The 57004-nt window shown below is 66.5% G+C and carries 51 protein-coding genes and 2 pseudogenes (2 of these 53 cut by a window edge); 34 read left to right on the top strand and 19 right to left on the bottom strand.

Features of this window, described 5'->3' with window-relative positions; translation table 11 throughout:
• From IB232_RS14025 to IB232_RS14015, 3 genes are all read left to right on the top strand, one after another.
• Positions 1–320 carry the 3' end of an MFS transporter gene (locus IB232_RS14025; RefSeq protein ID WP_192399235.1) on the top strand. The gene continues 979 nt to the left of window position 1, outside the view, so the window shows 320 of its 1299 coding nt (coding positions 980–1299); the start codon falls outside the window, past its left edge; the stop codon is at positions 318–320.
• Between the two features lie 17 nt (positions 321–337).
• On the top strand, positions 338–1807 hold the full coding sequence (locus IB232_RS14020; RefSeq protein ID WP_192399234.1) for a CapA family protein: 1470 nt from the start codon (positions 338–340) through the stop codon (positions 1805–1807).
• Between the two features lie 160 nt (positions 1808–1967).
• Entirely contained in the window at positions 1968–3065 is a 1098-nt protein-coding gene (locus tag IB232_RS14015) for a M14 family metallopeptidase (protein WP_192399233.1), read from the top strand.
• Positions 3066–3221: 156 nt separating this feature from the next.
• Here IB232_RS14015 and IB232_RS14010 read toward each other — a convergent pair whose 3' ends face one another.
• Both IB232_RS14010 and IB232_RS14005 read right to left on the bottom strand, forming a co-directional pair.
• Complete coding sequence (locus IB232_RS14010; protein ID WP_192399232.1) at positions 3222–3932, bottom strand: substrate-binding periplasmic protein; 711 nt, start codon at positions 3930–3932, stop codon at positions 3222–3224.
• Positions 3919–5598 (bottom strand): ABC transporter substrate-binding protein, encoded by a 1680-nt coding sequence (locus tag IB232_RS14005; protein ID WP_192399231.1) that lies wholly within the window; start codon positions 5596–5598, stop codon positions 3919–3921. The genes IB232_RS14010 and IB232_RS14005 overlap by 14 nt, the downstream gene beginning before the upstream one ends.
• A 244-nt stretch (positions 5599–5842) precedes the next feature.
• Between IB232_RS14005 and IB232_RS14000 the strand changes: the two genes are divergently transcribed.
• The 3 genes from IB232_RS14000 to IB232_RS13990 are packed head-to-tail and all read left to right on the top strand — an operon-like array spanning position 5843 to position 9077.
• Positions 5843–7465: a methyl-accepting chemotaxis protein gene (locus IB232_RS14000; protein WP_192399230.1), complete on the top strand. Its 1623-nt coding sequence runs from the start codon at positions 5843–5845 to the stop codon at positions 7463–7465.
• 23 nt (positions 7466–7488) lie between these two features.
• Positions 7489–8646: a hypothetical protein gene (locus IB232_RS13995; protein WP_192399229.1), complete on the top strand. Its 1158-nt coding sequence runs from the start codon at positions 7489–7491 to the stop codon at positions 8644–8646.
• A gap of 11 nt (positions 8647–8657) precedes the next feature.
• Positions 8658–9077, top strand: a complete 420-nt coding sequence (locus IB232_RS13990; RefSeq protein ID WP_192399228.1) for a phosphate ABC transporter substrate-binding protein — start codon at positions 8658–8660, stop codon at positions 9075–9077.
• A gap of 52 nt (positions 9078–9129) precedes the next feature.
• Here the strand turns inward: IB232_RS13990 and IB232_RS13985 are convergent, their stop codons facing one another.
• The gene (locus IB232_RS13985; protein ID WP_192399227.1) at positions 9130–10191 is read right to left on the bottom strand and encodes an NAD(P)H-dependent flavin oxidoreductase; all 1062 of its coding nucleotides are present in this window, start codon (positions 10189–10191) and stop codon (positions 9130–9132) included.
• 94 nt (positions 10192–10285) lie between these two features.
• On the opposite strand from IB232_RS13985, the gene IB232_RS13980 reads away from it, so the two are divergent.
• The 7 genes from IB232_RS13980 to IB232_RS13950 all read left to right on the top strand — a co-directional run bounded on the left by IB232_RS13980 (position 10286) and on the right by IB232_RS13950 (position 17523).
• The gene (locus IB232_RS13980) at positions 10286–11161 is read left to right on the top strand and encodes a LysR substrate-binding domain-containing protein (protein WP_192399226.1); all 876 of its coding nucleotides are present in this window, start codon (positions 10286–10288) and stop codon (positions 11159–11161) included.
• Positions 11161–12306, top strand: a complete 1146-nt coding sequence (locus tag IB232_RS13975; protein WP_192399225.1) for a YbfB/YjiJ family MFS transporter — start codon at positions 11161–11163, stop codon at positions 12304–12306. The genes IB232_RS13980 and IB232_RS13975 overlap by 1 nt, the downstream gene beginning before the upstream one ends.
• A 67-nt stretch (positions 12307–12373) precedes the next feature.
• Complete coding sequence (locus tag IB232_RS13970) at positions 12374–14302, top strand: putative nucleotidyltransferase substrate binding domain-containing protein (protein ID WP_192399224.1); 1929 nt, start codon at positions 12374–12376, stop codon at positions 14300–14302.
• Between the two features lie 5 nt (positions 14303–14307).
• A complete protein-coding gene (locus IB232_RS13965; protein WP_225592320.1) occupies positions 14308–14997 on the top strand; it encodes a PolC-type DNA polymerase III in 690 nt (229 codons plus the stop codon).
• A gap of 101 nt (positions 14998–15098) precedes the next feature.
• The gene (locus IB232_RS13960) at positions 15099–16226 is read left to right on the top strand and encodes a PepSY-associated TM helix domain-containing protein (RefSeq protein ID WP_192399222.1); all 1128 of its coding nucleotides are present in this window, start codon (positions 15099–15101) and stop codon (positions 16224–16226) included.
• Positions 16223–16390: a hypothetical protein gene (locus IB232_RS13955; protein ID WP_192399221.1), complete on the top strand. Its 168-nt coding sequence runs from the start codon at positions 16223–16225 to the stop codon at positions 16388–16390. Before IB232_RS13960 ends, IB232_RS13955 begins: the two co-directional genes overlap by 4 nt.
• Positions 16391–16542: 152 nt before the next feature.
• The gene (locus IB232_RS13950; protein WP_192399220.1) at positions 16543–17523 is read left to right on the top strand and encodes an alpha/beta hydrolase; all 981 of its coding nucleotides are present in this window, start codon (positions 16543–16545) and stop codon (positions 17521–17523) included.
• Positions 17524–17581: 58 nt separating this feature from the next.
• On the opposite strand, the gene IB232_RS13945 is transcribed toward IB232_RS13950, so the two are convergent.
• Genes IB232_RS13945 through IB232_RS13935 form a run of 3 tightly spaced genes read right to left on the bottom strand, consistent with a single transcriptional unit; the run spans position 17582 to position 19262 of the window.
• Positions 17582–18289, bottom strand: a complete 708-nt coding sequence (locus IB232_RS13945) for a type 1 glutamine amidotransferase (protein WP_192399219.1) — start codon at positions 18287–18289, stop codon at positions 17582–17584.
• 41 nt (positions 18290–18330) lie between these two features.
• Entirely contained in the window at positions 18331–18567 is a 237-nt protein-coding gene (locus tag IB232_RS13940) for a hypothetical protein (RefSeq protein WP_192399218.1), read from the bottom strand.
• The gene (locus IB232_RS13935; protein WP_192399217.1) at positions 18564–19262 is read right to left on the bottom strand and encodes an MOSC domain-containing protein; all 699 of its coding nucleotides are present in this window, start codon (positions 19260–19262) and stop codon (positions 18564–18566) included. Before IB232_RS13935 ends, IB232_RS13940 begins: the two co-directional genes overlap by 4 nt.
• A gap of 123 nt (positions 19263–19385) precedes the next feature.
• On the opposite strand from IB232_RS13935, the gene IB232_RS13930 reads away from it, so the two are divergent.
• The gene (locus tag IB232_RS13930; protein WP_137973566.1) at positions 19386–20279 is read left to right on the top strand and encodes a LysR family transcriptional regulator; all 894 of its coding nucleotides are present in this window, start codon (positions 19386–19388) and stop codon (positions 20277–20279) included.
• Between the two features lie 298 nt (positions 20280–20577).
• Positions 20578–20973, top strand: a complete 396-nt coding sequence (locus IB232_RS13925; RefSeq protein ID WP_192399216.1) for a YkgJ family cysteine cluster protein — start codon at positions 20578–20580, stop codon at positions 20971–20973.
• Positions 20974–20995: 22 nt separating this feature from the next.
• Here IB232_RS13925 and IB232_RS13920 read toward each other — a convergent pair whose 3' ends face one another.
• From IB232_RS13920 to IB232_RS13895, 7 genes and pseudogenes are all read right to left on the bottom strand, one after another.
• Entirely contained in the window at positions 20996–21184 is a 189-nt protein-coding gene (locus tag IB232_RS13920) for a hypothetical protein (protein ID WP_192399215.1), read from the bottom strand.
• The gene (locus tag IB232_RS13915; RefSeq protein ID WP_192399214.1) at positions 21181–22332 is read right to left on the bottom strand and encodes a PepSY-associated TM helix domain-containing protein; all 1152 of its coding nucleotides are present in this window, start codon (positions 22330–22332) and stop codon (positions 21181–21183) included. The genes IB232_RS13920 and IB232_RS13915 overlap by 4 nt, the downstream gene beginning before the upstream one ends.
• A gap of 202 nt (positions 22333–22534) precedes the next feature.
• Positions 22535–24469, bottom strand: a complete 1935-nt coding sequence (locus IB232_RS13910; RefSeq protein ID WP_192399213.1) for an autotransporter domain-containing SGNH/GDSL hydrolase family protein — start codon at positions 24467–24469, stop codon at positions 22535–22537.
• 169 nt (positions 24470–24638) lie between these two features.
• Entirely contained in the window at positions 24639–26402 is a 1764-nt protein-coding gene (gene cptA, locus IB232_RS13905; protein WP_192399212.1) for a phosphoethanolamine transferase CptA, read from the bottom strand.
• 123 nt (positions 26403–26525) lie between these two features.
• Positions 26526–27233, bottom strand: a complete 708-nt coding sequence (locus IB232_RS23975; RefSeq protein WP_412547737.1) for a methyl-accepting chemotaxis protein — start codon at positions 27231–27233, stop codon at positions 26526–26528.
• Between the two features lie 153 nt (positions 27234–27386).
• Positions 27387–27689: pseudogene (locus IB232_RS23970) on the bottom strand (HAMP domain-containing protein); the annotation flags it as partial.
• A gap of 1118 nt (positions 27690–28807) precedes the next feature.
• Positions 28808–30232, bottom strand: a complete 1425-nt coding sequence (locus IB232_RS13895) for a PLP-dependent aminotransferase family protein (RefSeq protein WP_192399210.1) — start codon at positions 30230–30232, stop codon at positions 28808–28810.
• 97 nt (positions 30233–30329) lie between these two features.
• Here IB232_RS13895 and IB232_RS13890 point away from each other — a divergent pair, with 97 nt between their 5' ends.
• From IB232_RS13890 to IB232_RS13860, 6 genes and pseudogenes are all read left to right on the top strand, one after another.
• Positions 30330–31268, top strand: coding sequence for a DMT family transporter (locus IB232_RS13890; RefSeq protein ID WP_192399358.1), 939 nt, complete (start codon positions 30330–30332; stop codon positions 31266–31268).
• A gap of 3 nt (positions 31269–31271) precedes the next feature.
• Positions 31272–33163, top strand: a pseudogene (gene moeB, locus IB232_RS13880) (molybdopterin-synthase adenylyltransferase MoeB).
• Between the two features lie 10 nt (positions 33164–33173).
• Positions 33174–34091 carry a PLP-dependent cysteine synthase family protein gene (locus IB232_RS13875; protein ID WP_192399207.1) on the top strand — a complete coding sequence of 306 codons (918 nt, stop codon included), beginning with the start codon at positions 33174–33176 and terminating at the stop codon, positions 34089–34091.
• A gap of 17 nt (positions 34092–34108) precedes the next feature.
• Entirely contained in the window at positions 34109–35092 is a 984-nt protein-coding gene (locus IB232_RS13870; protein ID WP_192399206.1) for a serine O-acetyltransferase, read from the top strand.
• A 3-nt stretch (positions 35093–35095) separates the two neighbouring features.
• Positions 35096–35821, top strand: coding sequence for an alanyl-tRNA editing protein (locus tag IB232_RS13865; RefSeq protein WP_192399205.1), 726 nt, complete (start codon positions 35096–35098; stop codon positions 35819–35821).
• Positions 35822–35996: 175 nt separating this feature from the next.
• The gene (locus IB232_RS13860; protein WP_192399204.1) at positions 35997–37478 is read left to right on the top strand and encodes a M4 family metallopeptidase; all 1482 of its coding nucleotides are present in this window, start codon (positions 35997–35999) and stop codon (positions 37476–37478) included.
• 39 nt (positions 37479–37517) lie between these two features.
• Here IB232_RS13860 and IB232_RS13855 read toward each other — a convergent pair whose 3' ends face one another.
• Together IB232_RS13855 and IB232_RS13850 are read right to left on the bottom strand one after the other, a co-directional pair.
• A complete protein-coding gene (locus tag IB232_RS13855) occupies positions 37518–38294 on the bottom strand; it encodes a LytR/AlgR family response regulator transcription factor (RefSeq protein ID WP_192399203.1) in 777 nt (258 codons plus the stop codon).
• On the bottom strand, positions 38291–39355 hold the full coding sequence (locus IB232_RS13850; protein WP_192399202.1) for a sensor histidine kinase: 1065 nt from the start codon (positions 39353–39355) through the stop codon (positions 38291–38293). The genes IB232_RS13855 and IB232_RS13850 overlap by 4 nt, the downstream gene beginning before the upstream one ends.
• A gap of 218 nt (positions 39356–39573) precedes the next feature.
• Between IB232_RS13850 and IB232_RS13845 the strand changes: the two genes are divergently transcribed.
• The gene (locus IB232_RS13845; RefSeq protein WP_192399201.1) at positions 39574–39906 is read left to right on the top strand and encodes a hypothetical protein; all 333 of its coding nucleotides are present in this window, start codon (positions 39574–39576) and stop codon (positions 39904–39906) included.
• A gap of 118 nt (positions 39907–40024) precedes the next feature.
• The gene (locus IB232_RS23680) at positions 40025–40840 is read left to right on the top strand and encodes a hypothetical protein (RefSeq protein WP_263863939.1); all 816 of its coding nucleotides are present in this window, start codon (positions 40025–40027) and stop codon (positions 40838–40840) included.
• A gap of 89 nt (positions 40841–40929) precedes the next feature.
• Here the strand turns inward: IB232_RS23680 and typA are convergent, their stop codons facing one another.
• Entirely contained in the window at positions 40930–42747 is a 1818-nt protein-coding gene (typA, locus tag IB232_RS13835; RefSeq protein ID WP_192399200.1) for a translational GTPase TypA, read from the bottom strand.
• A gap of 130 nt (positions 42748–42877) precedes the next feature.
• A complete protein-coding gene (thiI, locus tag IB232_RS13830; RefSeq protein ID WP_192399199.1) occupies positions 42878–44335 on the bottom strand; it encodes a tRNA uracil 4-sulfurtransferase ThiI in 1458 nt (485 codons plus the stop codon).
• Here thiI and IB232_RS13825 point away from each other — a divergent pair.
• From IB232_RS13825 to IB232_RS13785, 9 genes are all read left to right on the top strand, one after another.
• Positions 44325–44576, top strand: a complete 252-nt coding sequence (locus IB232_RS13825) for a hypothetical protein (protein ID WP_192399198.1) — start codon at positions 44325–44327, stop codon at positions 44574–44576. The two genes, thiI and IB232_RS13825, sit on opposite strands and share 11 nt — an antisense overlap.
• A gap of 88 nt (positions 44577–44664) precedes the next feature.
• A complete protein-coding gene (glnA, locus tag IB232_RS13820; protein ID WP_192399197.1) occupies positions 44665–46071 on the top strand; it encodes a glutamate--ammonia ligase in 1407 nt (468 codons plus the stop codon).
• 224 nt (positions 46072–46295) lie between these two features.
• Entirely contained in the window at positions 46296–46856 is a 561-nt protein-coding gene (locus IB232_RS13815; protein WP_192399196.1) for a DUF4124 domain-containing protein, read from the top strand.
• A gap of 12 nt (positions 46857–46868) precedes the next feature.
• On the top strand, positions 46869–47498 hold the full coding sequence (locus IB232_RS13810) for a DUF4124 domain-containing protein (RefSeq protein WP_192399195.1): 630 nt from the start codon (positions 46869–46871) through the stop codon (positions 47496–47498).
• 190 nt (positions 47499–47688) lie between these two features.
• Positions 47689–48771: a nitrogen regulation protein NR(II) gene (gene glnL, locus IB232_RS13805; protein WP_192399194.1), complete on the top strand. Its 1083-nt coding sequence runs from the start codon at positions 47689–47691 to the stop codon at positions 48769–48771.
• Positions 48768–50201 carry a nitrogen regulation protein NR(I) gene (gene ntrC / locus IB232_RS13800; protein WP_192399193.1) on the top strand — a complete coding sequence of 478 codons (1434 nt, stop codon included), beginning with the start codon at positions 48768–48770 and terminating at the stop codon, positions 50199–50201. The genes glnL and ntrC overlap by 4 nt, the downstream gene beginning before the upstream one ends.
• Before the next feature lie 162 nt (positions 50202–50363).
• On the top strand, positions 50364–52556 hold the full coding sequence (gene yccS, locus IB232_RS13795; protein ID WP_192399192.1) for a YccS family putative transporter: 2193 nt from the start codon (positions 50364–50366) through the stop codon (positions 52554–52556).
• 91 nt (positions 52557–52647) lie between these two features.
• Positions 52648–52839 carry a hypothetical protein gene (locus IB232_RS13790; protein ID WP_192399191.1) on the top strand — a complete coding sequence of 64 codons (192 nt, stop codon included), beginning with the start codon at positions 52648–52650 and terminating at the stop codon, positions 52837–52839.
• Positions 52840–52912: 73 nt separating this feature from the next.
• Positions 52913–54130 (top strand): NAD(P)/FAD-dependent oxidoreductase, encoded by a 1218-nt coding sequence (locus IB232_RS13785; protein ID WP_412547732.1) that lies wholly within the window; start codon positions 52913–52915, stop codon positions 54128–54130.
• Positions 54131–54441: 311 nt separating this feature from the next.
• Here the strand turns inward: IB232_RS13785 and IB232_RS13780 are convergent, their stop codons facing one another.
• Together IB232_RS13780 and IB232_RS13775 are read right to left on the bottom strand one after the other, a co-directional pair.
• Entirely contained in the window at positions 54442–55311 is an 870-nt protein-coding gene (locus IB232_RS13780; protein ID WP_192399189.1) for a type 1 glutamine amidotransferase domain-containing protein, read from the bottom strand.
• A gap of 108 nt (positions 55312–55419) precedes the next feature.
• Positions 55420–56277 carry an HDOD domain-containing protein gene (locus IB232_RS13775; protein ID WP_225592292.1) on the bottom strand — a complete coding sequence of 286 codons (858 nt, stop codon included), beginning with the start codon at positions 56275–56277 and terminating at the stop codon, positions 55420–55422.
• Between the two features lie 144 nt (positions 56278–56421).
• Between IB232_RS13775 and IB232_RS13770 the strand changes: the two genes are divergently transcribed.
• Both IB232_RS13770 and IB232_RS13765 read left to right on the top strand, forming a co-directional pair.
• On the top strand, positions 56422–56916 hold the full coding sequence (locus tag IB232_RS13770) for a DinB family protein (protein WP_225592291.1): 495 nt from the start codon (positions 56422–56424) through the stop codon (positions 56914–56916).
• A 36-nt stretch (positions 56917–56952) separates the two neighbouring features.
• On the top strand, positions 56953–57004 hold the beginning of the coding sequence (locus IB232_RS13765) for a GNAT family N-acetyltransferase (RefSeq protein WP_192399355.1). 407 nt of this gene lie beyond the right edge of the window; 52 of the gene's 459 nt are visible here — the first part of the coding sequence; it begins with the start codon at positions 56953–56955; the stop codon falls past the right edge of the window.

The raw sequence follows: 57004 nt of genomic DNA, 5'->3' as shown, positions 1-57004 counted from the left end.
TGACTACCTTCTCCAACACCACTGTCGCCTACATCGCCCCGGCCAGACAGCGCGGCAGCATGCTGGCCCTGCACATCGGCCTGATGACCAGCGCCGGCATGCTCGCCCCGCACGTGGTCGGCCAGTCCATCGGCTGGGAAGGCGGCGACCTGGTCAAGGGCTTCGAGCTGGCCGTCGGCCTGTTCGGCATCGCCCTGATGGTCGGCGGCGCGCTGGCCCTGCGCCTGGTCGACCCCGAGCACGACCTGCGCGCCATCGGCAACCTCACTCGCCAACCCACTTCCGCATCCAACAACGAGCCGGCCGCGAGCCAGGCCTGAGTCAGGAAATCTGCACCATGCACAAACGAGTCCCCTCGCCCCAGCAACGTCCCGAACGCATCACCCTGCCGGACAGCTGGCGCAACGCCGACGTGGAAGACGGTTTCTGCGTGGTCGCCGTCGGCGACATCATCATCACCCATGCCATTGCCGACAAACTGGCGCGCAAGTCGCCGGAGCTGCTCGACATCCTCAAGCGTGGCGACGTGGTTGTGGGCAACTACGAGTGCACCGCGATCGACTTCAACCGCTACGACGGCTACCCCGAGGCGCTGTCCGGTTTCTCCTGGCTGCTCAGCGACGCCGACGCCCCGGCGGACCTGGCCAGCATCGGCTTCAACATGATGTCGCGCGCCAACAACCATGCGCTGGACTGGGGTGCGGCCGGCCTGAAGATGACCGACGAACTGCTGGACGATGCCGGCATCGCCCACGCCGGCACCGGTTCCAGCCTGGCCGCGGCGCGCGCGCCGGCCTTCGTCAACACCGCCAACGCGCGCGTCTCACTGATCTCCTACGCCACCACCTTCGAGGCCAACGCCCCGGCCGCCGACGGCCTCGGCATGGTGCCGCCGCGCCCGGGCCTGAGCCCGCTGCGCACCACCCCGCACCGCCTGGTGTCGCCGCAGGACTTCGCCGTGCTCAAGCGCCTCAACGAGCAGGAAGCCTTCCAGGATCACTACCTGCTGCGCACCCTGCACGGCGAGCACAGCGTGCACCTGGGCATGGCCCTGCACTACCGGGTCGACCCCAACGCCGCGCCGGGCACCGTGCGCATCCATTACGAGTGCGACAAGCTCGACCAGGCCGACATCCTGCGCAACCTGCGCCAGGCCAAGCAGAGCAGCGACTTCACCATCGTCGCCCAGCACACCCATGAGCCGGACAACCAGTGCGTCGAGGTGCCCAACTACCTGCCGACCCTGGCGCGCAGCCTGGTCGACAGCGGCGCCGACATGCTCTGCGGCCACGGCCCGCACCAGATCCGCGGCATCGAGGTCTACCAGGGCAAGCCGCTGCTCTATTCGCTGGGCAACTTCTGCTTTATGGACAACAGCATGAAGCTGATGCCCGCAGACAAGTGGGAGAGCCGCGAGTGGCTGGCCGCTGAGGCCTTCGTCGGGCCCAAGGGCATCACCAACCCGCGCCTGACCACCGCGGCCGAGTTTCTCGAATGGAAGCGCGTGGTCGGCATCTTCAGCGAGCCGGTGTGGTTCGAAAGCGTGATCGCCGAGTGCCACTTCAAGGCCGACGGCACCCTGCGTGAACTGCTCCTGTACCCGATCGAACTGGGCTTCAACGGCCGCGACGCCGAGCGCGGCATCCCGCGCCTGGCCTTCGACACCGCCGAGAACCACGCCCAGGCCCAGAGCATTCTCGAACGCCTGCGCGACCTGTCCGCCGAGTTCGGCACCGTCATCGAGATCGAGACCGTGCAGGTCGGCGAGCGCCAGAGCAGCCTCGGCCGCGTGGTGATCGCCTCATGATCACCCACCAGGGCTAGCGCCCCACAAGGTCGCCAGCCCGGGGCACGCCCCACCCATAACGACCGATCCGTCGCCCGGCACAGGCCACAAGCCTGCACCGCAGGCCCGGCCATGCCCGCGAAACCACGCGGGCCGCTTTCACCACTAGGAATTTGCCCTCATGGACCTCTCCAGCTTCTCGCAGAACTACGCCGAAGCCCGGCAGAAATTTCTCGCCGCCAGTGCCGCCGCCGGCTTCGCCGTCGAATCCCATGCCCACCCACTGCGCGGCCGCGACGGCGAGGAGCTGGCGATGGACGTCGCCCGCCTCGGCGCCCCGGACGCCGCCAACCTGCTGATCCTCAGCAGCGCCTGCCATGGCGCCGAGGGCTTCTGCGGCTCCGGCATCCAGATCGCGCATCTGCGCGACAAGGCCTGGATCGAGCGCTGCAAGCGCGACGACCTGGCCGTACTGTTCATCCATGCGCTCAACCCGCACGGATTCTCCTGGCTACGCCGGGTGACCGAGGACAACGTCGACCTCAACCGCAACTTCGTCGACTTCAGCCAGCCGCTGCCGGACAACCCCGACTACCGCGCCATCGCCCACCTGCTGCTGCCCAAGCGCCAGCCACCGACCCTGCTCAGCACCCTGGGCCTGATCGGTTACGCCCTGCGCCACGGGCGCATGGCCCTGCAGGGCGCCATCTCACGCGGCCAGCATAACGACCCCGCAGGCATGTTCTTCGCCGGCACCGAAGCCACCTGGAGCAACCGCACGCTGAAACAGGTGCTACGCCAGCACGGCCAGCAATGCCGCCGCCTGGGCTGGATCGACATCCACACCGGCCTTGGCCCCCGCGGCATCGGCGAGCGCATCTACAAGGGCCGGCAGACGCCGGAAGACATCGCCCGCTGCCGCCGCTGGTGGGGCGAGCAGGTCACCAACAGCGCCGAGGGCAACTCGGTGTCGGCCAAGCTCAACGGCACCATCGACAACGTGGTCCCGGAGATCTGCCCGCAGGCCGAGTACAACGGCCTGACCCTGGAGTACGGCACCCTGCCGGGCCTGCAGGTACTCAACGGCATGCGCGGCGATCACTGGCTGTACCGCAACCCGCAGACACCTGCCGCCCAACAGGAGCGGATCAAGAGCAAGTTGCGCGATGCCTTCTATGTCGATGCCGATGACTGGAAACAGCAGATCCTCGATCAGGCCCGTGAGGTGCTCGATCAGACGCTGAACGGGCTCGCCACGCCGCTGCAGTCCCGCTCCTGAGGCAGCGCGGGCCTCAGAACCTGTTTACGATCTTCTGAATTAGAGCCAGACAAGGCAAAAGTGGCCGAAAAAGCGCAGTTTACGAAGTGTAAATGAGCATTTTGAGACCACTTTTAACGCGGTATGGCCGCGAGTCAGGAGATCGTAAACAGGTTCTCAGCGCAGCTCGAGGCCGTGCTTGCGGTACAGCGCCTGCACCCAACCTTCGCGGTACATCCGCCGCAGATGGTCCTGCAGGCGCTGCAACTCGCCGGGGTCCATACGCGGATGGCAGGCGATGTCTTCCATCAGGGTCAGGAACGGCAGCACCTCGCGCGGGCGCGGGGTGGCCGGGAGCGAGTCCACCACCGCTGAGCTGGTCGCCCATAGCCGCGCGCGGCTGCGCTGCAGCATGCTCAGGTTGAGCGACTCCTTGTTCGAATAGATCACTTCCACGCCGATGCTCTGCAGGTACTCGCCGGCGCCGGAGCCCTGGTGGCTGAGCACGCGCAGGCCGCGCACCTGCTCCAGGCTGCTCAGCTGCAGGTTGTCGTCGGCCTTGGCGTACAGCCCCAGGCGCGACACCAGCAGCGGGCCGACCCAGGCGAAGTGCGGCTCGCGCTCCTGCTGGCGTTCCACCAGCAGCACGCAGCTGCGCTCCTGCTGCTGCACCTGGTGCAGGGCGCGCTGCAGCGGCATGAAGCTCAGTCGATAGGCGATGTCGGCACGGCGGAACAGCTCGGCGGTCAGCTCCGGCACCAGGCCGCTGGCGCTGCCATCGGGGCGCTGCTGCACCAGCGGCGCGCGCTCCCAGGCGAACAGCTGCAGCTCGGCCGCCGCCAGCGGCAGGCTGAGCAGGCTCAGCAACAGCAGGCTAATCCCACGCACGCAGGGCCTCCTCGTACGGCAGGGTGCGCCCGGGCGGGCGCTCGTTGTCCAGGCGTGGCCAGGGTGCGCCGGGCTGGCCCAGCCACTCGCCGGGCGGGCGCGGCGGATTCAGCGCCGGCGCGCAAGCATGTTGCTGACGCTGGCCGACCACCTGCAGGTGGCGGTCGAAGGCCAGGGCCAGATTGCCCAGGGCCTGGCTCGCGCTGAGCTTGCCCGACACCGCCGGGTGCAGCTGGCGCCACCACAGGCTGGCCATGCCGCTGTAGTCCGGCACGTTGGCGCCGGTCGGGGTCCAGCGCCGGGCGGCACGGCTGCGGTAGAACTCGACCAGGCCACCCAGGCGCGGCGCCTCGGCCAGCAGGGCCGGCGAGTCGAGATCGGAGCGGCGGATCGGGGTCAGGCCGACCAGGGTCTTGCGCAGCGACACGCTCTTGGCGGTGACGAACTGGGCGTACAGCCAGGCCGCCTGGCGCTGGCGCAGCGGCGTGGCCTTGAGCAGGGTCCAGGCGCCGACATCCTGGTAGCCGGACTTCATGCCGTCGCGCCAATAGGCGCCGCGCGGCGACGGCGCCACCCGCCACTTGGGCCTGCCCTCGACGTCCACCACCGGGCTGCCCAGCTTGGTGTAGTCGGCGGTGAAGGCGGTGTACCAGAATATCTGCTGGGCCACGTGGCCACGGGCGGCGACATTGCCGGCCTGGTTGAAGCTCATCTGCTGCGCCTCGGGCGGCGCGTAGCGCTGCAGCCAGTCGACGTACTGCTGGATGGCGTAGACCGCCGCCGGACTGTCCAGCGCACCACCACGGGCGACACTGGCGCCTGCCGGGCGGCAGCCCTCGACGCGGATACCCCAGTCGTCCACCGGCAAGCCGTTGGGCAGGCCCAGGTCGGCCACCCCGGCCATGCCCAGCCAGGCGTCGGACAGGCGCCAGCCGATGGAGGGGTCGAAGCCACCGTAGTCCATGTGGCCGTAGACGCGCTGGCCGTCGAGTTCGCCGACCTGCTCGGTGAAGAAGGCGGCGATGTCCTCGTAGGCCGACCAGTTCTGCGGCACGTCCAGCTCGTAGCCGTAGCGCTGGCGGAAGGCCTTGCGCAGCTCCGGGCGCTCGAACCAGTCGCGGCGGTACCAGTAGAGGTTGGCGAACTGCTGGTCGGGCAGCTGGTACAGCTTGCCGTCGGGGGCGGTGACGAAGGGCAGGCCGATGAAGTCGTTCAGATCGAGGGTCGGCAGGGTCACGCTGGCGCCCTCGCCAGCCATGAAGTCGGACAGCACCAACACCTGGCCGTCGCGGAAGTGCTGGCCGAGCAGGTCGCTGTCGCTGACATAGGCGTCGTACAGCGGCAGGCCGGTCTCCTGCTGGGTGCGCAGCTTGTTGACCACGTCGTCTTCGCCGCTGATCTCATGGATCACGCGGATGCCGGTCAGCCGAGTGAACAACGGAGCCAGAACATTGGTCTCGTACCAGTGAGTGTCGATGCGCTCGGCGATCACCCGCACCTGCATGCCGGCGAACGGCTTGCCGGCCTCGGCGAACCAGGCCAGCTCGGCGCGCTGCTCGGCGGCACCCAGGGAGCTGGGCTGCAGCTCGGCCACGGCCTCCTGCAGGGGATCGGCCGCATGCGTGGCCGCGCTCAGCACCAGGCCGAGCAATATCGCAGCGCGCATCGGAGGCTCCTTTTCTAGTTATGCGCTGAGTCTAGGCGACTGCCCAGCGGCGCCGCCAGAGCCGCCTGCGACCGACGGACTCAGGCAAGACCGGCATTTTGCAGCTATAGAAAGAAGAGGGACGGCCGACATAGCAATAACACCCTACAACCATAGTAATGGTCACAGGATGACCGATAAGTGGCCTTTAGCCACTAAACGGCTTCCTGTACACTTCGCGCCCCCCGACTTTGGGTACCTGCTCATGCTGAAGAATCTATCGCTGACCCTGAAGTTGTCGCTGCTGCCTGCCGTTGCGCTGCTCGGCCTGCTGCTCTTCGTGGGCTACAACTCGGTGCAGCTGTCGGCCAACGATGCCCGCCTGGATACCCTGGAAACCCATAGCTTCCCCACCCTGGAAAAAGCCGATGCGGTGAATTTCCAGTTCTCCCGCCTGCCCGGCCTGCTCAATAGCGCCGTCGCCGCCGGCGAGCTGTCGACCCTGGACGAAGCGCGCCAGGTGCTGGCCGAGATCGCCAACCTGCAGCAGGCCCTGCAGCCGCTGACCCGCGCCAACAGCGAGCGCGCCGGTGAGCTGGATGCCTGGCGGCAGGCCATCGGCCGCTACGCCGACAATGCCCTGTCCTCCTCCGAGCAGCTGATCAAGGGCAGCGCCGGCTTCGAAGACCTGCGCCCCAACCTGGACCGCATGGCCAGCGACCTGGCCGCCGCGCAGAAGCTCGGCGAGACCTTCCGCGCCCATGCCTATGAAGACTTCCAGAGCACCCTCGGCCAGGCCCGCACCGACAACGCCGAGACCACTCGCGTCGGCTTCATCCTCACTGCCCTGCTGGTCGGCCTGGTCGGCCTCGGCGCCTGGGTGATCATCCGCGGCATCATGGGCAACGTGCACGGCGTGATCGATTCGCTGAAAGCCATCGCCCGTGGCGACGGCGACCTGACCCGCCGGGTCAATGTCGACTCGCGCGACGAGATCGGCGAGATGATCCAGCTGTTCAACGGCTTCCTCGACAAGCTGCAGGGCACCATCCGCCAGACCATCGATGCCGCCAGCCCGCTGGGCGACATGTCCAAGGAGCTTTATCGGCTGACCCAGGACTCCATCCAGAACGCCCGCTCGCAGCAAGGCCATACCGATTCGATCGGCCGCGACATCCAGACCATGACCAGCAGCATCCTGGAAGTGGCCCAGCGTTCGCAGCAGGCCTCCGAAGGCGCCGGCGCCGCCTCGCGCCAGGCCGGCACCGCCCGCGAGAGCATCGGCAGTCTGTCCAGCAGCATCAGCGACTTGGGCAGCAGCGTGATGGGCGCGGTACAGGCCATGGAACAGCTGGAGGAAGAGACCCAGCAGGTGGGCTCGGTGCTCACCGTGATCCGCAGCATCGCCGAACAGACCAACCTGCTGGCGCTCAACGCCGCCATCGAGGCCGCCCGTGCCGGCGAGCAGGGCCGCGGCTTCGCTGTGGTCGCCGACGAGGTGCGCAACCTTGCGCAGAAGACCGCCGCCTCCACCGCGGAGATCCAGCAGATCATCCAGCGCCTGCAGAACAGCGCCAACGGCGTGCTCAACGTCATGACCGCCAACGGCGACAAGGCGCAGCACAGCATCGAGCGCTCGGTGGAAGCCACCCGCATGCTCGAATCCATCGCCGTGGCGGTGGGTCAGATCGACCAGTTGAACGCCGGCATCGCCCAGCTCACCCAGGAGCAGATCGGCCTGTCCAGTTCCATCCAACAAGAGACCCAAGTGTTGCAGCAGGATGCCCAAGCAACCGCCAACGGGGCCGACGCCACCGCACGCCTAGGCGAGCAGCTGGTCAGCACAGGAGACCACCTGCGCGCGGCAACGGCCCAATTCCGCGTTTAACCCATTCAATGGAGCATCACCGCATGACTACTGCCCGCGTCCTCGGCCTGGCCATCTGCCTGGCCAGCACCTCGGCATTCGCGCTGGAACAAGGCGAAGCCCTCATCAACGGTTTCGGCACCGTCGGCGTCACCTACCTGGGTGGTGAAGACGACGGCCGTGGCTACGGTCTCTCCGGCCAGACCAACGATTCCTGGCGCGGCGACCAGCTGAGCAAGTTCGGCGCCCAGCTGACCTACGGCGTCACCGACACCGTCGGCCTGACCCTGCAGACCACCGCCAAGGCGTACTCCGACGAGTGGAAAGCCAACCTGGAATGGGCCTACCTGTCCTGGCAGAGCACCGACAATCTGATGATGCGCTTCGGCCGCCTGCGCACCCCGGTGTACATGTATTCCGAGAGCATCGACGTGGGCTTCGCCTACCCCTGGCTGCGCCTGCCGGACGAGGTCTACAGCCAGGTCCAGCTGTCCAACTACGAAGGCGCGGACCTGGTCTACAACCTGCCGCTGTCCTTCGCCACCGTCTCCTTCCAGGTAGCCGGCGGTGTTGCCAAGAACCGTGACTACTACCTGTACGACGAAGAATTCGACATCGACTACGACAACGTCTTCGGCGCCAGCGTGAGCCTGGCCACCAACGACTACGGCACCTTCCGCGTCGGTTATGTGGAGTCCGATATCGAGACCGAGATCGCCGGCAGCTTCACCGACATCTTCGGCAACCCGAGCTCCGCCACCCTGCTGGCGCTGGACAAGGACAAGGGCAAGTTCACCTCGATCGGCTACCAGTACGACAACGGCACCTGGCTGACCGCCAACGAGTGGACCAGCCGCGTGATCGAGAATGACAACACCCACAGCACCGACTCGTTCTACCTGATGGGCGGCCGCCGCTTCGGCGACTTCCTGGCTCACGTCACCTATGCCCAGCTGGACGAGGACGAAGGCCGCCAGAACTCCTGGACCCTCGGCCTGAACTACAACATCCTGCCGACCGTGGTGCTGAAGGGCGAGTACAAGCGCGTGGACACCAACGGTGGCTACGACGGCGTATTCGTGCGCAACTCCCAGGAGCTGTACGACAACACTGTCAACGACCGCACCAACGGCCTGCTCGGCGTACCGGCGCGCAACTACGACGGCGACATCATCAGCGCCGGCGTCGACTTCGTCTTCTGAGGAGCATGCACATGAAGCAGTCCATTCGCATCCTCATCGCCGCCGCCAGCCTGGGCGTTGCCGCCCTGGCCCAGACCGGAATGGCCCAGGCCGAAGTCGCCGTGATCGTCAACGCCGGTGCGTCCGCCGCGCCGTCGCAGTCTGACGTGGCCAACATCTTCCTGGGCAAGAACAAGTCGCTGAAAGGCGTCGACCAGAAAGACTGGAACCCGACCAAGGAGAAGTTCTACACCGCGGTCACCAACAAGAACGAAGCCCAGCTGAAGTCCTACTGGTCCGGCCTGGTGTTCACCGGCAAGGGCCAGCCGCTGCCGAGCGTGGCCGGCGACGCCGACGTGGTCGCCAAGGTGGCCGCCGAAGCCGATGCCATCGGCTACGTGGACAAGGCCGCGGTGACCGACAAGGTCAAGGTGCTGTTCACCCTGCCCTGATTTCGGGGTAGCGCGATGAAAGAGGCCGGTGGGGCGACCCACCGGCCTTTTTTCATGCCTGGCGCATCTCCGCCACCAGGATCGCCAGCAGCTCTCCGGCCGGCAACTCGCGCGCCAGCGGTGCGCCCTGGCCGGCCCATTGGGCGGCGAAGTCGTGGTTGCCTCGGGCCACGGCTGCCGCCTGCAGGGCCTTGGTGGCGTCATAGGTGTAGGAGTAACCGGGCAGCACCGGCGCACCGATGCGCCCCAGCTCGCTGAACACCCGATTGGGCAACCCGCGTGCGGGGCGCCCGGACATCGCCGCAGTGATCTGCGTGCAATGGGCCTTCTCGCTCTTGAGCGCTGCGCGGTAGGCAGCATTGGCCAGCGATTCCGGGCACAGCACGAACGCGGTGCCCATCTGCACGCCGGCGGCGCCGAGGGCCAGTGCGGCGTTGATGCCGGCGCCATCCATGATCCCGCCTGCCGCAATCACTGGCAGCCGGCTGCGAGACGCCAGCACCCGCACCAGAGCCAGGGTGCCGATGCCGGGGTCGCCCTGCTCCGGCTCGAACAGGCCGCGATGGCCGCCCGCCTCGATGCCTTGCGCCACCAGTGCATCGACCCCGGCGGCCGCGGCCAGCTCGGCCTCGGCCAAGCTGGTGACGCAGGCCAGCAGGCGGATGCCGGCTGCCTTGAGGGCGTCGATGCTGGCCTGCGGCGGCAGGCCGAAGTGGAAGCTGACCACTGCCGGCCGCTCTTCCAGCAACATCGCCAGCATGTCCGCATCGGCGACGAAGCTGCGGTAGATGTCGCGCAGCTCACCCGGTGGCGTGGCGCCGAACTCGGCGAAGAACGGCCGCAAATGCTCCAGCCAGGCGGCCTGGGCCGCAGTATCCACAGAGCTCGGACGGTGGCAGAACAGGTTGATGTTGAACGGCTTGCTGGTCAGCCCGCGCAGCTCGACGATCAGCGCGCGGCCCTGCTCCGCCGTACTCGCCGCCAGACTGATCGAGCCCAGGCCTCCGGCATTGGAGACCGCCGCCGCCAGCTGCGGGGTGGAGACGCCGAGCATCGGCGCCTGGATGATCGGCTGCTCGATGGCGAGCAATTCGATGATGCACGGCGTTGTCATGTTCTCGACTCCGGGGCGGCTGGACTTGACCAAGCGTTCTCAAAAAGAGATTCTTCTAAAAATATTATTCTCTTTAAGAGATTATTGGAAGCCCATGGATCTCTCGACGCTGACCATCTTTCGCACCGTTGCCCTGGAGCAGAGCATCACGCGCGCGGCCCAACGCCTGGAGCGCGTGCAGTCCACCGTGACCACGCGCATCCGCCAGCTGGAGGACGACCTCGGCGTACAGCTGTTCCTGCGCGAGGGCAAGCGCATGAGCCTGACCGAGCAGGGCCGCGAGTTCCTCGCCTATGCCGAGCGCCTGCTGGCCCTGGCCGACGAGGCGCGCCAGGCCATGCACCCCCAGCAACCGGGCGGCACCCTGCGCCTGGGCAGCATGGAAAGCACCGCGGCCAGCCGCCTGCCCGGACAGCTAGCGCGTTTTCACCGCGCTTTCCCGCAGGTCAGCCTGGAGGTCAGTACCGGCCCCAGCCAACCGCTGCTCGACGCCGTGCTAGCGCGGCGCCTGGACTGCGCGCTGATCGCCGCGCCGACCAGCCGGGTCGGCACGCGCTGGGCCGTCGAGGCGCTGGACCCCAGCCTGCTCAGCCAGGCGGTGTTCCGCGAGGAACTGCTGCTGGTGCTGCCGAGCGACCACCCACCGGTCCGCGGCCCACAAGATGTGCAGCTGCGTACCCTGGCCGGCTTCGTCCAGGGCTGCACCTACCGGCAGATCGCCCAGAGCTGGTTGAACGGCGCCGGCAGCCCGGTGCGCGTGCAGGAGGTCGGCTCCTACCACGCGATTCTCGCCTGCGTGGCCGCCGGCTCCTGCGTTGGCATCCTGCCGCGCTCGTTGCTCGAACTGCTGCGCGAACCGCCGGCGGTGCAGTGCGTGCCGCTGCTCGAAGTCGACACCCTGCTGGTGTGGCGTGGCGACTACCGCAGCGCGGCCTTCGAGCAATGGCGCGAGACGCTGCAGGCAGCCTGATGCCAGGACGCTTTACCGCCCCCATCGCCGCCGCCCTGCTGCTGGCCATCGGTATGGGCTTCGGCCGCTTCGCCTTTACCGGCCTCTATCCACTGATGCTCGATGACGGCCTGCTCAGTCTGCACGCCGGCTCGCTGGCGGCCTCGGCCAACTACGCGGGCTACCTGCTCGGCGCACTGCTGCTGGCCCGCAGCAACGCCAACCGAGCCGAGCACCTGTGTCAGTGGGCCCTGGGCGGCACCCTGCTGACGCTGGCCGCGCTGGCCTGGATCAGCCAGCCCTGGCTGATCGTGCTGACCCGCTTGGCTGCCGGGCTGTTCAGCGCCATGGCCCTGGTCGGCGCCTCGCTCTGGCTGCTCTCTGCCGGCGGCCAGGCGCGCAGCGCGCCACTGCTGTTCGCCGGCGTCGGCCTGGGTATTGCGCTGTCGGCGCAACTGATCGCCCTTGGCCACGCGGGCGGCCTGCATAGCCAGGCACTGTGGCTGAGCCTGGCCCTTGGCGGCCTGCTGCTGGCGCTGCCGGCCTGGCTGCAGCTGCGCCGGCCGCCTCGGTGCGACGGCGCCGCGCCGGGGGCATCTACCGTCGCCACGGGGAATCTGGGCGCGTGGCGCCTTATCCTGATCTACGGCCTGGCCGGCCTCGGTTACATCGTGACTGCCACCTACCTGCCGCTGCTATTGCAAGGCCATCTCGGCGACCTCGACCCACTGCAGATCTGGACCGCCTTCGGTCTCGCCGCCATGCCCTCATGCTTTGCCTGGCATGCCGTGCATCGGCGCCTGGGCACGGCGCGCGGCCTGACACTCAACCTGCTGTTGCAGGCGGTCGGGGTGATCTTGCCGGTGTTCAGCCAGGCCACCTGGGGCTGCCTGGGCAGCGCAGTGCTGGTCGGCGCCACCTTCATGGGCACGGTGACCATCGCCATGCCGGCGGCTCAGGCCCTGGCCGGCCGCGTGCGCTTCAACATGCCGGCGACCATCACCGCCGCCTATGGCCTGGGCCAGATTCTCGGGCCGCTGCTGGCCTCGGCGCTGTTCGCCCGCAGCCACAGCTTCAACCCGGCCCTGCTGGTCGCGGCGGGCGCCCTGGCGCTGGGTGCGGCCCTGTGTCGGCCCTATGCCCGTTCGGCCCGGCCTGCGACCTAGGTCCAATTGGCGACATGCTGCGAAAGCGCCAGCATGCGGCAAACCTCCCCGCGCAGGGATCACTCCCATGCAATCCAAGCAAGGCCTGGCCGCCAGCAAGGCCGCGGTGCTGCAGAACGTCCATGGCACCATGGAGTTCCTGCGCAAGTACCCGCCGTTCAACCAGATGGACAGCGCCCAGCTGGCCTACCTGGTGGAGCACTGCCAGCTGCGCTTCTATGCCGCCGGCGAGAGCATCATCAAGCCCGGCGATGGCCCGGTGCAGCACTTCTACATCGTCAAGCAGGGCCAGGTGGTCGGCGAACGCCCACACTCGGCCAAGCGCGGCAGCGAGACCACCTTCGAGATCGCCAGTGGCGAGTGCTTTCCCCTGGCCGCCCTGCTCGGCGAGCGCGCCACCCGCACCGAACACCTGGCCGGCGAGGATACCTTCTGCCTGCTGCTGGCCAAGGACGCCTTCGTGCGCCTGTTCGCCCAGTCCGCGCCGTTCCGCGACTTCGCCCTGCGCGGCGTCTCCAGCCTGCTCGATCAGGTCAACCAGCAGGTGCAGTTGCGCGCCGCCGAGAACCTCGCCGCGCAGTACTCGCTGGATACTCCGCTGCGCGAGCTGGCGCCGCAGCAGCCGGTGGCCTGCAGCGCCGGCACGCCGTTGCGCGAGGCGGTGCGGCGCATGCACGAGCAGCATGTCGGCAGCATGGTGGTGATCGACGCAGAACATCGGCCGCAGGGCATCTTCACCCTGCGCGACCTGCGCCGGGTGGTGGCCGACGGTGAATCGCTGGAGCAGCCGATCAGCGCGCTGATGACCCAGCGCCCGTTCCATCTGTCGCCCGACGCCAGCGCCTTCGACGCCGCCCTGGCGATGACCGAACGGCACATCGCCCACGTCTGCCTGGTGGAAGACGGCCGCCTGGTCGGCGTGGTGTCCGAGCGCGACCTGTTTTCCCTGCAGCGCGTCGACCTGGTCCATCTCGCCCGCACCATCCGCCACGCCGGGCGCATCGAGACCCTGGTGGCACTGCGCGGCGACATCCGCCTGCTGGTCGAGCGCATGCTCGCCCACGGCGCCAGCTCCACCCAGATCACCCAGCTGGTGACCCTGCTCAACGACCACACCGTGTGCCGGGTGATCGAGCTGGTGCTGGAGGAAATGGGCGACCCCGGCGTGCCGTTCAGCTGGCTGTGCTTCGGCAGCGAGGGCCGCCGCGAGCAGACCCTGCACACCGACCAGGACAACGGCATCCTCTTCGAGGCCCGGGACGCCGCCGAGGCCGAGCGCATTCGCCAACTCCTGCTGCCGCGCGCCCGGCGCATCAACCAGTTGCTCGCCGAGTGCGGCTTCAGCCTGTGCCGCGGCAACATCATGGCCGGCAACCCGCAGCTGTGCCTGTCGCGCCAGGAATGGACACGGCGCTTCTCCACCTTCATCCGCGAGGCCACGCCGGAGAGCCTGCTGGGCTCGAGCATCTACTTCGACCTGCGGGTGGTCTGGGGCTCCGAACAGGGCTGCCGACAGCTCAGCCAGCACCTGCTCGCCGAGATCGCCGACAACAGCCTGTTCCAGCGCCAGCTGGCGGCCAACGCCCTGCGCCATCGCCCGCCGCTGGGACGCTTCCGCGACTTCGTGGTGGCCCGCAAGGGCGCCGAGAAGGACACCCTCGACCTCAAGGAAGAAGGCCTGACACCCTTCGTCGATGGCGCCCGCCTGCTGGCCCTGGCCCATGGCATCGGCGAGAGCAGCACCCTGCGCCGCTTCGCCGAGCTGGTACGGCAGCGGGTGATCGATGCCCAGGACGGCGCGGCCTATGAGGAGGCCTACCACCTGATCCAGCAGATGCGCCTGCAACTGCACCAGCAGCAGGCGGCCCAGGGCCTGGGCTTTTCCAACCGCCTCGACCCGGACAGCCTCAACCACCTGGATCGGCGCATCCTGCGCGAGTCCTTCCGCCAGGCCCAACGCCTGCAGGCCAGCCTCGCGCTGCGTTACCAGCTATGAAGAAGATGCTCGAATGGCTGCGTCAGAGCAGCAGCCCCGTCGTCGACCCACGCAGCCTGCGCCTGCCCGCACCGGCGGCGCTGGACGAGCGCCCGCTGGCCAGACAGCGCCTGGTGGTGGTGGACCTGGAGACCAGCGGCCTCAACCTGCAGCGCGATCACCTGCTGGCGATCGGCGCGGTGGTGATCGAAGACGGCGCCATCGACCTGTCCCAGCAGTTCGAGTGCACCCTGCGCCAGGCCGATCACCGCGCCGGGCCCAGCACCCTGATCCACGGTATCGCGCCCAGTGCGGTCGCCGCCGGTCGCGAGCCGGACGAGGCGCTGCTGGAGTTCATGCACTTCGTCGACGACAGCCCGCTGCTGGCCTTCCACGCCCCCTTCGACCAGCACATGCTCGAACGCGCCCTGCGCGAACAGCTCGGCTATCGCCTGCACCATCCCTTCCTCGACGCCGCCGTACTGGCTCCGCTGCTCTGCCCGGAGGCACCGCCCTACCGCGGCCTGGACGAGTGGCTGGAGCACTTCCAGCTGCAGGCCAGCGAGCGCCACCACGCCAGCGCCGACGCCCTGGCCACTGCCGAACTGGCGCTGATCCTGTTCAGCAAGGCCCGCCGCCAGGGCCTGGACAGCCTGGCCGAACTGCAGCGCAAGGCCCAGGCCTGGCGCCGCCGACAGCTGGCACCCTCGCTGTGAGTCGATAGAGCAAGGCAATATCAGTTGTAAAACATTCTCGATTCAAAGCCGCCGCGGCCTCCACTAGAATGCGAGCCCGTTCCCCGCTTCGAACCACCACCATGCGCTCCACCACCATCCGCCGCTGGTCCGTCATCCACACCTGGACCAGCCTGATCAGCACCCTGTTCCTGTTCCTGCTGGCGCTCACCGGCCTGCCGCTTATCTTCCATCACGAGATCGAGCACCTGCTGGGCGAGGCACCGGAGCTGCGCGAGATGGCGCCGGACGCACCGCGTCTGGATCTGCAGCAGATCGTCGAGGCTGGCGAGCGCCATCGCCCCGGCGAGGTGGTGCAGTACCTCGGCTGGGAAGACGACGAACCCAACGGCGTGGTGACCATCATGGCCGCCACCGCCGGCACCGAGCCCAACTCCTCGCACACCTTCATGCTCGATGCGCGCACTGGCGAGGCGGTAGAGATGCCGGCGGCCAACGGCGGCTTCATGATGCTGATGCTGCGCCTGCACGTGGACATGTTCGCCGGCCTGCCCGGCAAGCTGCTGCTGGCCTTTATGGGCATTCTCTTCGTGGTGGCGATCATCTCCGGCGTGGTGCTCTATTCGCCGTTTATGCGCCGGCTGGACTTCGGCACCGTGCGCCAGCACAAGTCCACACGCCTGCGCTGGCTCGACCTGCACAACCTGATCGGCATCGTCACCCTGGTCTGGGCCCTGACCGTGGGCGTCACCGGAGTGATCAGCGCCTGCGCCGACCTGCTGATCAGCGCCTGGCGCAACGACACCCTGACCGCCATGGTCGCGCCCTATCGCGATGCCCCACCGCTCACCGAGCGCGCCCCGGCCACGCGCCTGCTGGACATCGCCCGGCAGGCGGCACCCGGCATGCAGCCGGACTTCATCGCCTTCCCCGGCACGCGCTTCTCCAGCGAGCACCACTACTCGGTGTTCATGAAGGGCAGCACGCACCTGACCTCGCACCTGTGGACGCCGGTACTGATCGACGCCAAGACCCTGCAGGTCACCGCCGTCGCCAGCCGCCCCTGGTACATGGACGCCCTGGCCATGTCGCAGCCGCTGCACTTCGGCGACTACGGCGGCCGGCCGATGCAGATCCTCTGGGCGGTACTCGACGTGCTGACGATCATCGTCCTCGGCAGCGGCCTGTACCTCTGGTGGGTGCGCCGCCGCGCGCCGCGCGCAGCCCTGCGTGACGAGGTGGCGGCATGAAACGCTGGCGCCAATCGACCTTCGCCATCCCCACGCTGATCGGCGTGCTCAGCGCCGCCGGCCTGTTCGCCGCGCTGCTCGGCGACGGCCCGTGGGACGCCCTGGCCTGGCTCGGCCTGGGTCTGCCGGCCGCGCTCGGTGTCTGGCCGCTGCTGCGCCGCTGAAAAACACTGGCGAAAGCGCAACGCCAGCCTAACGTGAAAGAAGGCAGAGATCGGAAGCACAGGAGTGCACCGCTGTCAGTCCCTTCTCCCTCGCTGTTCTGCCGCCACCGCCGCATGCGCGGCATCGACGCCAACAGCCAGGGAGCATCACCATGCTGTTCATCACCAATCGTTTTCCCAAAGGCTCGATCAAGAGCGAGATCGACCGCCCCTTCGCCTTCGACCTGGACAACAACGCGCCGAGCAACTCGGTGTTCTTCTGCGAGCGGCAGAGCAAGAAGAAGCTGATCGAGATCGGCAGCCAGGCCTTTCTTGGCCGCCTGCAGGAGGCCAAGCAACGGCAGATCCTGCTGTACATCCACGGCTACTCCAACCTGCCCGATGACGTGTTCGCCGCCGTCGACGAATTCCAGGACCTGTGCAACCAGCGCGGCAAGGACGAGGTGCTGGTAGTGCCGGTGATCTGGCCCTGCGACAACGACAAGGGCATCGTCCAGGACTACTGGGACGACCAGAAATCCGCCGACTACAGCGCCGTGTCCCTGGCCCGCGCCCTGTGCTTCTTCCTCGCCTGGCGCAGGGATCGCGAGGAAGCCGGCCAGGCCAGCTGCCTCAAGCGCATCAACGTGCTGGCCCACTCCATGGGCAACCGCGTGCTGCGCGAAACCCTCAACGAGTGGGACCGCTACGACCTGGCCAACGGCGTGCCGATGCTGTTCCGCAACACCTTCCTGGTCGCCGCCGACATCGAGAACGAGTCGATCCACCGCGGCCAGCGCGGCGAGCTGATCTCCCACGCCTCGCGCAACGTGGTGGTGTACTACGCCTCGGACGACATGGCCCTGCGCAGCAGCAAGGCAGCCAACCTGAAGAACCGCATCGCCTCACGGCGCCTCGGCCACAGCGGGCCGGAAAACCTGGAGCTGACGCCGCAGAACGTCTACGCGGTGGACTGCGACGACATCAACACCCTGTACGACTTCCCCAAGGGCCACTCGTACTTCCGCAGCGGGCGCACCCAGGGCGTACCCGGCGTGGTGTTCGACCACCTGTTCGAGTGCCTGGTCAGTGGCCGGGTGTTCCCCCAGGACGAGTTCCGCCGCACCACCATCCTGCACGACAGCGCAGCCTGAATCGCGGCCATAAAAAAGGCCCCGGGAGTGGGGCCAAGCGCAGGGTGACAAACGCGAATCAGGTCAGCTGGGCGTGTGGGCCGCTGAGGTAGTCGAGCAGGCGGAACAGGCTGGCGCCGAGCGAGGCGCAGTGGGCACTGCCAGCCTGGATGGTGGCGGCATCCTGCACCGCCCCAGGCCGTTGCAGATCCTGCGGGCAGGCGGCGAGCAATTGTTCGATGCTCGCCGGACTGCTTTCCAGATGGCACTGCAGGGCCACGGCGCGCTCGTTCCAGACGAAGCCCTGCATCGCGCAGGCAGCCGAATGGTAGAGCGGAATGGCGCCGGCCGGCAGGCTAAAGGTCTCGCCATGCCAGTGCATGGCCATCAGCCGCTGCGGCAGCATGCGCCCGAGCGGCGACTGGCTGGCCTCGGCGTGCTGTTCGATCGGGTGCCAGCCGATTTCCGCCGTATCGGCCACGCGCACCTCGCCGCCCAGCGCCTCGGCCAGCAGCTGGCCACCGAGGCAGATGCCCAGTACCCGTTTGCCGGCTTCGAGCGCGGCGCGCAGCAGATGCTTCTCGGCCAGCAGCCAGGGATGCTCGGCCTCGTCGTGCACGCTCATCGGCCCGCCCATGACCACCAGCAGGTCGAAGTCGTCCAGCGTCGGCAGGGCATCTCCGGCGTACAGGTGATGTACTTGCGCCGGCAGATTGCGCTGGTCCAGCCACTGGCCGATCTGCGCCGGTCCCTCGAACGCAACATGCTGCAGGATGGATACACGCATCGCTTCACCTCCTCCGTCATTCACCGCACATTGAATAGGCTTCACGCCTCGTCGAGCTCCAGGTACCGGTACTGCACGCCGAGCAGGCGAATACCCTCTGGACCGCACTCGACGATGCGGCGTTGTTCCTGGCGCTGCTGCACCCGCAGGCTGAAGCCTTCGCTGCTGGGGAAGCGCTGCGCAAACTCGGCGCGTATCTCGGCCAGGCGGGCGCCGCCGACCGTCAGCTCGGCCCACAGGCAATCGTCGCGGTGTAGCTGGATCAGGTAGTCGTTCATGCGCTCAGCGCCGGCCGGGCCGGGCCCTCCAGACGGTTGCGCCAGTCTTCCAGCTGGCCGCTGGACAGGCGTCGCGCGGCGCTGTGGCGCCAGCGCTCGGACAGAGCCTCGCAGGCCAGCAACTGCTGTAGACCGCCACGCTCGAGGGGGAACTGGAAATAGCTGCGGATTGCCTGGGCCACGCTCAGGCCCGGATGGCTGCGCTGTACCAGTTCCAGCGGCTGCGTGGCGCTGACCCAGCCCGGCCGCAGCACGCGGAAGAACCAGCCACACAGGCCGTTATCCTGCATCTCCAGCGCCAGGCCCGGCAGCGCCCAGCGCTCGGCCAGGCGGTAGCAGGGCGAGCGCGGCTGGCTGACCTGCAGCAGGGCCTCGCCCCAGCGGAACATGTCGCCAATGCACACTTGGCTCTCCAGCAGGCCACGGCTGGACAGATTCTCGCCGAAGGCCGGCTGTTGCCAGTTGCGCTGCGGGTAGCGCTGACGCCACTGCGCATAGTGCTCGGACGGGTACAGGTGCAGGGCACGCTCGGGGCCACCGTGATGACGGCTGTCGCCCTGCTCGTCACCCTCCAGTCCCAGCGGGCCGAGCCATACCTCGGCAGCCACCGGCAGCTTGTTCAACGCGCTGACATAGCTACGGCCTTCATCCACGGCTTTTCCTATGAATACTCCCGCCACCTCTGCCTTGATCATTTTCTCCGCCACCCACGTCGCGGCTGTCGATGCGGCAGATGATAGGGATGTCACAGGCGAGACGACATTTCGATTTCCCAGCTTCATTGATAAGCTGAAGTTATCGATCACCGAGGAATGGCCGTGGACTTTCGCCAGCTGCGCTACTTCGTCGCCCTTTACGAGGAAGGTCATGTCGGCCGCGCGGCCGAACGCCTGAGCCTGTCGCAGCCGGCGCTGTCGCAGCAGATCCGCCAGCTGGAGCAGAACCTCGAAGTGGCGCTGTTCCAGCGCAGCGGCAAGCGCCTGCTGCCGACCCTCGCCGCCCATACTCTGTACAGCCACGCGCTGCCACTGCTCGACGGCCTGGAGCGCGCCCGCGATGCCCTGCGCGGTTTCCGCGGTCGGGCGCCGCGCAGCCTGGCCATCGGCGTGCTGCAGACGGTCAACGCCAGCCTGGTGCCGCATCTGCTGGAGAAACTGCGCGCCGCGCAGCCGCAGCTGGTGGTGCAGATCTACGAACTGTCCGGCCTGGAGATCGAGCGGCGCCTGCTCAGCGGCAGCCTGGACATCGGCATCGGCTTCCTGCCGCCACGCCAGCCCGGCCTGCACAGCCTGGAGCTGTACGAGGACGAGCTGCAGCTGGTGGTACCGCCGGAGCATGCGCTGCGCGAATTCAGGAAGGTGTCGCTGGCCCAGGCGGCGGAGCAGCCCATGCTGCTGCTCGGCGAGGAGTTCCGCGTTCGACAGATCTGGCAGGAGCAGCTGGCCCTGCTCGGCCGCCGCCCGCATGTACAGGCCGAGCTCAACCATATGAGCGGCATCCTCGACAGTCTGCCGCACTCGGCCGGCCTGGCCACCGTGCTGCCGGGCCGCGCTCGCCAGCTACATGCGAACCAGGGTTTGCTGTGGAAGCCGATCAGCGAACCGCGCGTGCCACTCAAGGTCGGCCTGGTATTCCGCGATGCGCAGCGCCAGCAGCCGACGCTGGATCTGCTGGGCAAGCTGCTGAACGAAGTGGTGAAGGGAAATGGCTAATGCGGAAAATAAAAAACCCCGCTTGCGCGGGGTTCTGCAGACTGGTTCCTGACATCCGTGATCCGTTCGCCATCCTGGCGGACAATCCCTCATTTCCCTGTTGTCGCGGTGCGCTTCCTGCGCTAAGTCCTTGAAAGCGAGATTAATCTTCCTGGTGGCATGTTGACAGCAGCCTTCGCCGGCACGCCGTGTAAGCCAAAGATTACAAAGCCGCCGAGCGGGAAGGGGTTCACAAAGTCGGTGTGACCGCTATCATCGCGCGCCTGATTGACCTGCGCCCCGCGCCACCGAGCCTGACATGAGACCGCAACTGATCGCCGCCGCGGAAATCGACCGCGTCGAAACCTGGACCAAGTACAACAAGGACATGTGCACCAGCTGCATCTCCACCTGCTGCACCATGCCGGTGGAAGTACGCATCGTCGACCTGATCCGCCTCGGCGTGGTCGACGAGTTCGAGCGCGGCGAGCCGCCGAAGAACATCGCCAAGCGGCTGCAGAAGGAGGGGCTGATCGAGCGCTTCAACCAGAAGTCCGGCATCTTCACCCTGACCCGCATGAGCAACGACGACTGCATGTATCTGGATCGCGAGACCCGCCTGTGCACCGTCTACGACAAGCGCCCGGACACCTGCCGCAACCACCCACGCATCGGTCCGCGCCCGGGCTACTGCGCCTGGCGCCCCAAGGGCTGACGCCAGGCGCGAGGCCGCGTGGTCAAGAGGGCTTGCGCGCGTTGCGCATGCGCAGCCAGACCACGCCGAGCAGCACCAGCGGTATGCCCAGGCTGAGCCACGACAGCAAGTCGTAGACCTCATCGCCGACGAGCGCCGAGAGCAGGCCGAACAGGCTCAGCACACCGAGCACCAAAGGCCAGCGGAAGATCATCCAGAGTCCGCGTCTCATGCCTTGCCCTCCACCAGCAGACCACCTGCATTCAGCTCCGCCAGACGCTTCTCGATGGGCGCCTTGCGTCGAGCCAGCCAGAGGTACAGGCCGCTGATCAGGATGATGATGGAGACGATGTCCAGCAGCGCCCAGATGATCTTCAGCGGCAGGCCACCGTAGTCACCGAAGTGCAGCGGCTGCGACACCAGCAAGGTCTTCACATACATCGGCATCTCGCGCATGTCGGTCAGCTCGCCGGTCGTGGCGTCGACCAGCGCCGGCTTGAGCAGGCGCGAGGTCAACGGCGTGTCGCCGCGCATGAACACCGCGTAATGGTGCTGGCTGCTGAAGTCGGTGCCGGGGTAGGCAACGAAGCTCGGCGCCATGCCCGGTGCAGCCGCCTGTGCGGTCTGCATGGCCTTGTGCAGCGAGCCCAGTTCGGTCAGCGGTGGCAGGTCCTTGTAGGGCGCGGTCATTTCCGCCAGCTGGCCGTTTTGCCACAGGCCGAGAATCGGGATCGCCAGGGTGTTGATCACCCCGGTGGCGCCGACCACCAGCACCCAGGCCAGGGTGACGATGCCGAGCACGTTGTGCAGGTCCAGCCACTTCAGGCGGTTGCTGCGCGCTGTGCGCACGGTGGCGAAGTCCAGCTTGCGCATGAACGGCGTGTACACCACCACGCCGGATACCAGCGAAGCCACCAGCAGCAAGCCCATGAAGCCGAGGAACAGGTAGCCGGGCAGGCCGAGGAACATGTCGGTGTGCAGGCGCAGCATCAGGTGCATGAAGCCGTCTTCCGGCGGATCCGAGGGAAACAGCTCGCCGGTGCGCGTATCGAAGTTCTGAATGTAGGCATCCAGCGGCGGAGGCTGAATGGTCGGCGCGGTGAAGATGAAGCCCAGCGGCTCCTCCGGGTCGAAGCCGACGAAGCGCACCACCTCGCCCGGGCGCACCGCCAGCGCCTCGGCGATCAGCTTGTCGTAGTCGATGCGCGGCGAGTCGGCGGTGATCTCCTTGAGCTCGGGGTGCGGCTCGAAGTAGTGCTCGATCTCCTCGTGGAAGATCAGCGGCAGGCCGGTCAGGCACAGCATCAGCAGGAAGACGGTGGAGATCAGGCTGGTCCACTTGTGGACCAGATACCAGTTACGCAGGGCTCGGGCAGTCATCTTGGGCTCTTATTGGCGTCCGAGCGACCTGCGAGGAGCGGAAGCTGGCACATGCAGCCCGCCGCCACGAAAAGCCCTGGAGGCCTTCTCGCGACGGCGAACATGCGCGCGCTCCTTCTGCTGCTGCGTGTGCGGCCCGGTAATCATTTGCGAATACTTCTCATATTATCCGCTGCCGGCCGGCCCCCACAAGCGCAACGCCTTACCAGTCCAGCGACAGACTCAGGCCGATGCCATGCAGATCGTCATCGCCGGCCTTGCGATAGTCGTAGCCGACCTGCAGGGCCAACTCCGGCGCCAGGCGCTGGCGCAGACCCAATGCGGCGCGGGTCAGGTGTTCCTCGCGCTCGACACCCTTGAGGCTGAAGTCGACGCCGGCGACGCTGTTCAGGCGCATGTCGACCTCGCTCTGCTCGTCCTCGAACTCCTTCTCCCGGGAGATTTCGCCGAACAGCTCGGCATCCTCCGCCAGTTGGAAGCGCGCCTGCAGACCGACGCCCAGGCGCCGTGAGTCACGGGTCTGGTCGTCATAGGTCAGTGCAGTGGAGCTGGCACCATCCTCGCGGTAGCCATCGACCTCGATGCGCGCCACATCGGCACTGACGAAGGGAAGCAGACTCAGGCGTGGGTCGCCGGCTTCCAGCTCGATGCCCAGGCGCCCGCCGAGGGCCAGCACCTGGCCGTCTGTATCGCCGCGCTCGGTGCGGGTGGTCTTGCCGAGGGCGAAGCGCCGCTCCAGGTCCTGGTAATCCAGATAGCCGGCGCTCAGCGTCGCGTCGCCCCACAGCAGGCCGTCGCGGTACTGGGCGAAAGCGCTGGCCAGGTAGCTGCGCAGGCCGTAGTCGGAGTCGCGCTCGCCCAACTCCAGGTCCTGCTCCTGCACATCCAGTGCCGCGCCCAGTCGCCATTGCTCGCTCAGGCGATAGCTGCCGCCCAGGCTCAGGCCCTTGCCGCTGACATCGCCGGCGGCGCCGGTGTCGCTGCCGTCCAGATCGGCACGGCGCGTGCTGCCATCGACGAAACCACGCCAGCGGCCGACCGCCTGCCAGGCGCCCGCGTCGCCCAGCCATTGCTGGCGCAGACGCTCCTGACTGCCGCGCAGGGCTGTCTCTGCGGCCTGGGGCAACAGGCTCAGCTCCCACGGCGCAGCCAGGATCGAGTAGCCCTGGTCGGCAAGGATCTGCTGCATGGCGGTGGTCGGGTGCACGATGTCGGCGTAGATCAACCGATCCGGGTCGGGCGTGGCGCTGCCGATGCCATACACCGGATTGACTGAGGCGCAGCCGGCGAAACAGGTACCGAGCAGATTCTGCGTCGGGTCGAAGCCGAATGCGGCAGCATCGCCCAGCACCTCGCGATAGAGGAGCGGCACATTGAGCGGTATGACCTCGGCGCGGACGGCGCCGAGCTGCGCCGCCAGCTCGGCATTGAACGCCTGGGCCAGCGGCACCTGGGCGGCGTTGACCACACCACCGGTGACCGGGCTGGCCACGTCCACCAGCAGCGGCACCATGAAATAGCGCCCGCCGGCCGCCTGCAGGGCACGCACGCCGGCAACCAGACGTCCGGCGGCGGCCCGCGCGCTGGCGTCGTCGACGATCAGGCCCTGGAGGAAGTCGTTGCCGCCGCCGTTGAGGTAGAACAGGGTGTCCGGGTCGATGCTCAGGCCCTGGTTGCGCAGGTTGACCAGGTAACCATCGCGCTGGCGGATCAGCGGGTCGCTGTAGTTCAGGCCCGCGCGTACCTGGGAGCCGCCGATGCCGGTGAGCGGGTCGAACACGCCGGTGATGGAGTTGTAGATCTGCTCGGTGCGGTAGCCGCCGACCGCCCAGTTGTCACCGTCGGCCTGGCCGTTGAGGGCGCGCATGACGTTGGTCGAAGCCACCTGCGGAGCCAGGCCCAGCTGCTGGTTGATCAGCATCGGCGAGGTATAGCCGTAGGCCTCGCCCGGCCCGAAGCCGGGACCCACGCGATTGGTATGACGCACCGGGTTGCTCGGGGCGCCCGCCTCGGGGCGCTGGCCGGCGTCGCTCAGGCTGTCGCCGAACACCACCATGCCGCTGTAGGCGCCGGCCTGGGCCGAGGTGGCGCTGGCCAGCAGGCAGGCGAAGGTCAGCGGAGTCAGTACTCGCTTCATGTGTCATGTCCCTTGTTCTTGTTGTGATGGGCAAGCGGCGAGGGACTGTAGGGGACGGCGAGGCGGGAGCGCACGATCGCTCCACGCATTTTCCCTCCTAAGACTGAAACGCCGCACGACGGATTACTCCATCGTGCGGCGCTCGTTCCAACGGGGGATGAAGCGGAGGCTAGAGCGGCTGGGCGCGCCTCTTGGGCGACTCCTGCTGGGCCAGGTCGCTGTCGACCGCCTTGGGCTTGATCAGACTGAAGTCGATCAGGTTTTCGGGCTGTTGCGGGTCGCCAATCAGCAACGGACGCGGCTTGAAGTCGGCACTCACCAGGCTGCGACTGCGATCGCGCTCGGCGAAGTCGAGCCCGGCCAGATCCGCCCAGGTGTGCACCAGGCTAGAGCTGCTGGCAGCCCGCCCGATGGCCTGGCTGAAATCACGCGGCTGCCGGGCCTGCCATTTCGGCGAATTCCACAGGATGAAGGGGATGGTGTACATCGGCCCGGTCGGCGCCGCCTCGTTGCGCCCCAGCACCTCTTCCTTGGGCGCGTCGAACACCGCCTCGCCGTGGTCGGAGAGGTAGAGCAGGAAGCCGTTGGGGTCGGTGGCGGAGAAGCGCTTGATCAGGCTGGAGACGACGAAGTCGTTGTACAGCACCGCATTGTCGTAGGCGTTGTAGGTCGGCAGCTGGTCATCGCTGACATGCTCCGGCGCGCCCTGACGATCGGTGAAACGTTCGTACTCGGGCGGATAGCGGTACTGATAGCTCATGTGGGTACCGAGCAGGTGGACCACGATGAACTTGCGCGGCGCATCCTCGGCCAGCACCTTGGCGAAGGGCTCGAGCACGTCACCGTCGTACTGGCGGGCGTTCTGCTCGCGGTTGTTGTTCAGGTAGAACTGCTCGTCCGCCTGCTTGGAGAAGGTGGTGAGCATGGTGTTGCGCTTGGTGATGGTCTGCTGGTTGGTGATCCAGTAGGTCTTGTAGCCGGCCTGTTTCATCACGCTGACCAGCGACGGGGTGTTCAGATAGGCATCGGGGTTGTTCTGGTCGGCGAAGGTCAGTACTTGCTGCAGCGCCTCGATGGTGTAGGGCCGCGGGGTGACCACGTTGCCGAACACCTGCAGCTGGTCGCGCAGTTTGTCCAGCTCAGGGGTGGTCTGGCGGCCGTAGCCGTACAGGCTCATGCGCTGGCGGTTGGTCGACTCGCCGATGACCAGCACCAGGGTCGCCGGCTGACCAGCATGGGCATCCACCAGGCCGGTCAGCGGGGCGATGCGCTGACGGCCCTCCAGCAGCGCCTGCATGTTGGCCAGCTGGGCACGGTACTGGCGATAGCCGACCACCAGTTGCCAGGGCGTGGCCGGCTCGATGCGCTCCTCGAAGTTTTCCAGCGCCGAACGCAGATCGTCGTGCTTGCTGAACTGGCGCAGGGCGGGGTAGCCGAGCGAGGAAAACAGCAGGAACAGCGACGCCAGCAGCGCCCCCGGCCTGGACAGATACACCGGGCGCACCTTGCGCCACAGCAGCCAGGCGCCCAGGCCGTAGGCGAGGAAGGCCGGCACCATCCACCAGGCGAAGTACTGCGCCAGGTACTCGGTGCCCTCGCTGACGTTGGACTCGAAGAGGATGAAAATGACGCTCTGCGAGAACTCCTGGCCATAGATCAGGAAGTAGCCGAAACCAGCCAGCGAGCACAGCCACAGCGGCACGCCGATCAGCGCCGCCAGCAGGCGCGCCCGCGCCGGGAACAGCACCAGCGGCACCAGCCACAGCAGGCTCAGCACCACAGACTGGCGCAGTCCGGAGAAGCCGGCGCTGTCGCTGGCGTAGATCAGTACCTGGGTGACACCCGAGAAGTACCAGAAGAACAGAAAGGCCCAGCCCAGGCCGGCCCAGTCGATGCCGCCGCGAGAAGCGTCGGCGCGTTGCGCGATTGTCATCAGAGCCCCAAAACGAAGCGGGAAATTCCCTTATGGCCGGGGAATCTGCCGGAGCGGGCGTGAAAACTTTGTCAAAAGGTCAGGAAAGCCACCGGCAGCGGTTTTACCGCCGCTGCCGGATCCTCAATCCAGATGAAAGTGCGCGGTGTTCTGCGCCAGGGCGCGACTGCCGTCGCTGAGGCGGTCGGCGACGCCGTGGACGGCCTGGGCGCCGTGCAGCAGGTCGGCGGCGGCCTGGTCGACCTGCTGGATATTGCCGCTGACTTCCTCGGCCGTGGCGGCCTGCTGCTCAACGGCGGTGGCGATCTGCGCGATCATGTCGCTGACCCGCTGCACGGCGCCGGCGATCTCGCCCAGGTGGTCGCCCAGCTCGGTGACCGAGCCGGCGTCGACTTCGGCCTGGCTGCAGGCGGTCTGCATCAGCTCTACCGATTGCAGGACCACACGCTGCAGGGCCTCGACCGTGGCGCTGATCTCGCGGGTCGACTCCTGGGTGCGCTGCGACAGCGAGCGCACCTCGTCGGCGACCACGGCGAAACCCCGGCCCTGCTCGCCGGCCCGCGCCGCCTCGATGGCGGCGTTGAGCGCCAGCAGGTTGGTCTGCTCGGCGATACCCTTGATCACATCCACCACCCGATTGATCTGCTGGGCCTGCCCGCGCAGCTCGCCCAGCGCGGCGGCGGTGTCGCCCAGGCGGGCGGTGAGCTGGCGCATGCTGGCGGTGGTCTGCTGACTGCGCTGGTTGCTCTGCTCGGCGATGTGGCGGGTCTGGGTCGCGTCCTGGGCGGCCATCTCGCAGTTCTCCGCCACGCTCTGCGCGGTGGCGGCCATCTGCGTGGCGGCGGCGGCGATCTGGCTGACCTGCTGCTGTTGCTGTTCCACCGCGCGCAGGGCCGACTGGGCCTGTTCGCTGAGGGTGATCACGGTGCCGCTGAGCTCGGCGCTCTCGCGGTTCACGCCCTGCAGCGAGCCGCGCATCTGCGCCACGGCGTCGTTCAATGCGACGCCGATCAGCGCCAGTTCGTCGTTGCCGTGCACGGTGACATGCCGACGCAGATCGCCGTCGCGCAGGGACTGGGCCAGCGCGGTGATGCGCCAGCTGCTGCTGCGGATCGACGCCTGCAGGCAGACCAGCGCGTACAGCGCTAGTGCCACCAGCACGCCGAAGGCACCGAGGGTGATGATCAGCGCGCGCAGGGCCTTGGCGCGGTACTGGCCGAGGCGGGTATCGAGCGCTTCCAAGGTGGCGCGTTGCAGCGCCTCAATATGGCCCAGGGCCGTGTCCATGCCCTGCTCGAACGCCGCCACGTCGAGCTGGATGCCGCCGTCGCCGTACATTTTCTGGTCCAGCTGCTTGAGCCAGTCGTCCAGACCGGCCAGGCTCTGGGCATAGGTTTGGTTCCAGGCCGAGAGCGACTTCGGCAGCTCGCTTTCCAGGCGTTCGCCGAGCTTGGCCAGCTGCTGGCGCGACTCGCCAGCGGCGGCACGCATTTCACGCAGCTGCAGGCGGCTCTGCAGGCTGAACTGGCCGGCGGCCACGGCGCCCTGGCCGACGCTGGCGAGCACGCCGAGGCGCTGCTGCAGGCGCGGCGAATCTTCGGTGGCCAGCTGCATCAGCAGGTAGGTTTCCAGCCAGGGGTCGAGGATCAGCCCGCTCTCGGTGGCGATCTGCTCGCGCAGGGCACCGAGCTGCTGCAGGCTCAGGGTGAAGCGATCGTAGGCATCCGGCCACCAGCCGACGCTGCCCAGCGCCTGGGCGCGCAGGCCGTCGCGCTGGCCCTGCAGGGTGCGCAGGCTGGCCTGCACCTGTTCGCTGGCGCCTTCGCTGACCAGCGTCTGCTGCAGGTCATCCAGCGCCTGGTCCAATTCGGTCTCGCTCTGCTGCAGACGGGTGATGGCGGCCTGGGTTTCGGCCGAGGCCTCGCGGTTGCGCTCGGTGGACTTCCAGCGGGCAGTCAGGTTGCGCTGGCGCACCAGCACCTGCTCGACCTTGTCCAGGGCCTGTAGCTGCAGGACTCCGGAATGCTCGTCGTCGACGACCTTGAGTTTGCCAAGATAGTTTTCGCCGATGGACCAAGCGGCGTAGGCCAGCGGCAGGATGAACAGCAGCGCCAGCAACTGGAACTTGCGGGCGAAGCTGAATTTCTCGAGTGCGTTGACTCCGGGCAGCAACAGCGCATTCATCGTCGAACTCCTGAATCGGACGAAACTGCGAAGCGCATGAGCTAGCAAATGCCGAGCCACGCCTTCGCCGCTTCAAGGCTATCCGTTAGCGTCCGTCGGCATCGCAAGCGCGACAACTCGACGGTGAACCCTAGATATCGGAAGCCTCGCTGACTTCATGAGCTAAACGATAGAAGGCATTGCGCCATCAAGGTGCAAAAAGGCGCCATACGGGCACATCTTCACTCGTCGAACTGACCGATGTCCTGGCGCAGGGTCGCAGCCAGGGCCTGGAAGCCCTGCAGCAACAGCTGGTCGCTGTGCGAAGCGTTGCTGACGCTGGCGCGGACGAACTGTGGCACCGCCGCACGGCCGACGGCGAAGGCCTCGGCGGTGGCGATGAGGCAGTTCTTCTGTTTCAGGTCGACCTCCACGTCCGAGGCGCGCCAGGGCTCGGGCACCTCGATCCAGAAGTGCGGGCACTGTGGATGGGTGCGATAGCTCAGACCCTCCAGCAGCCCCTGCACCAGCGCCTTGCGCCGGCCGATCTCGGCGATCTGCTGGCGCAGCAGCTTGGCGGCGATGCCATTGCTGATCCAGTTGGTGGCCAGCTCCATGGCCAGCGGCGTGGCCATCCAGCAACTGGCGCGCAGGGTCGCGGAGATGCGTCCGACCAGGGTCGCCGGCGCGTGCAGATAGCCGACCCGCAGGCCGGCGGCCATGGCCTTGCTCAGGCTGCCGATGAGGATGGTGCGCTCCGGCGCATAGCAGCTCAGCGGCGGCGGCCGGTCCTCGACCAGCACGGCGTGGGCCTCGTCCTCGATGATCAGCAGGTTGTGCTCGCGGCAGATGGCGGCGATAGCCTCGCGGCGGCGCGCGGACATCACCCCGGTGGTGGGGTTCTGCAGGGTCGGCGTGCAGTACAGGGCGGTGACCCGGTTGTGCCGGCACAGCTCGTCGAGGGACGCGGGAATGATCCCCTCCTCGTCCATGCTGGCGCCGAGCAGCTTGATGCCGAGCATGCGCGCGGCGGTGATCAGGCCCGGGTAGGTGAGCTGCTCGGTAACCAGGCTGTCGCCGGCGCGCAGCAGCGCCATCAGGGTACAGAGCAGACCGTGCTGGCCGCCGTTGACGCACAGCACCTGCTCGGCCTGGGGCCGGAAGTCGCCATGGGCCAGCCAGTCCGCACCGGCCTGGCGGTAGCGCGGCAGGCCTGCATCCGGGGTGTAGAGGGTCAGCTCGGCGAGGGTATGCGGATCATGCGCCAGGTCCATCAGGCTCTGCGCCAGCAGGCTGGTCTCAAGGCCCGGGATGTGCATGTTGCGGCTCATGTCGAACTGCTCCGGCCGCTCCTCGACGAAGTTGCTGAAGCCCGCATCGCGCTTGCGCTCCAGGTCGCGCTGGCGAACGAAGGTGCCGTCGCCGACCCGCGCCACCACCAGGCCCATGCGCTCCAGCTCGGCATAGGCGCGGCTGACCGTGCCGATGGTCACACCGAGGCGATCCGCCAGGTTGCGATGCGGCGGCAGCTTGGCTCCGCCCTCGATGCTGCCTTCCAGAATCCCGATCTCCATGGACCCGGCCAGACGTTTGTACTTGGCGCCATGCCCCGAGGTTAACGCCTCGCGGAGCATTGACACCGTGTCAATAATTGGTTTGACAGCCATTTTTCGTCCAAATAGCCTAATTGACCAGTATCAATCGCGATTGATTCCTGAGTATTAGGGTTCAATTTTGTGATCACGAAGGATTGTCATCATGCCAATGTCTGCCGTAATTGAAAACACCGGTAAATCCGGCAAGTACTGGTTGGGTGCTTTGATCACCAGCCTGCTGTTCCTGATCGTGTGCCTGAGTTGGGGCACCACCTGGCTGGGAATCAAGATCGCGGTGGAGACCGTACCGCCGCTGACCGCCTCCGGCCTGCGCTTCCTGATCGCCTTCCCGCTGTTCCTCTGCTTCGCCCTGATCCGCGGCGACTCGATCTTCTTCCCGCGCAGCCACCTGGGCTTCTTCATCTTCGTCACGCTGTGCTACTTCAGCCTGCCTTACTACCTGCTCAACTACGGCGAGACCCACGTCTCCTCGGGCCTCACCGCCCTGCTGTTCAGCTGCATGCCGGTGTTCATCCTGCTGTTCTCCGCGTTGTTCCTGCACGAACGCATCTACCTGTCCCAGGTGATGGGCATCGGCATCGGCTTCGGCAGCCTGTTCATGATCCTGCGCAGCCAGGGTCTGAGCCTGGCCCACGACGAGTTCGCTGGCGTGCTGGCGATCCTCGCGGCCGCGGTAATGCACGCGCTGTGCTACGTGGTGACCAAGAAGAAGGGTGCCGAGATCAGCGTGATCACCTACAACACCCTGCCCATCGGCCTGGCCGGCCTGATGCTGTTCCTCGTGGGTCTGGGCGTGGAACACCCCAGCTTCTCCGCCATCAGCACGCGCTCGTGGATGGCCCTCACCTACCTCGGCCTGTGCGCCTCGGTGGGCGGTTTCATCGTCTACTTCTTCCTGCTCAAGCGCCTGAGCCCGGTGATCCTGTCCTTCGTCTTCATCATCTTCCCGGTGTTCGCCGTGATCATCGGCTCCTGGTACGAGGGCCTGCCGATTTCCCGCGACCTGGCGCTGTACTCCGCACTGCTGCTGGCCGGCTTCGCCATCACCAAGGTGCCGGTGGAAAAACTCCTGGCGAAGAGGGACTGAGCCATGCCCGACAAGGACGTCCTCAGCCCGCAAACCCTGCAGACCATCTACCGCCACGCCGCGGAAACCTACCCCGAGGAGTGCTGCGGCTTCGTCTTCGCCGATGCCTGCGTGCACCAGGGGCAGAACATCCAGGACCAGCTCAACCAGCTCGATCCAGAGGTGTACCGGCGCAGCGCCGCCAACGGCTACACCTTCGCCGTGGCAGACACCCTGCTGCTCAACCGCAGCCTGCGCGGCGACAACCCGGCGCGGGTCATCTACCACTCGCACCCGGATGTCGGCGCCTACTTCAGCAGCGAGGACGTGGACAAGGCGCTGTTCATGGGTCAGCCCATCCACCCGGTCGCCTACCTGGTGGTCGACGTGCGCGAGGGCCAGGCCCACGGCGCCAAGCTGTTCGAGTGGAGCGGAGAAGAATTCGTCTGCAGCCGGGAGTTCCCGGCTCCCCTTGATGGCCGGCAATAAAAAGGAGTTTGGCTATGAGTGTGGTGATTTTTCCGGAGGTGCTGGCCCGCGTCGCCAGGCTGCCCGCGGCAAAGCTGGAGGGCCAGGGCCGTACCGTGCGCGAGCTGGTGGAGGATGTCTGCGGTCGTCATGCCGGGCTGCGTGAACACCTGTTCTACGGCAACGACCAGTTCAAGGAGCACTTCCTGCTCACCGCCGACGGCGAGCTGGTGGAGGCCGACAGCCAGCTGCCGGCCGATGCCGAGCTGGACATCATGCTCGCCACCTCGGGCGGCCTGGACTGCGACGAGCTGAGCAACGACGAGGTGCGCCGCTACGTGCGCCACATCACCCTGCCCGACGTCGGCCGCCGCGGCCAGCTGCGCCTGAAGAACGCCCGCGTGCTGATCATCGGCACCGGCGGCCTGGGCTCGCCGGTCAGCCTCTACCTGGCCGCCGCCGGCATCGGCACCCTCGGCCTGGTGGACTTCGACCGGGTCGAGAGCAGCAACCTGCAGCGCCAGGTGGTGCACGGCACCAGCACCCTCGGCCTAGCCAAGGTGGAATCGGCACGCCGCCGCCTGACCGACCTCAACCCTGATATCCGCATCGACGCCCACGACTGTGCCCTGACCCCGGACAACGCGCTGGACCTGGTCGGCGCCTACGACCTGGTGATCGACGGCACCGACAACTTCGCCACCCGCTACCTGCTCAACGACGCCTGCGTACTGCTCAAGCGCCCGCTGGTGTACGGCGCCCTGCACCGCTTCGATGGCCAGGTCAGCCTGTTCAATCACCAGGACGGCCCCTGCTACCGCTGCCTCTATCCCAAGAGCCCGCCCGCCGAACTGGCGCCCAATTGCAACGCCGGCGGGGTGATCGGCGTGCTGCCCGGCGTGGTCGGCCTGCTCCAGGCCACCGAGGCGATCAAGCTGATCCTCGGCATCGGCGAGCCCCTGGTCGGCCGCCTGATGCGCTTCGATGCCCTGGCGATGAAGTTCACCGAGGTGCGCTTCAAGCGCCGTGGCGACTGCCCCACCTGCTCGCCGGCGCGCAGCGACCGCCACCTGCAGATCGAGCAGCCCGCAACCTGCGCCGCCACGGCAGGCGACAGCACATTGCCGACGGAGCTGTTCATCAGCCCGCAGCAGCTGCAACTGAGCCTGGTGTACGGCGAGGACCTGCAATTGTTGGATGTGCGCGAACCGAACGAACTGGAAGTCTGCCGCCTGCCGTCGGCGCTCAACATCCCGCTCGGCGAGCTGGGCGAGCGCCTGGGCGAGCTGGACCGCGAGCGCACCCTGTGCCTGATCTGCTATGGCGGCCCGCGCGCCGAACGCGCCGCACGCCAGCTGCTGGACATCGGCCACTCGCGGGTGAAGGTGCTGCAGGGCGGGCTCAAGGCCTGGGCCCGCGACGTCGCCCCCGACATGCCGCTGTACTGAGGGCCGCGCAATGATCCACGAATCCCTGCTGCAGGCCATCGGCGAGACGCCGGTGGTGCGCTTGGCAGCCTTCAGCGCCGAGACCGGGCTGGAGGTGTATGCCAAGCTCGAATCGCTCAACCCCGGCGGCAGCCACAAGGCGCGCATCGCCCTGGCCATGGTGCGCGACGCCGAGGAACGCGGCGTGCTGCAGCCCGGCAGCGGGCAGACCATCATCGAACCGAGTGGCGGCAACACCGGCATCGGCCTGGCCATCGCCGGCAACATCCTCGGCTACCGGGTGGTCCTGGTGATCCCCGACAACTACAGCCCGGAGAAGCAGAAGCTGCTGCGCCTGTACGGCGCCGAAGTAGTGCTGTCCGACAGCCGCCGCGGCAACAACTCCCACGGCGAGCTGGCCATGGAGCTGCAGCTGGAGAACCCCGGCTACGTGATGCTCAACCAACAGCGCAACCCGGCCAATCCGGAGATCCACCGGCGCACCACCGCCCAGGAGATCCTTCGCGACTTCGCCGCGCTGCCGCCGGACTGCCTGGTGGCCGGCATCGGCACCGGCGGTCATGTCACCGGCCTGGGCGAGACGCTCAAGGCTCGCTGGCCGTGGCTGCGGGTATTCGGCGTGGAGCCGGAGCAGTGCGATCTGCTCGCCGACCGTCACGCGCCGCACGAGATTCAGGGCCTGTCCATCGGACTGGTGCCGCGCATCCTCAACATCGGCGTGCTCGACGGCATGCTCAAGGTCTCCAAGCAGGCCTGCCTGGAACGGGTGCGCCACACCATGCGCAGCGACGGCGTCAGCCTGGGGCTGTCGTCGGCGGCCAACCTGGTGGCCATCGCGCAGCTGGCCGGCGAGCTGCCGCGCGCAACACGGGTGCTGACGCTGGTCTACGACGGCGTCGACAGCTACCTGCCGCACTTCGATTGCTAGCCGTGGAGAACGACGGGATGCGCTACCTCGACAGGCTGAAACTCTACGACGGGCTGCTGGACCATCTGGTGCATGCGCTCAAAGCGGAAGACATGGAACAACTGATGCCGCACCTGGACGGCATCATGGACAGCGCCGTGGAGCAGATGGCCGAGGACCTGCAGGCCTACGCCGCGCGCGACCCGGCCTCGTGCGGGCGCACCGAGCTGATCCTCGACACCTACGCCTCGTTCAAGGCGGTGCTATTCCACCGCCTGGCCCACCAGGTGTGGCTGCGCGGCGGCCTGGTGGAGCGCGAGCTGATCGCCCACCGCCTGGCCAACGCCGGCAAACTGCAGTCGGGGGTGGAGATCCACCCGGCCGCGCGCATTGGCAAACGTTTCGTGCTGGACCACGGCTTCGGCACGGTGATCGGCGAGACCTGCGAGATCGGCGACGACTGCTACCTGCTCAGCGGGGTGACCCTGGGCGCCGCCGGCATCGCCGACAACCCCGGCGGCAAGCGCCACCCGAGCCTGGGCAATGGCGTGGAAGTGGGCGCCGGCGCGCGCATCCTCGGCGCCGTGCATATCGGCGACCACGCCTTCATCAGCCCGGCCTGCGTGATCACCCATGACGTGCCGGCCAATACCCGGGTCAGCATCGTCAACCAGCTGCAGATGCAACGCGCCAGCGCTGGCGTTAGCCGCGGCTACCTGGGGGCGTTCGTGCTCGGCGAGCGCCTGCACCTGGTCGGCGAACTGCCGGAGGCGGAGGAGCTCACCGTGCTCGACGCCGACCACCATCTGCTCGGCTGCCTGACCCTGGAATGCACGGTGCGCGAGCGCCACCACCGCCAGTACCGCCTGCGCAACCTCGGCGCCGTGACACCGGCGCCGCGCTATCCGCTGAACCTGCGGATCGGCGACCGGCTGCAGGACATGACATTGCTCGATCCACCCGGTCTCAGCCATCTGGTCCGGGCGGTGCTCAAACCCCACATCCTCAGCATCGGAGGCTGACCCATGTCGGCACTGGCCCTGCATACCCGCCCCCTGTTCGACGAGCTGCCCTACCAGCACACCTTCACCGCCCGCGTGCTGGCGATCAGCGAGCTGGGCGTGGCCCTGGATCAGACCCTGTTCTACCCCACCGGCGGCGGCCAGCCCGGCGACCAGGGCCACCTGCTGTTGCCGGACGGCTCGGCCGTGGCCGTGATCAACACCCAGCGCGACCCGCTGCTGCGGGCGATCATCTGGCACCAGCTGGAGGAAGGTCACCCGGACATCCGCGCCGGCACGGAACTGCAGGGCTGCCTCGACTGGGAGCGACGCTACCGGCACATGCGCATGCACACCTGCCTGCACCTGCTGTGCGCCATCGTCGACGCGCCGGTGACCGGTTGCAGCATCGCCGCCGACAAGGGCCGCCTGGACTTCGACCTGCCGGAATCGACACTGGACAAGGAGCAGATCACCCGCAGCCTGATGCAGCTGATCGACGGCGCCCTCGACGTGCAGGTGCAGCTGCTCTCAAGCGAGGAATACCGCAGCCTGCCCAATCTCTGCCGCACCCAGGTGGCACCGCCCCAGGGCAACGGCGCGGTGCGGGTGATCGACATCCCCGGCGTGGACATGCAGCCCTGCGGCGGCACCCACGTGCGCAACACCTCCGAGGTGGGCGCCGTGATCTGCGACAAGATCGAGAAGAAGAGCCGGCACAACCGACGCGTGACCCTGCGCTTCGCCTGAGCCTTCCACCCCACCGCTACCGACGACTCGTCGGCGCCTCCCCCGACTGCCTTCCCTTTTCATCGCCAATGGCAGGGTTATCCGCCCATCGGCGGCGATGAGCACTCCGCGCCGCCCACAAGGCGGCCGGAACCTACCCCCCGGAGAACACCTCCGCCCTCGCAAGGAGAAGACCATGCATAGAAAGTTGCTCCAACAATCGCTGCTCCTGGCCGGCCTGGCCGTGCCCGCCGCCGGCTTCGCCGCCGAACTGGTCGACGTCGCCAACCTGCCGAAGGCGCGCGCCGGCATTGCCGTCGGCGACATCCACAGCACCCTCGGCCTCACCCCGGACGAGCTCGATGCCGACACCAGTGCGCGCCTGCCCAGCGGTGCCCGCGTTACCCGCTACCAGCAGTTCTACAAGGGCGTGCGGGTGTGGGGCGAGGCCATCACCGAAACCACCGGTCCACGCCCGCAACGCAGCGGGCGCATGCTGGTCGGCATCGAGCAGGACCTGGCCCGCGACGCCACCCCGACCCTGAGCAAGGAGCAGGCCCTGCAGCAGGCCAGAAGCCTGATCAACAGCGCCCTGCCACCGACCAACCAGCAGAGCGAGCTGGTGGTACGGCGCAACGAACAGGGCCAGGCCCAGCTGGCCTACGTGGCGTCCTTCTTCGTCGGCGGCGCCAGGCCATCGCGCCCGCACTTCATGATCGAGGCCAACACCGGCGAGCTGCTGCAGCGCTGGGAAGGCCTGACCCACGCCGAAGCCAGCGGGCCGGGAGGCAACGCCAAGACCGGCCAGTACCTGTACGGCACCCAGTACGGCCCGCTGATCGTCAACAGCAAGTGCCAGATGAACAGCGGCGACGTGATCACCGTCAACCTCAACCAGCGCTACGACAACTCCAGCGTCACGCCCTTCCGCTTCGCCTGTCCGTACAACGACTTCAAGGCCATCAACGGCGCCTTCTCGCCACTCAACGACGCGCATTACTTCGGCAACGTGGTGTTCCAGATGTACGGCGGCTGGTTCGGCGGCCTGCGCCCGCTCAACGAGCGCAAGCTGTACATGAAGGTGCATTACGGCAACGGCTACGAGAACGCCTTCTGGGATGGCCAGGCGATGACCTTCGGCGACGGCCGCAGCCGCTTCTACCCGCTGGTGTCGCTGGATGTCTCGGCCCACGAGGTCAGCCACGGCTTCACCGAGCTGAACTCCGGCCTGGTCTACGAGGGCCAGTCCGGCGGCATCAACGAGGCCTTCTCGGACATGGCCGGCGAAGCCGCCGAGTACTTCATGAAGGGCAGCAACGACTGGAAGGTCGGCGCCGACATCTTCAAGGGCAGCGGCTCGTTGCGCTACATGGACCAGCCCAGCCTCGACGGTGCCTCCATCGACCACGCCGAGCAGTACCATGACGGCATCGACGTGCACCACTCCAGCGGCATCTACAACCGCGCCTTCTACCTACTCAGCCGCTCCACCGGCTGGAACACGCGCAAGGCGTTCGAAGTGTTCGTCGACGCCAACCGCTTCTACTGGACTGAGACCAGTGGCTTCGACCAGGGCGCCTGTGGGGTGATCCAGTCGGCGCAGAACCGCAGCTACGGCAGCGCCGAGGTGGTCGCCGCCTTCGCCGCAGTCGGCGTTAGCTGCCCTACCTGGATGTAGGCGCGGCACGGGCTCCCGCCGCTACGCCGGCGGGAACTCCTAGGGCCTGCCGAGCAGCAGGCGCAGCGCCGCGCCGTAGGTGCGGCCGACGCGGCACTCGCTGCCATCGGCCAACTGGGCGATCCAAGCAGCGAAGGGCGCAGGCCGCAGGCGTACCACCGCGCTGCGCCGCACGATGGTGCTGCGGTGGATGCGGATGAACTCGGCCGGCTCCAGGCGCTGCTCCAGCGAGCTCAGGGTCTCGTGGAACAGGTAGTTGGCCTTGGCCAGGTGGATGCGCACATAGTCGCGCTCGGCCTGCAGGCGGATGATGGCGGCCTGCGGGATGCGCAGGTGCTCGCCGCGCACCTTGACCCACAACTCCCGCTCCGGCCGAGCCTGGGCGCCCAGTGCCTGCTTGAGCGAGGCGACCATCTCCTGCAACTCGGCGAGGCGATCCGCCTGGCTGCGCGAAGCCGCGACCGTGCGCGCACGCTGCATGGCCAGGGCGAAACGCTCGGCGTCGATGGGCTTGGTCAGGTAGTCGACGGCGTTGACCTCGAAGGCGCGCAGGGCGTGGTGGTCGAACGCCGTGACGAAGACGATCGCCGGCAGCTCCCCTGCGAGCCGCTGCAGCACGTCGAAACCGCTGCCGCCCGGCATCTGGATGTCCAGGAGCAGGATGTCCGGGGTGCCGCTCTGCGCCATGCGCAGGGTCTCGGCGACATCGCCGGCCTCGTCGATGCGTCCGACCCAGTCGAGCTTGTGCAGCAGGCGGATCAGCCGGCGCCGGGCCAGGGGTTCGTCGTCGGCGACGAGAATGTTCAAGCCACTCATGCGCAGCGCCACGGCAGATCGATGACCGCGCGGTAGCGATCCGCGCCCACCGGGCCGGAAGACAGCTGGCCGTTATCCTGGAAGCGCAAGCGCAGGCGCTCGGCCACGTTGCGCAGGCCGACACCCATGCCCGGCTGGCGCCGCTCTGGCGCGGCTTCTTCGGCCATGCCGTTCTCCACGCTGATGCGCAGCCTTTGGCCCTCGCGGGCAGCCCTGAGTAGGATATCCACCGGCCCCGCCGCCATACCCACGCCATGCTTGATCGCGTTCTCGATCAGCGGCTGCAGGATCAGGCTGGGCACCAGCGCCTCGCGCGCGTCCTCGGCCAGTTCGACGCGGAAACTCATTCGGTCGGAAAAGCGCTCGCGCTCGATCGCCAGGTATTCCTCCTGCAGCCGCAGCTCGTCCGCCAGGGGCACGTCGTGCAACGGGTCGAGCGACAGGGTGGTGCGCATGAAGTTGGAAAGCGACAGCACCATGCGCTCGGCGCGGGCGGAGTCGCCCTCCTCGATCAGGCCAGCGATGGAATTGAGCGTGTTGAACAGGAAGTGCGGGTTGACCTGGTAGCGCAGCGCCTGCATCTGCGCCGCCAGGGCCTCTTCGCGCACGGCCGCCAGGCGCCGTTCGCGCTCGCGCACCTCGAAGCAATACAACAGGGCGATGAACAGGCAGGACCAGCCGAACAGCATCGAGGCGCCTTCGATCAGCATGTAGCCGGAGTACACCGGATCGAAGCTCACCGGATTCGGATACTCGCAGATCAGATAGTTCAAGTAATCGACGGCGACGAACAGTGGCGCCAGCGCCGCCGTCATGAGGAAGCTGAGCAGGGCCTTGCGCGGGAAGCCGAGCCCGCGCAGACGAAACAGCAGTGCCGACATGCCGAAGGTCATCAGCGCGGCGACGGCGAACAGCACGAACTTCAGCGGCGCCGATCGCAGCGGATCGATATTGATGAAGTAACCCAGAATGCTGTCGGCGACGAACATGCACGGCCAGTAGATGAGACTGAGCTGCAGGGTCGCCCGCACCAGCCCGTCGAAGCCTTTCGTTTCGCTCATGCTGCCTCCGTGCCTGTCTGAAGAACCCGTGCCGCGGTGCCGCCGGCCGATGGAAAACAGCCATTGGCAGAAATTCCTGTCATCCACGCCGCCCTCGATAGCAGCTGGCCGAAAAGCGCTTGGCCGCCCTGCCATCGCCTCTCTAGAGTGCCGCCAACCGGCCTCGCCGGGAAGTCGATTCATCGCTTCATATGGGCAACAGAACACGAGGGAATGTCATGCACACAATCTTCCGAGCAGCACGCCTGCTCACCCTGATCGCCGTCGGCCACGGCCTCGCCGGCTGCGCCGCCATCGCCGAACGCACCAACTCGCTGAGCGATGAGAGGGTCCTCGCGGAAACCGCGGGCGTGCTCGGCTACTCTCCCAGCCAGCTGCAGCTGGTGGCGCGGCGAACCAGTGGAACCAATACCTACGCCGAGCTGCGCGCTGACGATGGCAACGAGTTCAACTGCATCATCAATGGCGGCAATCTGGCCACCTTCGGCGCCATCAATCCACCCAGTTGCGCGAAGAAGGGCGAGATACTCAGGAGCGGACCGGGGCAGTGATGATCAGGGGCGCTTACTAGCAGGGTTGTGCAGGATTTGTGTAACCGGGGTTGGATTCGCCCATCTTTAACTCAGCGCCTGCAACAGCTCCTCAAATGACTGGAATCCTGAATCCACGATGAAAATTTCCGTACTTCTTGTCTGTGCAGCGCTGGGCTTGGTCGCGCAACCAGCATTGGCCAACTATCCGTGCCCGGGTGGTCCCGGGCCGGGTGAACAGCAGATCGGCGTTGGCGGTGGCTCCCATGGAGTTGCCGCTGTTCCCCTGTGTGTGGAAACCGGTGGGGGCGCCGATAGCGCTGGCGGGGGAGACACCGGAGGTGGATACGCTGGCGGCTATCGATGTGACGGCTGCAATATTTTTGCCGACCCCGGCCCGCCCAGCTACGACGCCATGAGCATCGCCGCCATTGAGCAGGCGGCCAAAAACCTGGAAGCCCAAAAGCTTAGGCGGGAAGCCGAAGCAAAACTGCAAGAGCTGGAGGCGGATCCGGGTTACCAACGCTACAAGCAGGGTGAATGGAAATTTTTTCAAGGTAGGAAGGATTCAGCCCCCGGAGACAACTGCGTGGCGATGTGGAGCAAAGACGGCGACGCGGTCAGTATCGTCGGCCCCGGAAAGGCCTATCAGGGCGGCATGCTGATCTTCTGGAGCACGGAGATTCCCAAGCCATCGGACACGCAAACCGTAGCGGTGACGCTCAAACAGTCGAAGTATCAAGCGCAGTCGGTGAACGCATTGAATTTCTCGGTACCGCGTATTCCGGCCGGCGCTATCGGCCTGACCGTGCCGAACATTGATGCGGCGCTGAACACGATGCTGGATGTTGAGCATTTCATCGTCGAAATGGATGGACGTACCGTTGCGGATATCGATTGGACCGGCGGCTTGGCAGCGCGCGCCAAGCTGCAGCAATGCGTCAGTAACCGCTAGGGGCTCGCCTGCTCGTACAACCGGCCAATAAAAAACCCCGCCAGATCGCTCTGGCGGGGTTTTGCTCGTAACGCAGACCTAGCGTCGAGTTAGACCTTGGCGCGCTCGTAGCGCTTGCGGTCGTTCTCGTTGAGCATCTTCTTGCGCAGGCGGATCGACTTCGGCGTCACCTCCACCAGCTCGTCGTCGGCGATGAATTCCAGCGCCTGCTCGAGGGTGAACTTGATCGGCGGCACCAGGGCGATGACTTCGTCCTTGCCGGAGGCGCGCATGTTGTCGAGCTTCTTGCCCTTGGTGGGGTTGATCACCAGGTCGTTGTCGCGGCTGTGGATGCCGGCCAGCTGGCCTTCGTAGATCTCGTCGCCCGGAGCCAGGAACAGCTTGCCGCGGCTCTGCAGGGTTTCCAGCGAGTAGGTCAGCGCTGTGCCGGTGGCCATGGACACCAGTACGCCGTTCTGACGGTTGCTGACTTCACCGGCCTTGATCGCGCCGTAATGGCTGAAGGTCGAGGTCAGGATGCCGCTGCCCGAGGTCAGGGTCAGGAAGTTGTTACGGAAGCCGATCAAGCCACGCGCGGGGATGGTGTATTCCAGGCGCACGCGGCCCTTGCCATCGGGAACCATGTTGGTCAGGTCGCCCTTGCGCAGGCCCATCTGCTCCATCACCGAGCCTTGGTGCTGCTCTTCGATGTCGATGGTGACGTTTTCGTACGGCTCCTGCTTCTCGCCGTCCTTTTCGATGATCACCACTTCCGGACGGCCTACGGCCATCTCGAAGCCTTCGCGACGCATGGTTTCGATCAGTACGGACAGGTGCAGCTCACCACGACCGGAGACCTTGAACTTCTCGGCGGACTCGCCGGCTTCGACGCGCAGGGCCACGTTGTGCAGCAGCTCTTTGTCCAGACGGTCCTTGATGTTGCGGCTGGTGACGAACTTGCCTTCTTTACCGGCGAACGGCGAGTCGTTGACCTGGAAGGTCATGCTCACGGTCGGCTGGTCAACGGTCAGCGGCGGACGGGCTTCGACGTTCTGCGGGTCGCACAGGGTGTCGGAGATGAACAGCTCGTCCATGCCCGATACGCAGACGATGTCGCCGGCTTCAGCTTCGCCCACTTCAACGCGCTGCAGGCCGGAGTGACCCATGATCTTGAGGATACGGCCGTTGCGCTTGGTGCCGTCGTCGCTGATGGCGACCACCGGGGTGTTGGCCTTGATGCGGCCACGGGCGATACGACCGATGCCGATCACGCCGAGGAAGCTGTTGTAGTCCAGCTGGGAGATTTGCATCTGGAACGGACCGTCGACGTCGACCTTGGGGGCCGGCACGTGGTCGATGATCGCCTGGAACAGGGCGTCCATGTTGTCGTCCATCTTCTCGTGATCCAGGCCGGCGATGCCGTTCAGGGCGCTGGCGTAGACGATCGGGAAGTCGAGCTGCTCGTCGGTGGCACCGAGGTTGTCGAACAGGTCGAAGATCTGGTCGATGACCCAGTCAGGACGGGCACCCGGACGGTCGATCTTGTTCACCACCACGATCGGACGCAGGCCGGCCTTGAACGCCTTCTGGGTCACGAAGCGGGTCTGCGGCATCGGGCCGTCTTGGGCGTCGACCACCAGCAGTACGGAGTCGACCATCGACATCACGCGCTCTACTTCACCGCCGAAGTCGGCGTGGCCGGGGGTGTCGACGATGTTGATGTTGTAGTCGTTCCACTTCAGGGCGGTGTTCTTCGCCAGAATGGTAATGCCGCGCTCTTTTTCCTGGTCGTTGGAGTCCATCACGCGCTCGTTTTCCGCTTCTTTGCGGTCGAGGGTGCCGGACAGGCGCAGGAGTTTGTCGACGAGGGTGGTTTTGCCATGGTCGACGTGGGCGATGATGGCGATGTTGCGCAGTTTTTCGATCACGATGTCGTCTCGATTGAAGATTCTGAAAGCTGTGGCCCTGCAGTCTGCCTGGCCGTTGTGAACTCGGGGTTACGCGCTGCGACGGTCGGGAGGCCGGTGGCGGATGCTGCCACCGAGCAGACCTGCACGCTTAATGCGGGCGATAGACGCGAACATTCGCATGCCCCTCGCTGAGCAGGTGGTGAGCGTGCAGGCGGCTCATCACACCCTTGTCGCAATAGAGTAGGTACTGGCGGCTCTCATCCAGTTCCTTGAATCGGTTGTTCAGCGCGTAGAACGGCAGGGCCTGCACCTCGATGCCTGGCAACTGCAGCGGCTCGTCCTCGGCGGCATCAGGGTGACGGATGTCGATGACGATCTGCCCGACCAGGGCCTCGCGCACTTCCTCGACCTGCAGGTCCTGGCCCAGCGCGTCGATCACCTTGTCCACGGTCACCCGGGTCGCACGCGCCAGGGCGCGCTCGAGGATGGCCATGTCGAAGTGGCTCTCCTCGTGCTCGATTCGACCGGGCTTGGCGCGGGTGGTCGGGTTCACCGAGATCACGCCGCAGTACTCGGGCATATTCTTGGCGTACTCGGCGGTACCGATGGCGGTGGCGGTGTCGATGATGTCCTGCTTGTGCGCGGCGATCAGCGGGCGCAGCACCAGGGTGTCGGTGACCGCGTCGATCACCGAGAGGTTGGGCAGGGTCTGGCTGGAGACCTGGCTGATAGCCTCGCCGGTGACCAGAGCATCGATGTTCAGCTCGGAGGCGATACGGCTGGCGGCGCGCAACATCATGCGCTTGAGCACCACGCCCATCTGGCTGTTGTCGACCTTGCCGAGAATCTCGCCGACCACCTCCTCGAACGGCACGCTAATAAAGAGTACGCGGTGCGAGCTGCCGAACTTCTGCCACAGGTGGTGAGCCACTTCCATTACGCCCAGCTCGTGGGCACGGCCGCCGAGATTGAAGAAGCAGAAGTGGGTGAGCAGGCCGCGACGCATCATCTGGTAAGCCGCGACGGTGGAGTCGAAGCCGCCGCTCATCAGCACCAGGGTCTGCTCGATGGAGCCCAGCGGGTAGCCGCCGAGGCCTTCATGCTGGGCGTGGATGATCAGCAGGCGGTCGTAGCGCACTTCGAAGCGCACTTCGGCTTCGGGCTGCTTGAGATCGATGCCGGCGGCGCCGCACTCGCGGCGCAGGCGGCTGCCGACATGGCTCGCCAGCTCCATCGAGGAGAAATCATGGGTATTGCCGGCGCGCTTGCAGCGCACGGCGAAGATCTTGCCGGGCAGCTGAGTGCCGAAGTGCGCGCGGCATTTTTCGAAGGTGTCATCGAAATCGACGTAGGGGTATTCGTGCACTTCGAGGAAGTGGGCGATGCCCGGCGTGCTGCGCAGGCGCGCGAACATCTCGGCCTGCACCTTCGGCTCGCTGACCTGACTGATCAGGTCGAGGTTGTCCCATTCGCCCTGCACTTCCAGCTCGGGGTCCAGATCACGCAGCACCGTGCGAATATTCTTCGCCAGCTGGCGGATGAACTGCTTGCGCACCGGCCGGCTCTTGATGGTGATTTCTGCGAAGGGTTTGACGATGAGCTTCATGGAAAACGGGTGCCGGACGAGAGACCGAAAAACAGGGGCGCGGATTATAGCGGAAATTGCTCAAGCTTTGATCAAAAACAATAATCGCCGCGACAAGGCACCAAAAAAGTGCGCACAGCATTTTGCCGGCACCAACTCAGTGCATAAAATCGCTCAAAATATCGACACAGCCCACGCAGCCCCTGAGTTTCAGGCTTCCAACCCATTCCGGGGCACTGGCATGCAATTTGCTCCCTTGTGAGGCAGCCCAGCCTGGCCGACTATCGCGCCCGGCTTTGCACCTAATTTCGGAGGCTGGCTCAGCCGGCCCCATCCACCTGGAGGACAGCATGTCGAAGTCGATTCAACTGATTAAAGAACACGACGTGAAGTGGGTTGACCTGCGCTTCACCGACACCAAAGGCAAGCAACACCACGTGACCATGCCGGCCCGTGACGCCCTCGACGAAGAGTTCTTCGAAGTCGGCAAAATGTTCGACGGCTCGTCCATCCATGGCTGGAAAGGCATCGAAGCCTCCGACATGATACTGCTGCCGGTCGACGACACCGCCGTTCTGGACCCGTTCACCGAAGAGCCGACCCTGATCCTGGTCTGCGACATCATCGAGCCGAGCACCATGCAAGGCTACGACCGCGACCCGCGCTCCATCGCCAAACGCGCCGAGGAATACCTGAAGACCACCGGTATCGGTGACACCGTCTTCGTCGGCCCGGAGCCGGAGTTCTTCATCTTCGACGAAGTGAAGTTCAAGTCCGACATCTCCGGCTCCATGTTCAAGATCTATTCCGAGCAAGGCTCCTGGATGACCGACGCCGACGTCGAGTCCGGCAACAAGGGCCACCGCCCGGCCGTCAAAGGTGGCTACTTCCCGGTTCCGCCGTGCGACCACGACCACGAAATCCGCACTGCCATGTGTAATGCCATGGAAGAAATGGGCCTGGTCATCGAAGTTCACCACCACGAAGTGGCGACTGCCGGTCAGAACGAAATCGGCGTGAAGTTCAACACCCTGGTCAACAAGGCTGACGAAGTTCAGACCCTGAAGTACTGCGTGCACAACGTGGCCGACGCCTACGGCAAGACCGCCACCTTCATGCCGAAGCCGCTGTACGGCGACAACGGCTCGGGCATGCACGTGCACCTGTCGATCGCCAAAGACGGCAAGAACACCTTCGCTGGCGAAGGCTATGCCGGCCTGTCCGACACCGCCCTGTACTTCATCGGCGGCATCATCAAGCACGGTAAGGCCCTGAACGGCTTCACCAACCCGTCGACCAACTCCTACAAGCGTCTGGTCCCGGGCTTCGAAGCTCCGGTCATGCTGGCCTACTCGGCTCGCAACCGTTCCGCCTCGATCCGTATCCCGTACGTTTCCAGCCCGAAAGCCCGCCGCATCGAAGCGCGCTTCCCGGATCCGGCTGCCAACCCGTACCTGGCCTTCGCCGCTCTGCTGATGGCCGGCCTGGACGGCATCCAGAACAAGATCCACCCCGGCGATGCCGCCGACAAGAACCTGTATGACCTGCCGCCGGAAGAGGCCAAGGAAATCCCGCAGGTTTGCGGCAGCCTGAAAGAGGCCCTGGAAGAGCTGGACAAGGGCCGCGCCTTCCTGACCAAGGGCGGCGTGTTCTCCGACGACTTCATCGATGCCTACATCGAGCTGAAATCGGAAGAAGAAATCAAGGTGCGCACCTTCGTGCACCCGCTGGAATACGACCTGTACTACAGCGTCTGATTCAGCGCCGGCCGCTTACGCGGCTCGCTTGAAAGAGGCCTCCTTCGGGAGGCCTTTTTTATGTCCTGGGATTTCAGACGGAACCCGTCAAAAGCCTTAGGCAAGTTAGCGATCAGCGATTGCCGCGACTATTTCTTGCGCCATGCCACGCATGGCACAGGGCGGACTTGCCAGAGGCGCCAAGCGGTGCAACCCTTGCCGCAGGATCATTCAGGAGCCTACCGATGCGCCTGCTCACCGCCTGCCTGCTCTGCACCCTGGCCCTACCCGCCGCCGCGCAGATCTACAAGTACACCGACTCCAACGGCAACACGGTATTCACCAATCAGCCACCGGAAGGCCAGGCGACGGAGTCTGTCGAGCTGCCGCCAACCAATACCGTGGAAGCGCAGAAACCGGTCGTGACAGAACAGCCCGAGCAGCCCGCCAGCGATCAGCCGCCTTACAGCGAACTGAATCTGACCGACCTTCCAAGCGATGAGGCACTGCGTGCCAATAACGGCACCTTCAGCGTCGGGGTGAACATCAAGCCACGCCTAGCACCGGGACATAGATTCCGCCTGTTGCTGGACGGCCAACCTTACGGACAGCCGAGCAATGTGCCACGCCTGCAGCTCACCAACGTCGACCGTGGCGAACACAGCCTCGCGGTAGAAATAATCAGCGGCGAGCGGCAAATTCAGCAGAGCCCGACGGTGACCTTCACCGTGCAGCGCATCAGCGTGAACAGCCCGGCACGCGCGAAACCAACCCCTCCAAAACCCACTCCTAGACCAGCCACCTGATCGAAGGCCTTCATGAATCGTCTGCTGTTATGCCTGGCACTCGGCCTTGCCTGTCTCAACGCCCACGCCGGGGTCTATACCTATATCGACGCCGACGGTAATCGTGTCTTCACCGATCAGCCACAGTCGGACAATGCCGAGAAAATCGAGCTCGCCCCATCCAACGCAATGCACCCAACCGAAGTCCCACCGCCACCGACTTCACCCGAAGCGCTGCCCAAGGAACCGAGCTACCAGGTACTGCGCATTCTGGTACCCGAGCCGGACGCGACCATTCGCGAGATGACCGGCAACCTGATCGTCAGCGCTACCGTCGAGCCCGGCCTGCATGCCGGTCACAACTTCCGCCTGATCATGGATGGAAAACCTGCCAGCGAAGCAGGACGCAGCCCTGTGTTCCCCTTGGAGAACGTCGACCGCGGTACCCACCAGATTTCGGTGGAGATAGTCGACGCCCATGGCCGCATCGTCGAGCGCACCCCCAGTCAACCCTTCCACATGAAGCGCATATCTCTGGCGGAGAAGCGCAGAGCCAACCCCTGCAAGAAAAAGGATTGGGGTGTACGCCCAGAGTGCCCGATCGAGGACAAGCCGAAGGAGCCGGACAAGGGCATCATTAGCATCCTCCCCTTCGTCGACTAATCGATTCGCACCAAATCGGTGCACGCAACCGCACCAACTTCTATACTCTCCCCGTTTTGGTTCATCGACGACCGCGCCGGCTGCGCCGAAACGCAGCCTGAAGGGCGGTTGCTGGCAGAGATACGCGTCTTTTCAGGGCTTTGGTTTGCTTTTTGCATTTTCCAGCCCATCGCCGGGACCCAGACCTGCCATGATCAACGACGCGCTGCACCGCCTACTGCTGGACAACCTGACCACCGCGACCATCCTGCTCAACGCCGAGCTGCGCCTGGAGTACATGAACCCGGCCGCCGAGATGTTGCTGGCGGTCAGCGGCCAGCGCAGCCACGGCCAGTTCATCAGTGAACTGTTCACCGAGTCGCCGGAGGCGCTCAGCTCGCTGCGCCAGGCGGTCGAGCATGCGCACCCCTTCACCAAGCGCGAGGCGATGCTGACCTCGCTGGCCGGCCAGACCATCACCGTCGACTACGCGGTAACGCCGATTCTCAACCGCAGCCAGACCCTGCTACTGCTCGAAGTGCATCCGCGCGACCGCCTGCTGCGCATCACCAAGGAAGAGGCGCAGCTGTCCAAGCAGGAAACCACCAAGCTGCTGGTACGCGGCCTGGCCCACGAGATCAAGAATCCCCTCGGCGGCATCCGCGGCGCGGCCCAGCTGCTGGCCCGCGAGCTGCCGGAAGAGAGCCTCAAGGATTACACCAACGTGATCATCGAGGAGGCCGACCGCCTGCGTAACCTGGTCGACCGCATGCTCGGCTCGAACAAGCTGCCGTCGCTGGCGATGACCAACATCCACGAAGTACTGGAGCGCGTCGGCAGCCTGGTCGAGGCGGAATCCCAAGGCAGCATCACCCTGGTGCGCGACTACGACCCGAGCATCCCCGACCTGCTGATCGACCGCGAGCAGTTGATCCAGGCCGTACTCAACATCGTGCGCAACGCCCTGCAGGCGCTGTCCAGCCAGAGCGATCTGCGCCTGGGCCGCATCAGCCTGCGCACCCGCACCCTGCGCCAGTTCACCATCGGCCATACCCGCCATCGCCTGGTGGTGAAGATGGAGATCATCGACAACGGCCCGGGCATCCCGCCGGAGCTGCAGGAAACCATCTTCTACCCCATGGTCAGCGGCCGCCCCGACGGCACCGGCCTGGGCCTGGCCATCACCCAGAACATCATCAGTCAGCACCAGGGCCTGATCGAATGCGAGAGCCACCCCGGCCACACCGTGTTCTCGATCTTCCTGCCCCTGGACCAAGGAGCCACACCGTCATGAGCCGCAGTGAAACCGTCTGGATCGTCGACGACGACCGCTCCATCCGCTGGGTCCTGGAGAAGGCCCTGCAGCAGGAAGGCATAACCACCCAGAGTTTCGACAGCGCCGACGGCGTGCTGACCCGCCTGTCCCGCCAGCAACCGGACGTGATCATCTCCGACATCCGCATGCCCGGCGCCAGCGGCCTCGACCTGCTGGCGCGCATCCGCGACATGCACCCACGCCTGCCGGTGATCATCATGACCGCGCACTCCGACCTGGACAGCGCCGTGGCCTCCTACCAGGGCGGCGCCTTCGAATACCTGCCCAAGCCGTTCGACGTCGACGAGGCCGTGTCCCTGGTCAAGCGCGCCAACCAGCACGCCCAGGAGCAGCAGGGCCTGGAGGCACCGGCCGCGCTGGGCCGCACGCCGGAGATCATCGGCGAGGCGCCGGCGATGCAGGAGGTGTTCCGTGCCATCGGTCGCCTCTCTCACTCCAATATCACCGTGCTGATCAACGGCGAATCCGGTACCGGCAAGGAGTTGGTCGCCCACGCCCTGCACCGCCACAGCCCGCGGGCGGCCGAGCCGTTCATCGCGCTGAACATGGCGGCCATCCCCAAGGACCTGATGGAGTCCGAGCTGTTCGGCCATGAGAAGGGCGCCTTCACCGGCGCGGCCAACCAGCGCCGTGGTCGCTTCGAGCAGGCCGACGGCGGCACCCTGTTCCTCGACGAGATCGGCGATATGCCGGCCGACACCCAGACCCGCCTGCTGCGCGTGCTGGCCGATGGCGAGTTCTACCGGGTCGGCGGCCACACGCCGGTCAAGGTCGACGTGCGCATCATCGCCGCCACCCACCAGAACCTCGAATCCCTGGTGCAGGCCGGCAAGTTCCGCGAGGACCTGTTCCACCGCCTCAACGTGATCCGCATCCATATCCCGCGCCTGGCCGACCGCCGCGAGGACATCCCGACCCTGGCCCGCCACTTCCTGGCCCGCGCCGCCCAGGAACTGGCCGTCGAACCCAAGCTGCTGAAGAGCGAGACCGAGGACTACCTCAAGCACCTGCCCTGGCCGGGCAACGTGCGCCAGCTGGAGAACACCTGCCGCTGGATCACCGTGATGGCCTCCGGTCGCGAAGTGCATATCGACGACCTGCCGCCGGAGCTGCTCACCCAGCCCCAGGAGAATGCCCCGGCCGCCAACTGGGAGCAGGGCCTGCGCCAGTGGGCCGACCAGGCCCTGGCCCGCGGCCAATCGGGCCTGCTGGACAGCGCCGTGCCGGCCTTCGAGCGGATCATGATCGAGACCGCGCTCAAGCACACCGCCGGCCGCCGCCGCGACGCCGCCGTGCTGCTCGGCTGGGGACGCAATACCCTGACCCGCAAGATCAAAGAGCTGGGCATGAAGGTCGACGGCGCCGACGATGACGACGGCGAAGACTGATCGCAGACAGCGCTGAACCAGACGGGCCCACGGGGCCCGTTTTCGTTGCTGCGCAGCGCGGGCTATCCTCTGAACGAAAGGTCAATAAAATGGTGCCTCGCCAGCACCTGATGCCGTCTTCTCGGCACACCAACCCATTTCCCGGCGGGTAGCCGTTCGCCCATGCCCTCATCGCTCAAGCACACTCTGCGCAACCTCTGGGCGCGCGAAAAATTCACCTACGGTGTGCGGGTATTCATCGCCCTGGCCGGCGCCATGGCCCTGTGCTGGTACCTGGAACGGATCGCCCTGGTCATCCCGCTGTTCCTCGGCTGCATCGCCAGCGCCCTGGCGGAGAACGACGACCACTGGCGCGGTCGCAGCCAGGCACTGCTAGTGACGCTGGCGTGCTTCGGCACTACCGCCAGCGCCGTACAGCTGCTGTTCCCCATGCCCTGGCTATTCGGCGCCGGCCTGGCCCTGGCGGCCTTCGCCATGACCCTGCTCGGCGGCATCGGCGAACGGTACGCAGCGGTGGCCCAGGCCACCCTGATCCTGGCGATCTACACGGCCATCGGCCTGGAGCATCGCGGCGGCCAGGCTGGCATCTTCTGGCAGGAGCCGCTGCTGCTGATCGCCGGCGCGGCCTGGTACGGCCTGCTCGGCATCATCTGGAGCGCACTGTTCAGCCAGCAACCGGTGCAGCAGGCGCTGGCGCGGGTGTTCGAGGAGCTGGGCGCCTACCTGCGCCTGAAGGCCTCGCTGTTCGAGCCGATCCGGCAGCTGGATATCGAGGCGCGGCGCCTGGAACTGGCGCGACAGAACGGCCGGGTGGTGACGGCGCTTAACCTGGCCAAGGACATCATCCTCAACCGCATGAGTCGCAAGCGCAGCGGGCAGAAGACCAACCGCTATCTCAAGCTGTACTTCATCGCCCAGGACATCCATGAGCGCGCCAGCTCCTCGCACTACCCGTACAACGCCCTGGCCGAAGCCTTTTTCCACAGCGACGTGATGTTCCGCTGCGGCCGCCTGCTCAGCCAGCAGGGCAAGGCCTGCCAGGCATTGGGCCGGGCCATCCGCCTGCGCCAGCCGTTCGACTACAACGACAACAGCCAAGCCATGGCCGACCTCGATGCCTCCATGACCTTCCTGCGCGAGCAGCACAACCCGGCCTGGCGCCGCCTGCTGCGCTCGCTCGGTGCCCTGGCCGACAACCTCGCCAGCCTGGAGCGCAAGCTGTCCAGCGCCAGCAACCCGGACGCCCTGGCCGACGAGCAGGACAGCAGCCTGCTGGATCGCTCGCCGCAGACCCTCAAGGAAGCGTTCGAGCGCCTGCGCCAGCACTTCACCCCCACCAGCCTGGTGTTCCGCCACGCCCTGCGCCTGTCCGCCGCGCTGCTCGCCGGCTATGGCCTGCTGCACTGGATCCACCCGCAGCAGGGCTACTGGATCCTGCTCACCACCCTGTTCGTCTGCCGCCCCAGCTATGGCGCCACCCGCCTGCGCCTGGTGCAGCGGGTCAGCGGCACGCTGATCGGCCTGGTGCTGGGCTGGGCGCTGATCCGCCTGTTCCCCGATCCGCTACTGCAATCGCTGATCGCCGTGGCCGCCGGAGTCATCTTCTTCACCAACCGGGTCGACCGCTACACCCTGGCCACCACCGCCATGACCCTGGTGGTGGTGCTGTGCTTCAACCAGATCAGCGACGCCTACACCCTGCTCTGGCCGCGTCTGGTGGATACGGTGCTGGGCACGGTGATCGCCGGCCTCGCGGTGTTTTTCATCCTGCCGGACTGGCAGGGGCGCAAGCTCAACCAGGTACTCGCCAGCACCCTGAGCAGCAACAGCCGCTACCTGCTGCAGATCATGCAGCAGTACGAGTCCGGTGCCCGCGACGACCTGAGCTACCGCCTGGCCCGGCGCAACGCGCACAACGCCGACGCAGCGCTCTCCACCACCCTGTCCAACATGCTGCTGGAGCCCGGCCACTTCCGGAAGGATGCCGAGACCGGCTTCCGCTTCCTGGTGCTGTCGCACACCCTGCTCAGCTACCTCTCGGCCCTAGGCGCACACCGCGCGAGCCTGGCCGACGATGCCAGCGACGCCCTGCACGACCGCGCCGTGGCACATATCAGCCAGAGCCTCGACGCCATCGCCACGGGCCTGCAGACGGGCACTCCAATAGCCGTGTATGACGAGGCTGACCAGGCCCTGGCCGAGGAGCTGGAACAGCTGCCGGAAGAAATGGACGAGGGCCACCGCCTGGTGCAGGTGCAGCTCGGCCTGATCTGCCGTCAGCTGGCGCCGCTGCGCACCCTGGTCGCGCATCTGCAGAAGGGCCCGGCCGAAATCGCCCGGGCCAAGGCCGCCTGAGGAGGCACTTCCCTCTGCGTCGCCGCGCTGCAGCCGCCGACCATCGCCCTGCCGGCCCCATTCCGGGGCCGTTCAGTGATGAGGTGATGCCATGAAACGCTGCCCGCAATGCGGCTCCCAGCTGGCCAAGAGCGCTCCAGCCGAATCGGCCGAGTACTGCAGCAACTGCAAGGACCAGAGCAAGAACACCAACCGCAAGCGCGGCGAGGACCGCAACCAGAGCTTCGGTGGCGAGACCCACAGCAAGCAACCCAAGGGCAACAACCACAACAGCGGGCGCTGAGCCTGCCTCCGCAGGCGCCCCGGCGCCTGCGGGCCGATGACCGCCCGCGGATTCGCCACGCCTTTCCGCTAGAATGCGCGGCTTCGCGACTCATCGAGGTTCAGCCGTGTCTTTCTTCCCGGTCATCATCATCGGCGCCGGTGCCGCCGGCCTGATGTGCGCAGCGCAAGCCGCCGCACGCGGGCGCCAGGTCCTGCTGCTGGACCACGCCAACAAGCCGGGCAAGAAGATCCTCATGTCCGGCGGCGGCCGCTGCAACTTCACCAACATGTACTGCGAGCCGGCCAACTTCCTCTCGCAGAATCCGCACTTCTGCAAATCGGCGCTGGCCCGCTATACCCAGTGGGACTTCGTCGAACTGGTGGTCAAGCACGACGTGCCCTACCACGAGAAGAAGCTCGGCCAACTGTTCTGCGACCGCAAGGCCAGCGATATCCTCAGCATGCTGCTGAGCGAATGCGACGAGCACGGCGTCGACCTGCGCCTGGACACCTCGGTCGAGACCATTGGCAAGACTGATACCGGCTACACCCTGCACAGCAGCGCCGGCCAGTTTTCCTGCGAGTCGCTGGTGATCGCCACCGGCGGCCTGTCCATCCCCACCCTAGGCGCCACCGGCTTCGGCTACCAGGTGGCCAAGCAGTTCGGCCATACGCTGCTGCCGACCCGCGCCGGTCTGGTGCCCTTCACCATCACCGAGCCACAGCTAAAGGCCCTGTGCACCGAGCTGTCCGGCACCTCGGTGGAGGATTGCGTGGTCAGCTGCAACGGCCAGAGCTTCAAGGAGAACATCCTGTTCACCCACCGCGGCCTGAGTGGCCCGGCGATCCTGCAGATCTCCTCCTACTGGCAGCCGGGCGACGCCATCAGCATCAACCTGCTGCCGCACATCGACCTGCCCGAGTGGCTGGCGGCGCAGCAGCGCGAGCGGCCGAACAGCGAGCTGAAGACCCTGCTGGCCGAACTGTTCACCAAGAAGATGGCCGGCCTACTGGCCGAGCAGTGGTTCGTCAGCAAGCCGCTCAAGCAGTACACGCCGGCGGAGCTGGAGGCGGTGGCGGCCAAGCTGGCCGAGTGGACCCTGGTGCCGGCCGGCACCGAGGGCTACCGCACCGCCGAGGTGACCCTGGGCGGCATCGACACCCGCGAGGTGTCGTCGAAGACCATGGAATCGCAGAAGTCGCCGGGGCTGTATTTCATCGGCGAGGTGCTGGACGTCACCGGCCACCTGGGAGGCTTCAACTTCCAGTGGGCCTGGGCCTCGGCCCACGCTGCCGCGCAGTTTGTCTGAGTCTTGAATCCTTACCACGGCCGCCCTGGGTCGGTGACTTCCCTATAGCCGCTGGCCATAGCGTAGGAGCGAGCTCTGCTCGCGAACGGGGCCACAGCAAAGAGCCTCGCGAGCAGAGCTCGCTCCTACAAGCAGGTAGCCCGGATGCAATCAGGGGATGGTGTTTCCCGGATTGCATCCGGGCTACGCCGCACAGACTCCCTCTCCCTCCGGGAGAGGGCTGGGGTGAGGGAGCTCCGGCTCAGCACTAAAGAAAGCACTACCAAAGCGCACCAACCCGATTATCTCCTCGCATCACAGATGCTCCCCTGCTACGCAACAGCCGGCAGCAACTCGATAAAACGCCGCATCAGCTCGTGCATATCGCCCGGCCAGCGCCCGGACACATAGTTGCCGTCGCGCACCACCCAGGCCGGGCGGCTATCGCTCGGCGTGTCGCGGTGCAGGCCGCTGGTCTTGCGCCAGAAGTCGGGCGCGCCCCTGGCCACGTCGAGGAAGTCATCCGGGCTGGCCAGCACCCGCCCCACTTCGCCCTGCACGCTCATGTGCCCGGCCGGCTCGCCCACCGCCTCGGAGTAAGTGCGGTAGTAGTCGCGCTCCCACCAGCGGCCGTAGAAGCGGGTCAGGTCCCAGGCGGTCTTCTCCATCTTCCAGGTCAGCCCGGTGGTCTTGCGCCCGTGCAGCACCGAGCGGCCATCAGCGCCCTTGCTGCGCGCCGCCAGCAGCACCCCATGGCAGACCGCCGCGACCGGCTTGTCGGCGGCGAAGAAAGCCGCGACGAAGGCCTGCAGCGTCTCGCTCTCCAGGTACTCGCGCATGCCCCGGGCCCAGTGCCCGCCAGGCAGCATCAGGCCGGCGAAGTCCTCCACGCGCAGGCGCTCGTGGCGCAGCGGCTGCCGGTAGTCGGGGTCCTGCAGCATCTCGGCGCAGGCCAGGCGCGCCGCGCCATTGGCGCGCAGCAGCAGGCCGAGCAGCTTGAACCGGCGCAGGCCGGGGATCAGGCCCCAGACGTCCAGGCCCTCGCCGCTGATCATCTGCGGGTCCGGCTCGGCCGGCTGGCCGTCCGGGGTGGCGAAACACACCCGGTAGCCGGCCTGACGCAGCTGGCGCCAGGCCAGGGCAGTCTCACTGGGGTCGTAATCGCGGCGCGGCAGGGGAATCAGGACGCAAGGCGCGGGCATGGCGGGCTCTCGTGGATGGGCGATGGGCCGAGACCTTAGCAGCTCAAACGCCGGCTCTGCATGCGGCGGACGCCAGGCGCGCAGGCCGCGGCTGCCAGTGTCACCGGTTCAGCGCAGGGTCTCGGCAATCGCGTGAATGTCCGCCCGGTGATTGAGCACCAGCTCCAGCTCGCCGTTGTCGCCGATGAAGTTCTGCGGCGGCTGCAGCTTGTGGTAGGCGGCCAGCTCCACCAGCAACGGCAGCTCGGCGTCGGCGTTGCGCTCCTTGATGGCATGGAACAGCGCCAGGTTGACCAGATCGATCAGCTCCAGCTCGCGGCTGGTCGCGGCGCCCCAGTTGCCGGCGGCGCGGATCACCCCGATGTATTCGTCGTCCACCGACCACTTCTTCAGCACTATCACCCCCAGCGACTTGCTGTACTCGCGGCACAGCTTGTAATACAGCTCGCCGGAGGGGATCTCCACCTCGTCCTTGAACGCCGAGAGCACCGCCAGGGTGCCCACCTCGCTGAGCAGGCTGGCCAGCAAGGCATGCTCCGGCGCCACATGGCCGATCAACCGGGCCAGCATGGCGCAGGTGCTGGCCTTGAGCGTCAATCGCCCCCACACCTCCATGAACAGGCGCTTGTGCGCCGGGCTGTGCAGGGTGAACAGGCTCTTGATGCTGTGGACCATGGTGATGCGGTCGACCTCGCCCATGCCGAGCAGGGCGATCACATCCTGCAGGGTGCGCGGCGCCATCGGGTGGCGATACAGGGCGCAGGAGGCATGCTTCATCAGCAGCGCGGCCAACGCCGGGTCGCGGCTGACCAGCCGGGCCAGCGCGCCGGTACTGATCTGCCCATCGCTCAATGCCCGGCGGATATCCAGAGTCAGCGCCGGCAGGCTGGGCAGTTGCTCCTGGCCCTGCATCAACTGTGACACCACCCGCCGGTAGATCGAATATTCCGAAGCCTCGACGCCCAATGCACACCTCCACGCCCCCTGAAGCAGTGTAGGTGCTGGAACCCCAGGCCATAGCAGCTACAGCGAGGTTTAGCCGTCATCTGTACCGGGCCAAGCGCTGCTTCCCGTGCCAGCATGGGTGATCCAGTCACACGGAGCACCGTCATGCTCGCCACTCTCAGCGCCCTCGCCGCCTTCCCCGATCAGTTGGAGGCCCATTTCGCCGCCTTTGCACCCGAGCAACGGCACTGGGCGCCGACGTCCTGGGAAGGGGTGCCGAGTGAGCCCTTCACTGCCATCGAACAGCTCTGCCATGTGCGCGATATCGAGGTGGAGGGCTATCAGCTGCGCCTGCGCCGCACAATCGACGAAGACAATCCGCTGCTGATCTCGCTGGACGGCGAGGCCATGGCCCGCGAGCGCCGCTATGCCGAGGCTGATACCTCGGCGGTGCTGGCCGACTTCCGCCGCGCCCGGCGCGAGACCCTGGCACTGATCGAATCGATTAGCGCCGAACAGTTCAGCCGCCCGGCGCGCTTCGAGGGTTATGGCGAGCTGACCCTGCGCAGCCTGGTGCACTATCTGTGCAGCCACGACCAGCAGCACCTGGCCGGCCTGCAGTGGCTGCTCGGCAAGATCGAGGCCGGCGCCCGGCCATGACAGAATCGCCTCTTGCCGACACGGAAGCACCGCCCCCTGACCCTTAACTGGCACACCAAGCATCACTCCGAGCTGAGCGCTCACGAGC

The organism is Pseudomonas sp. PDM15 (assembly GCF_014851565.1).
GTDB lineage: Bacteria > Pseudomonadota > Gammaproteobacteria > Pseudomonadales > Pseudomonadaceae > Aquipseudomonas.
Note: the sequence above shows the minus strand (reverse complement) of the source record. Positions and strands in the feature narration are given on the sequence as shown.

Coding starts and splice junctions, on each gene's coding strand:
- IB232_RS14020 (WP_192399234.1), top strand. CDS start 338: ATGCACAAACGAGTCCCCTCGCCCCAGCAACGTCCCGAACGCATCACC.
- IB232_RS14015 (WP_192399233.1), top strand. CDS start 1,968: ATGGACCTCTCCAGCTTCTCGCAGAACTACGCCGAAGCCCGGCAGAAA.
- IB232_RS14005 (WP_192399231.1), bottom strand. CDS start 5,598: ATGCGCGCTGCGATATTGCTCGGCCTGGTGCTGAGCGCGGCCACGCAT.
- IB232_RS14000 (WP_192399230.1), top strand. CDS start 5,843: ATGCTGAAGAATCTATCGCTGACCCTGAAGTTGTCGCTGCTGCCTGCC.
- IB232_RS13995 (WP_192399229.1), top strand. CDS start 7,489: ATGACTACTGCCCGCGTCCTCGGCCTGGCCATCTGCCTGGCCAGCACC.
- IB232_RS13990 (WP_192399228.1), top strand. CDS start 8,658: ATGAAGCAGTCCATTCGCATCCTCATCGCCGCCGCCAGCCTGGGCGTT.
- IB232_RS13985 (WP_192399227.1), bottom strand. CDS start 10,191: ATGACAACGCCGTGCATCATCGAATTGCTCGCCATCGAGCAGCCGATC.
- IB232_RS13980 (WP_192399226.1), top strand. CDS start 10,286: ATGGATCTCTCGACGCTGACCATCTTTCGCACCGTTGCCCTGGAGCAG.
- IB232_RS13975 (WP_192399225.1), top strand. CDS start 11,161: ATGCCAGGACGCTTTACCGCCCCCATCGCCGCCGCCCTGCTGCTGGCC.
- IB232_RS13970 (WP_192399224.1), top strand. CDS start 12,374: ATGCAATCCAAGCAAGGCCTGGCCGCCAGCAAGGCCGCGGTGCTGCAG.
- IB232_RS13965 (WP_225592320.1), top strand. CDS start 14,308: ATGCTCGAATGGCTGCGTCAGAGCAGCAGCCCCGTCGTCGACCCACGC.
- IB232_RS13960 (WP_192399222.1), top strand. CDS start 15,099: ATGCGCTCCACCACCATCCGCCGCTGGTCCGTCATCCACACCTGGACC.
- IB232_RS13955 (WP_192399221.1), top strand. CDS start 16,223: ATGAAACGCTGGCGCCAATCGACCTTCGCCATCCCCACGCTGATCGGC.
- IB232_RS13950 (WP_192399220.1), top strand. CDS start 16,543: ATGCTGTTCATCACCAATCGTTTTCCCAAAGGCTCGATCAAGAGCGAG.
- IB232_RS13945 (WP_192399219.1), bottom strand. CDS start 18,289: ATGCGTGTATCCATCCTGCAGCATGTTGCGTTCGAGGGACCGGCGCAG.
- IB232_RS13940 (WP_192399218.1), bottom strand. CDS start 18,567: ATGAACGACTACCTGATCCAGCTACACCGCGACGATTGCCTGTGGGCC.
- IB232_RS13935 (WP_192399217.1), bottom strand. CDS start 19,262: ATGATCAAGGCAGAGGTGGCGGGAGTATTCATAGGAAAAGCCGTGGAT.
- IB232_RS13925 (WP_192399216.1), top strand. CDS start 20,578: ATGAGACCGCAACTGATCGCCGCCGCGGAAATCGACCGCGTCGAAACC.
- IB232_RS13920 (WP_192399215.1), bottom strand. CDS start 21,184: ATGAGACGCGGACTCTGGATGATCTTCCGCTGGCCTTTGGTGCTCGGT.
- IB232_RS13915 (WP_192399214.1), bottom strand. CDS start 22,332: ATGACTGCCCGAGCCCTGCGTAACTGGTATCTGGTCCACAAGTGGACC.
- IB232_RS13910 (WP_192399213.1), bottom strand. CDS start 24,469: ATGAAGCGAGTACTGACTCCGCTGACCTTCGCCTGCCTGCTGGCCAGC.
- cptA (WP_192399212.1), bottom strand. CDS start 26,402: ATGACAATCGCGCAACGCGCCGACGCTTCTCGCGGCGGCATCGACTGG.
- IB232_RS23975 (WP_412547737.1), bottom strand. CDS start 27,233: ATGGCCGCCACCGCGCAGAGCGTGGCGGAGAACTGCGAGATGGCCGCC.
- IB232_RS13895 (WP_192399210.1), bottom strand. CDS start 30,232: ATGGCTGTCAAACCAATTATTGACACGGTGTCAATGCTCCGCGAGGCG.
- IB232_RS13890 (WP_192399358.1), top strand. CDS start 30,330: ATGTCTGCCGTAATTGAAAACACCGGTAAATCCGGCAAGTACTGGTTG.
- IB232_RS13875 (WP_192399207.1), top strand. CDS start 33,174: ATGATCCACGAATCCCTGCTGCAGGCCATCGGCGAGACGCCGGTGGTG.
- IB232_RS13870 (WP_192399206.1), top strand. CDS start 34,109: ATGCGCTACCTCGACAGGCTGAAACTCTACGACGGGCTGCTGGACCAT.
- IB232_RS13865 (WP_192399205.1), top strand. CDS start 35,096: ATGTCGGCACTGGCCCTGCATACCCGCCCCCTGTTCGACGAGCTGCCC.
- IB232_RS13860 (WP_192399204.1), top strand. CDS start 35,997: ATGCATAGAAAGTTGCTCCAACAATCGCTGCTCCTGGCCGGCCTGGCC.
- IB232_RS13855 (WP_192399203.1), bottom strand. CDS start 38,294: ATGAGTGGCTTGAACATTCTCGTCGCCGACGACGAACCCCTGGCCCGG.
- IB232_RS13850 (WP_192399202.1), bottom strand. CDS start 39,355: ATGAGCGAAACGAAAGGCTTCGACGGGCTGGTGCGGGCGACCCTGCAG.
- IB232_RS13845 (WP_192399201.1), top strand. CDS start 39,574: ATGCACACAATCTTCCGAGCAGCACGCCTGCTCACCCTGATCGCCGTC.
- IB232_RS23680 (WP_263863939.1), top strand. CDS start 40,025: ATGAAAATTTCCGTACTTCTTGTCTGTGCAGCGCTGGGCTTGGTCGCG.
- IB232_RS13825 (WP_192399198.1), top strand. CDS start 44,325: ATGAGCTTCATGGAAAACGGGTGCCGGACGAGAGACCGAAAAACAGGG.
- thiI (WP_192399199.1), bottom strand. CDS start 44,335: ATGAAGCTCATCGTCAAACCCTTCGCAGAAATCACCATCAAGAGCCGG.
- glnA (WP_192399197.1), top strand. CDS start 44,665: ATGTCGAAGTCGATTCAACTGATTAAAGAACACGACGTGAAGTGGGTT.
- IB232_RS13815 (WP_192399196.1), top strand. CDS start 46,296: ATGCGCCTGCTCACCGCCTGCCTGCTCTGCACCCTGGCCCTACCCGCC.
- IB232_RS13810 (WP_192399195.1), top strand. CDS start 46,869: ATGAATCGTCTGCTGTTATGCCTGGCACTCGGCCTTGCCTGTCTCAAC.
- glnL (WP_192399194.1), top strand. CDS start 47,689: ATGATCAACGACGCGCTGCACCGCCTACTGCTGGACAACCTGACCACC.
- ntrC (WP_192399193.1), top strand. CDS start 48,768: ATGAGCCGCAGTGAAACCGTCTGGATCGTCGACGACGACCGCTCCATC.
- yccS (WP_192399192.1), top strand. CDS start 50,364: ATGCCCTCATCGCTCAAGCACACTCTGCGCAACCTCTGGGCGCGCGAA.
- IB232_RS13790 (WP_192399191.1), top strand. CDS start 52,648: ATGAAACGCTGCCCGCAATGCGGCTCCCAGCTGGCCAAGAGCGCTCCA.
- IB232_RS13785 (WP_412547732.1), top strand. CDS start 52,913: ATGCGCGGCTTCGCGACTCATCGAGGTTCAGCCGTGTCTTTCTTCCCG.
- IB232_RS13780 (WP_192399189.1), bottom strand. CDS start 55,311: ATGCCCGCGCCTTGCGTCCTGATTCCCCTGCCGCGCCGCGATTACGAC.
- IB232_RS13770 (WP_225592291.1), top strand. CDS start 56,422: ATGCTCGCCACTCTCAGCGCCCTCGCCGCCTTCCCCGATCAGTTGGAG.